This window comes from Branchiibius sp. NY16-3462-2 (assembly GCF_001594145.1).
GTDB lineage: Bacteria > Actinomycetota > Actinomycetes > Actinomycetales > Dermatophilaceae > Branchiibius.
On the sequence record NZ_LVCF01000040.1, the window covers coordinates 1 to 57,671 of the forward strand.

54 protein-coding genes (1 of these 54 running past the window's edge) are annotated in these 57,671 nt (G+C 67.4%); 16 read left to right on the forward strand and 38 right to left on the reverse strand.

Annotated elements, in window-relative coordinates:
- Positions 1-450: 450 nt before the first annotated feature.
- From tyrS to AZH51_RS13465, 17 genes are all read right to left on the reverse strand, one after another.
- Entirely contained in the window at positions 451-1,713 is a 1,263-nt protein-coding gene (gene tyrS / locus AZH51_RS13385) for a tyrosine--tRNA ligase (RefSeq protein ID WP_291525103.1), read from the reverse strand.
- A 41-nt stretch (positions 1,714-1,754) separates the two neighbouring features.
- A complete protein-coding gene (locus tag AZH51_RS13390; protein WP_291525105.1) occupies positions 1,755-2,378 on the reverse strand; it encodes a DNA-3-methyladenine glycosylase in 624 nt (207 codons plus the stop codon).
- A 1-nt stretch (position 2,379) separates the two neighbouring features.
- Positions 2,380-3,810 carry an argininosuccinate lyase gene (gene argH / locus AZH51_RS13395; RefSeq protein WP_291525107.1) on the reverse strand — a complete coding sequence of 477 codons (1,431 nt, stop codon included), beginning with the start codon at positions 3,808-3,810 and terminating at the stop codon, positions 2,380-2,382.
- 11 nt (positions 3,811-3,821) lie between these two features.
- A complete protein-coding gene (locus AZH51_RS13400) occupies positions 3,822-4,316 on the reverse strand; it encodes an arginine repressor (protein WP_291525109.1) in 495 nt (164 codons plus the stop codon).
- Positions 4,313-5,245 carry an ornithine carbamoyltransferase gene (gene argF / locus AZH51_RS13405; protein ID WP_291525111.1) on the reverse strand — a complete coding sequence of 311 codons (933 nt, stop codon included), beginning with the start codon at positions 5,243-5,245 and terminating at the stop codon, positions 4,313-4,315. The genes AZH51_RS13400 and argF overlap by 4 nt, the downstream gene beginning before the upstream one ends.
- Positions 5,245-6,435, reverse strand: a complete 1,191-nt coding sequence (locus tag AZH51_RS13410; protein WP_291525113.1) for an acetylornithine transaminase — start codon at positions 6,433-6,435, stop codon at positions 5,245-5,247. The genes argF and AZH51_RS13410 overlap by 1 nt, the downstream gene beginning before the upstream one ends.
- Positions 6,428-7,360: an acetylglutamate kinase gene (gene argB, locus AZH51_RS13415; RefSeq protein ID WP_291525116.1), complete on the reverse strand. Its 933-nt coding sequence runs from the start codon at positions 7,358-7,360 to the stop codon at positions 6,428-6,430. The genes AZH51_RS13410 and argB overlap by 8 nt, the downstream gene beginning before the upstream one ends.
- Positions 7,357-8,508, reverse strand: coding sequence for a bifunctional glutamate N-acetyltransferase/amino-acid acetyltransferase ArgJ (argJ, locus tag AZH51_RS13420; protein ID WP_291525118.1), 1,152 nt, complete (start codon positions 8,506-8,508; stop codon positions 7,357-7,359). Before argJ ends, argB begins: the two co-directional genes overlap by 4 nt.
- Complete coding sequence (gene argC, locus AZH51_RS13425; RefSeq protein WP_291525120.1) at positions 8,505-9,551, reverse strand: N-acetyl-gamma-glutamyl-phosphate reductase; 1,047 nt, start codon at positions 9,549-9,551, stop codon at positions 8,505-8,507. Before argC ends, argJ begins: the two co-directional genes overlap by 4 nt.
- A 30-nt stretch (positions 9,552-9,581) precedes the next feature.
- Positions 9,582-12,104, reverse strand: coding sequence for a phenylalanine--tRNA ligase subunit beta (gene pheT, locus AZH51_RS13430; RefSeq protein WP_291525122.1), 2,523 nt, complete (start codon positions 12,102-12,104; stop codon positions 9,582-9,584).
- Positions 12,104-13,198, reverse strand: coding sequence for a phenylalanine--tRNA ligase subunit alpha (gene pheS, locus AZH51_RS13435; RefSeq protein ID WP_291525124.1), 1,095 nt, complete (start codon positions 13,196-13,198; stop codon positions 12,104-12,106). The genes pheT and pheS overlap by 1 nt, the downstream gene beginning before the upstream one ends.
- Positions 13,199-13,209: 11 nt before the next feature.
- Positions 13,210-14,013, reverse strand: coding sequence for an RNA methyltransferase (locus AZH51_RS13440; protein WP_291525127.1), 804 nt, complete (start codon positions 14,011-14,013; stop codon positions 13,210-13,212).
- 34 nt (positions 14,014-14,047) lie between these two features.
- Positions 14,048-14,422: a 50S ribosomal protein L20 gene (gene rplT, locus AZH51_RS13445; RefSeq protein WP_291525128.1), complete on the reverse strand. Its 375-nt coding sequence runs from the start codon at positions 14,420-14,422 to the stop codon at positions 14,048-14,050.
- A 34-nt stretch (positions 14,423-14,456) separates the two neighbouring features.
- Complete coding sequence (gene rpmI / locus AZH51_RS13450) at positions 14,457-14,651, reverse strand: 50S ribosomal protein L35 (protein ID WP_109684804.1); 195 nt, start codon at positions 14,649-14,651, stop codon at positions 14,457-14,459.
- 88 nt (positions 14,652-14,739) lie between these two features.
- The gene (gene infC / locus AZH51_RS13455; protein WP_291525132.1) at positions 14,740-15,435 is read right to left on the reverse strand and encodes a translation initiation factor IF-3; all 696 of its coding nucleotides are present in this window, start codon (positions 15,433-15,435) and stop codon (positions 14,740-14,742) included.
- 119 nt (positions 15,436-15,554) lie between these two features.
- Entirely contained in the window at positions 15,555-16,772 is a 1,218-nt protein-coding gene (locus tag AZH51_RS13460) for a crosslink repair DNA glycosylase YcaQ family protein (RefSeq protein ID WP_291525134.1), read from the reverse strand.
- A 31-nt stretch (positions 16,773-16,803) separates the two neighbouring features.
- The gene (locus AZH51_RS13465; RefSeq protein WP_291525136.1) at positions 16,804-17,610 is read right to left on the reverse strand and encodes an alpha/beta hydrolase; all 807 of its coding nucleotides are present in this window, start codon (positions 17,608-17,610) and stop codon (positions 16,804-16,806) included.
- A gap of 16 nt (positions 17,611-17,626) precedes the next feature.
- On the opposite strand from AZH51_RS13465, the gene AZH51_RS13470 reads away from it, so the two are divergent.
- On the forward strand, positions 17,627-18,199 hold the full coding sequence (locus AZH51_RS13470; RefSeq protein ID WP_291525138.1) for a PadR family transcriptional regulator: 573 nt from the start codon (positions 17,627-17,629) through the stop codon (positions 18,197-18,199).
- A gap of 92 nt (positions 18,200-18,291) precedes the next feature.
- On the opposite strand, the gene AZH51_RS13475 is transcribed toward AZH51_RS13470, so the two are convergent.
- Complete coding sequence (locus AZH51_RS13475; protein WP_291525140.1) at positions 18,292-19,485, reverse strand: MFS transporter; 1,194 nt, start codon at positions 19,483-19,485, stop codon at positions 18,292-18,294.
- 201 nt (positions 19,486-19,686) lie between these two features.
- Here AZH51_RS13475 and AZH51_RS13480 point away from each other — a divergent pair, with 201 nt between their 5' ends.
- The 5 genes from AZH51_RS13480 to AZH51_RS13500 all read left to right on the forward strand — a co-directional run bounded on the left by AZH51_RS13480 (position 19,687) and on the right by AZH51_RS13500 (position 25,056).
- Positions 19,687-21,261, forward strand: coding sequence for a catalase (locus AZH51_RS13480; protein ID WP_291525142.1), 1,575 nt, complete (start codon positions 19,687-19,689; stop codon positions 21,259-21,261).
- Between the two features lie 211 nt (positions 21,262-21,472).
- Positions 21,473-21,637, forward strand: coding sequence for a hypothetical protein (locus AZH51_RS13485; protein WP_291525144.1), 165 nt, complete (start codon positions 21,473-21,475; stop codon positions 21,635-21,637).
- Positions 21,638-21,687: 50 nt separating this feature from the next.
- Positions 21,688-23,088, forward strand: coding sequence for a dihydrolipoyl dehydrogenase (lpdA, locus tag AZH51_RS13490; RefSeq protein ID WP_291525146.1), 1,401 nt, complete (start codon positions 21,688-21,690; stop codon positions 23,086-23,088).
- Between the two features lie 7 nt (positions 23,089-23,095).
- Positions 23,096-23,956, forward strand: a complete 861-nt coding sequence (locus AZH51_RS13495; protein WP_291525148.1) for a patatin-like phospholipase family protein — start codon at positions 23,096-23,098, stop codon at positions 23,954-23,956.
- Positions 23,953-25,056, forward strand: coding sequence for a 1-acyl-sn-glycerol-3-phosphate acyltransferase (locus AZH51_RS13500; RefSeq protein WP_291525150.1), 1,104 nt, complete (start codon positions 23,953-23,955; stop codon positions 25,054-25,056). The genes AZH51_RS13495 and AZH51_RS13500 overlap by 4 nt, the downstream gene beginning before the upstream one ends.
- On the opposite strand, the gene AZH51_RS13505 is transcribed toward AZH51_RS13500, so the two are convergent.
- The 10 genes from AZH51_RS13505 to AZH51_RS13550 form a co-directional block, all read right to left on the reverse strand.
- Positions 24,995-25,747 (reverse strand): SseB family protein, encoded by a 753-nt coding sequence (locus tag AZH51_RS13505; protein ID WP_291525152.1) that lies wholly within the window; start codon positions 25,745-25,747, stop codon positions 24,995-24,997. The two genes, AZH51_RS13500 and AZH51_RS13505, sit on opposite strands and share 62 nt — an antisense overlap.
- Positions 25,744-26,481: a bifunctional 1-(5-phosphoribosyl)-5-((5-phosphoribosylamino)methylideneamino)imidazole-4-carboxamide isomerase/phosphoribosylanthranilate isomerase PriA gene (priA, locus tag AZH51_RS13510; RefSeq protein ID WP_291525573.1), complete on the reverse strand. Its 738-nt coding sequence runs from the start codon at positions 26,479-26,481 to the stop codon at positions 25,744-25,746. The genes AZH51_RS13505 and priA overlap by 4 nt, the downstream gene beginning before the upstream one ends.
- A 25-nt stretch (positions 26,482-26,506) precedes the next feature.
- A complete protein-coding gene (hisH, locus tag AZH51_RS13515; RefSeq protein WP_291525154.1) occupies positions 26,507-27,118 on the reverse strand; it encodes an imidazole glycerol phosphate synthase subunit HisH in 612 nt (203 codons plus the stop codon).
- Positions 27,115-27,729, reverse strand: coding sequence for a hypothetical protein (locus tag AZH51_RS13520; protein WP_291525156.1), 615 nt, complete (start codon positions 27,727-27,729; stop codon positions 27,115-27,117). Before AZH51_RS13520 ends, hisH begins: the two co-directional genes overlap by 4 nt.
- Positions 27,730-27,734: 5 nt before the next feature.
- A complete protein-coding gene (gene hisB / locus AZH51_RS13525; RefSeq protein WP_291525158.1) occupies positions 27,735-28,358 on the reverse strand; it encodes an imidazoleglycerol-phosphate dehydratase HisB in 624 nt (207 codons plus the stop codon).
- Positions 28,355-29,506, reverse strand: a complete 1,152-nt coding sequence (locus tag AZH51_RS13530) for a histidinol-phosphate transaminase (RefSeq protein WP_291525160.1) — start codon at positions 29,504-29,506, stop codon at positions 28,355-28,357. The genes hisB and AZH51_RS13530 overlap by 4 nt, the downstream gene beginning before the upstream one ends.
- Positions 29,503-30,852: a histidinol dehydrogenase gene (gene hisD, locus AZH51_RS13535; RefSeq protein WP_291525162.1), complete on the reverse strand. Its 1,350-nt coding sequence runs from the start codon at positions 30,850-30,852 to the stop codon at positions 29,503-29,505. The genes AZH51_RS13530 and hisD overlap by 4 nt, the downstream gene beginning before the upstream one ends.
- Before the next feature lie 17 nt (positions 30,853-30,869).
- Positions 30,870-33,878 carry a bifunctional [glutamine synthetase] adenylyltransferase/[glutamine synthetase]-adenylyl-L-tyrosine phosphorylase gene (locus AZH51_RS13540; RefSeq protein WP_291525164.1) on the reverse strand — a complete coding sequence of 1,003 codons (3,009 nt, stop codon included), beginning with the start codon at positions 33,876-33,878 and terminating at the stop codon, positions 30,870-30,872.
- 19 nt (positions 33,879-33,897) lie between these two features.
- Complete coding sequence (locus tag AZH51_RS13545) at positions 33,898-35,235, reverse strand: glutamine synthetase family protein (RefSeq protein WP_291525167.1); 1,338 nt, start codon at positions 35,233-35,235, stop codon at positions 33,898-33,900.
- Positions 35,236-35,309: 74 nt separating this feature from the next.
- Entirely contained in the window at positions 35,310-37,631 is a 2,322-nt protein-coding gene (locus AZH51_RS13550; protein ID WP_291525170.1) for an immune inhibitor A domain-containing protein, read from the reverse strand.
- Between the two features lie 124 nt (positions 37,632-37,755).
- On the opposite strand from AZH51_RS13550, the gene panB reads away from it, so the two are divergent.
- On the forward strand, positions 37,756-38,610 hold the full coding sequence (panB, locus tag AZH51_RS13555) for a 3-methyl-2-oxobutanoate hydroxymethyltransferase (RefSeq protein ID WP_291525172.1): 855 nt from the start codon (positions 37,756-37,758) through the stop codon (positions 38,608-38,610).
- A gap of 4 nt (positions 38,611-38,614) precedes the next feature.
- Here panB and AZH51_RS13560 read toward each other — a convergent pair whose 3' ends face one another.
- From AZH51_RS13560 to AZH51_RS13570, 3 genes are read right to left on the reverse strand one after another with little or no spacing between them, the layout of a single operon-like run.
- Positions 38,615-39,832 (reverse strand): MFS transporter, encoded by a 1,218-nt coding sequence (locus tag AZH51_RS13560; protein WP_291525174.1) that lies wholly within the window; start codon positions 39,830-39,832, stop codon positions 38,615-38,617.
- A 10-nt stretch (positions 39,833-39,842) separates the two neighbouring features.
- Positions 39,843-41,051 (reverse strand): MFS transporter, encoded by a 1,209-nt coding sequence (locus AZH51_RS13565; protein ID WP_367188053.1) that lies wholly within the window; start codon positions 41,049-41,051, stop codon positions 39,843-39,845.
- Position 41,052: 1 nt separating this feature from the next.
- Positions 41,053-41,238, reverse strand: a complete 186-nt coding sequence (locus tag AZH51_RS13570; RefSeq protein WP_291525176.1) for a methionine aminopeptidase — start codon at positions 41,236-41,238, stop codon at positions 41,053-41,055.
- 94 nt (positions 41,239-41,332) lie between these two features.
- On the opposite strand from AZH51_RS13570, the gene ppgK reads away from it, so the two are divergent.
- Positions 41,333-42,112, forward strand: a complete 780-nt coding sequence (gene ppgK / locus AZH51_RS13575; RefSeq protein WP_291525178.1) for a polyphosphate--glucose phosphotransferase — start codon at positions 41,333-41,335, stop codon at positions 42,110-42,112.
- A 3-nt stretch (positions 42,113-42,115) separates the two neighbouring features.
- Here the strand turns inward: ppgK and AZH51_RS13580 are convergent, their stop codons facing one another.
- From AZH51_RS13580 to AZH51_RS13590, 3 genes are read right to left on the reverse strand one after another with little or no spacing between them, the layout of a single operon-like run.
- Positions 42,116-43,240, reverse strand: coding sequence for a peptidoglycan bridge formation glycyltransferase FemA/FemB family protein (locus tag AZH51_RS13580; RefSeq protein ID WP_291525180.1), 1,125 nt, complete (start codon positions 43,238-43,240; stop codon positions 42,116-42,118).
- Between the two features lie 24 nt (positions 43,241-43,264).
- Positions 43,265-43,441 carry a hypothetical protein gene (locus AZH51_RS13585; RefSeq protein WP_291525182.1) on the reverse strand — a complete coding sequence of 59 codons (177 nt, stop codon included), beginning with the start codon at positions 43,439-43,441 and terminating at the stop codon, positions 43,265-43,267.
- A 37-nt stretch (positions 43,442-43,478) separates the two neighbouring features.
- Positions 43,479-44,138: an MBL fold metallo-hydrolase gene (locus AZH51_RS13590; RefSeq protein WP_291525184.1), complete on the reverse strand. Its 660-nt coding sequence runs from the start codon at positions 44,136-44,138 to the stop codon at positions 43,479-43,481.
- Positions 44,139-44,163: 25 nt separating this feature from the next.
- On the opposite strand from AZH51_RS13590, the gene AZH51_RS13595 reads away from it, so the two are divergent.
- A complete protein-coding gene (locus AZH51_RS13595; RefSeq protein ID WP_291525186.1) occupies positions 44,164-45,612 on the forward strand; it encodes a GuaB1 family IMP dehydrogenase-related protein in 1,449 nt (482 codons plus the stop codon).
- Between the two features lie 260 nt (positions 45,613-45,872).
- Here the strand turns inward: AZH51_RS13595 and AZH51_RS13600 are convergent, their stop codons facing one another.
- Entirely contained in the window at positions 45,873-47,477 is a 1,605-nt protein-coding gene (locus AZH51_RS13600; protein ID WP_291525188.1) for an HNH endonuclease signature motif containing protein, read from the reverse strand.
- A gap of 847 nt (positions 47,478-48,324) precedes the next feature.
- Here AZH51_RS13600 and AZH51_RS13605 point away from each other — a divergent pair.
- Positions 48,325-49,014: a TetR/AcrR family transcriptional regulator gene (locus tag AZH51_RS13605; RefSeq protein WP_291525190.1), complete on the forward strand. Its 690-nt coding sequence runs from the start codon at positions 48,325-48,327 to the stop codon at positions 49,012-49,014.
- A gap of 206 nt (positions 49,015-49,220) precedes the next feature.
- On the opposite strand, the gene AZH51_RS13610 is transcribed toward AZH51_RS13605, so the two are convergent.
- A complete protein-coding gene (locus AZH51_RS13610; protein WP_291525192.1) occupies positions 49,221-50,465 on the reverse strand; it encodes a low temperature requirement protein A in 1,245 nt (414 codons plus the stop codon).
- A gap of 84 nt (positions 50,466-50,549) precedes the next feature.
- Between AZH51_RS13610 and AZH51_RS13615 the strand changes: the two genes are divergently transcribed.
- From AZH51_RS13615 to AZH51_RS13640, 6 genes are all read left to right on the forward strand, one after another.
- Complete coding sequence (locus tag AZH51_RS13615) at positions 50,550-51,485, forward strand: NADP-dependent oxidoreductase (RefSeq protein ID WP_291525193.1); 936 nt, start codon at positions 50,550-50,552, stop codon at positions 51,483-51,485.
- A 31-nt stretch (positions 51,486-51,516) separates the two neighbouring features.
- Complete coding sequence (locus tag AZH51_RS13620) at positions 51,517-52,353, forward strand: enoyl-CoA hydratase/isomerase family protein (RefSeq protein WP_291525195.1); 837 nt, start codon at positions 51,517-51,519, stop codon at positions 52,351-52,353.
- A 101-nt stretch (positions 52,354-52,454) separates the two neighbouring features.
- On the forward strand, positions 52,455-53,414 hold the full coding sequence (locus tag AZH51_RS13625; protein ID WP_291525197.1) for a GlxA family transcriptional regulator: 960 nt from the start codon (positions 52,455-52,457) through the stop codon (positions 53,412-53,414).
- 111 nt (positions 53,415-53,525) lie between these two features.
- Entirely contained in the window at positions 53,526-54,347 is an 822-nt protein-coding gene (locus AZH51_RS13630; RefSeq protein ID WP_291525199.1) for an alpha/beta hydrolase, read from the forward strand.
- A 119-nt stretch (positions 54,348-54,466) separates the two neighbouring features.
- The gene (locus tag AZH51_RS13635; RefSeq protein ID WP_291525201.1) at positions 54,467-55,258 is read left to right on the forward strand and encodes an alpha/beta hydrolase; all 792 of its coding nucleotides are present in this window, start codon (positions 54,467-54,469) and stop codon (positions 55,256-55,258) included.
- Positions 55,255-55,974 carry a hypothetical protein gene (locus AZH51_RS13640; protein WP_291525203.1) on the forward strand — a complete coding sequence of 240 codons (720 nt, stop codon included), beginning with the start codon at positions 55,255-55,257 and terminating at the stop codon, positions 55,972-55,974. Before AZH51_RS13635 ends, AZH51_RS13640 begins: the two co-directional genes overlap by 4 nt.
- A 92-nt stretch (positions 55,975-56,066) precedes the next feature.
- On the opposite strand, the gene AZH51_RS13645 is transcribed toward AZH51_RS13640, so the two are convergent.
- Both AZH51_RS13645 and AZH51_RS13650 read right to left on the reverse strand, forming a co-directional pair.
- Positions 56,067-56,855, reverse strand: a complete 789-nt coding sequence (locus AZH51_RS13645; protein WP_291525205.1) for a helix-turn-helix domain-containing protein — start codon at positions 56,853-56,855, stop codon at positions 56,067-56,069.
- Positions 56,856-56,938: 83 nt separating this feature from the next.
- Positions 56,939-57,671 carry the 3' portion of a helix-turn-helix transcriptional regulator gene (locus tag AZH51_RS13650; protein WP_291525206.1) on the reverse strand. It continues 77 nt past the right edge of the window, so the window shows 733 of its 810 coding nt (coding positions 78-810); its start codon lies beyond the right edge, outside the window; the stop codon is at positions 56,939-56,941.

Sequence of the window (57,671 nt, forward strand, 5' to 3'; positions counted from 1 at the left end):
CTGGCAATCAAACTCGACAAGAGCACCCAACGTCAAAAACGTCAGGCAACAATTATTCGCTGACAACCAATCAAAAAACAATTGGCATCAATCACTCGACACACTATTGAGTTCTCAAGAAACACGCTGTCCACCGTGATCTTCCCTTGCGGGTTTCTCACCGAGGCAACTTCTAAAACTTACCACCGCTACTTGCGACTTTCCAAATCCGCTTTTCCGCCCGATCCGAGCGGATCTGCAGGTCCACGCGAGCGCGACGAATCGTCGTACTCGAGACTTGGAAGGTGCCCACGAAGCGGGGCGATGAGCCGGGACCGGCCAGCCTTCCGGCTGTCCGTGCCTCCCTGGCAACCCCGTGAACATTACGCGACGAGGCCGATGGCGCCAAAACGGGGGGGGTGCCCCCCCACGATGTGAGCAGCCACCCGCCGCAGAGTGGGAAACCGCAGGTCAGCGCGGCATCCGAGCCGCTGCCTGGTGCTTGCGGCCGCGTTTGAGCAGGGCCACGCGATCATGCAGGTAGTCCTTCTCCTCCAGCACCGCGGTGATCGAATCGACCTTTGCGTTGTTCAGCGAGATCCCACCCTCGGTGACTAGGCGCCGGGCGGCGTTACGGCTGTCGGCGATCCCCACCGCCACCAACGCATCGACCAGCTCGGTGCCCGGTGGCACGTCGGCGCCCGGCAGTTCGTTCGTGGCACCCCGCAGGGTGTCCGCGTCCAGCGCCGTGATGTCGCCCTTGCCGAACAGCGCTTCGGAGGCCGCCTTCACCGCATCCGTTGCCGCCTGGCCGTGCACCAACGTCGTGACCTGCTCGGCCAGCGTGCGCTGCGCGGCCCGGCGGAAGGGCTCCTGCTCCACCTGTCGCTCCAAATCCTCGATCTCTGCCCGCCGCAGATCCGTCAATGCCTTGAGCAGGCTGATGACCGAGGCATCCTCGGTGTTGAGGAAGTACTGGTAGAAGGCGTACGGCGTGGTCATGTCCGCCGACAGCCACACGGCATTGCCTTCGGACTTGCCGAACTTGCGCCCCGTGGAGTCGGTCAGCAGCGGCGTGGCCAGCGCATGCACCGTCTTGCCCTCCACCCGGTGCACCAGATCGACACCGGCGGTGATGTTTCCCCCCTGGTCACTGCCGCCGATCTCCCGCGTGCAGTTGTGGGCGCGGAACAACTCCAGGTAGTCCATCGCCTGCAGGATCTGGTAGCTGAACTCCGTGTAGGAGATCCCCTGTTCGCTCTCCAACCGGCGCGCGACCGCTTCCTTGCGAATCATCGTGTTGACCCGGAAGTGCTGGCCGATGTCGCGCAGGAAGTCCAGCGCACTGAGCGGCGCCGTCCAGTCGAGGTTGTTCACCAGGATGGCGGGGTTGTCACCGTCGAAAGCCAGAAGCGGCCCGACGAGCGCCTTGATCCGGTCGACCGACTGCGCGATCGTCTCCTTGCTCTGCAGCACCCGCTCGGAGTCCGGCTTGGGGTCACCGATCAGACCGGTCGAGCCGCCGACCAGGCAGATCACCCGGTGACCAGCGGCCTGCATCCGCCGCAGGACCGACAACTGCACGAAGTTGCCGAAGTGCAATGACGGCGCACTGGGGTCGAACCCGCAATAGACCGTGATCGGCCCGTCGGCGAGTGCCTTGCGCAGCGCGGACTCGTCGGTGGTCTCCGCCACCAGTCCCCGCCACTGCAGCTCGTCGAAAAAGTCGCTCACGATCGTGTTGTCCTGTCTGTCGAAGATGGCTGACTGCCTGGTCAGCTTGGCGTACGCCGAGTGGCCCGGCGCGCTCTATTCTCACCTGCCGGACGGTAGGCGGAGACGAACGGGTCACCGGCCAGCCAGAACCGCCAGGGGAACAGCGTGCCGTCACCGCCGGCCCCGCGGACGCCGACCCGTGGTCCGGATTCGATTGCCGTCGCCGGCGCCGCCTCGTGCAGGATCACCGCATGCTCATCGCCACGTGAGGACACGACCGGCGCGCCATTGTCCGCAAGGGTGAGCCCCAACGCCTGCGCCAATCTGGCCGGCCCGCGCGCCAGGTCCCGGTCGGTGACGGCGCCCCGCCGCCCCCGGGCGATGTCGATCCCGTCGACGATCTCGCCGGACCGGATCAGCGCCGCGGCGGCCGAACCGTTTTGCGACAGAACGATGTTGGCGCAGTGGTGCATTCCGTAGGTGAAGTAGACGTACAAGTGCCGTGGCGGACCGAACATGACCGCGTTGCGGTTCGTGCGGCCGCGGAAGGCGTGCGAGCCGGGGTCGACCTCCCCGGCGTACGCCTCGACCTCCGTGATGCGCACGGTGACTCCCGCGTGGGACAGCTGCGCGCCGAGCAGCGCCCGGGTCTGGTCCAGCAGCAGAGGTACGTCGAGAGGCACGTCAGCGGATCTGCGGCAGTTCGTCGGCCCAGGTCCGGTACTCCTGCGAGGTCTTCGTCGCCTGCGCCAGCTGTTCCTCGACCCGTGCCGGAGCAGTCCCACCGGTGGCGTCGCGGGAGGCGAGCGAGCCCTCGACGGTGAGCACTCGGCGTACGTCGGGGGTCAGGTTGGGATTGATCGCCGCCAGGTCCGCGTCGGTCAGGTCCCAGAGCTCGATGCCGCGCTCCTCGCACTCCCGCACGCACGCACCGGCCACTTCGTGCGCGACCCGGAACGGGACTCCCTCACGAACGAGCCACTCCGCGATGTCCGTCGCCAGCGCGAACCCCTGCGGCGCAAGCGATTCCAGACGTTCGGTGTTGAAGGTCAACGTCGCGACCATTCCGCTCACTGCCGGCAGCAGCACCTCGAGAGTGTCCACCGCGTCGAAGACCGGCTCCTTGTCCTCCTGCAGGTCGCGGTTGTAGGCCAGTGGCAGCGCCTTGAGAGTCGTCAGCAGTCCGGCCAGGTCGCCGACCAGACGGCCCGCCTTGCCGCGGGCCAACTCCGCCACATCGGGGTTCTTCTTCTGCGGCATGATGCTCGAGCCCGTCGAGTAGGCATCGTCGAGCGTGACGAAGGAGAACTCCTTGGTCGCCCACAGCACGATCTCCTCGGCGAGCCGGGACACGTCGACCGCGGCCATCGCGGCCACGAAGGCGAACTCGGCGGCGAAATCACGACCGGCAGTCCCGTCGATCGAGTTGGCACTACTGCGGGTGAAGCCCAGGTCCTGCGCCACTGACAGCGGATCCAGACCCAGCGACGAACCAGCCAATGCCCCTGAGCCGTAGGGCGACTCGTCGGCGCGCCGATCCCAGTCGCGCAACCGGTCCACGTCGCGCAGCAGTGCCCACGCGTGCGCCTGGAGGTGATGGGACAGCAGCACCGGCTGGGCGTGCTGCAGGTGGGTGCGCCCGGGCATCGCCACCCCGAGGTGCGCCTGCGCCTGGCCGAGCAGCGCGTCCACCACGTCCAGCAGCAACGCCGCGACGGAGCGGGCGTGCGCACGCAGGTACATCCGGAACAGCGTGGCAATCTGGTCGTTGCGCGAGCGACCGGCCCGCAACCGTCCGCCGACGTCGGCACCAGCGCGTTCGATCAAGCCGCGCTCCAACGCAGTGTGGACGTCCTCGTCACCGGGCGCAGGAGTGAACTCACCAGAACGCACGTCGGTCAGCAACTGGTCGAGACCGGCCAGCATCGCGGTGAGCCCCTCGTCGTCCAGCAGGCCCGCCGCGTGCAGAACACGGGCGTGCGCCCGTGAGCCGGCGATATCGAATTCGGCCAGGCGCCAATCGAAATGGGTGGATTTGGACAGTGCGGCCAGGGCATCGGCCGGCCCGCCGGCGAAGCGGCCACCCCACAAGGCGAGATTGCCATCGGTGTTCACGCGGACTCCTCCTACTGCTGTGCGAGTTCGAGCAGCGTGCGCACCAGGCGGGTCGCAGCGCTCTTGGACTCGGTGATGATCAAGATCGTGTCATCGCCGGCGATCGTTCCGAGCACCGACGGCAGCCCGGCGTGATCGATGGCTGAGGCCAGGAAACTCGCGGCACCCGCCGGAGTCCGCACGACGACCTGGTTGGTGGCACCGACGGCGGTGACCAGGAGCTCGCCGGCCACCCGCCGGAGACGGTCGGTCGGCGCCTCGATGTCCTCGCCGCCGGCGCGCGGGGCCGGGTCACCGCCTTCGCCGGGGACGGCGTAAACCAGATCCCTGCCGCGGCGCACCTTCACCGCGCCGAGTTCGACCAGATCGCGCGACAGGGTCGCCTGGGTGACATCGACTCCGTCCAGCGCCAGCTGCTCGGCGAGTTGGGTCTGTGAGCGGATCATCTGGCTGGCGATGATCTGGGCGATCCGCTGCTGACGGCCGGTGCGGGTGGCGACGATCATCCCTGCTCCAACAGGAACTCCAGCAGCGCCTTCTGCGCGTGCAACCGGTTCTCGGCCTCGTCCCAGACGACCGACTGCGGCCCGTCGATCACTGCCGCCTCGATCTCGAAACCCCGGTAGGCGGGCAGGCAATGCATCGCGATGGCGTCGGGCGCGGCGTACGTCATGAGGTCGGAGGTCAGCGCGTACGGCGCGAACGGGGAGTCCGTGCCCTTCCGCTCGCCTGCCTCGTCCTCCATCCCCATCGAGACCCAGGTGTCGGTGATGACCACGTCCGCTCCCGTCACGGCCGCGACGGCGTCAGTCCCGATCTGGACGCTCCCGCCCGTCGATGCAGCGAGTCCGGTTGCCCGGGAGACGATCTCAGGGGCCGGTTGGTGGGTACCGGGGCCGGCGAGGCGCACGTGCAGACCGGCCAACGCACCGCCGAGCAGGTAGGAGTTGGCCATGTTGTTGGCGCAGTCGCCGACGTACGTCATCGTCAGACCGGGTAGGGCGCCCTTGTGCTCGGTGATCGTCAACAGGTCGGCCAGGATCTGGCAGGGGTGGAAGTCGTCGGTCAGCGCGTTGACGACGGGGACATCCACGAACTGGCTCATCTGTTCGAGGCGCTCCTGGGCGTAGGTGCGCCACACGATCGCCGACACCTGTCGGCCGACCACCCGGGCGACGTCCGGGATGGATTCACGGGTGCCGATCTGGGCCAGCTTGCCGTCCACCACCATCGGGTAGCCACCCAACTCCACGACCCCGGTGCTGAACGACAACTGCGTCCGCAACGTCGGCTTGTCGAAGATCAATGCGACCGACCGGGGCCCTGCCAACACCCGGCTGGCGAACCGCTCCTTTTTGAGTTCGGCTGCGCGCGTGAGGATCTGCGCCTGCTCGGCGGCTGTGATGTCGTCGTCGCGCAGGAAGTGCCGCACCATCACGCCACCTCCAGCAGGTCCGGCAGCGCGCCGACGAACTGGTCGATCTCGGTGGTTCCGATGATCAGCGGCGGAGCCAGGCGCAGCGCGTCGGGTGCCACCGGGTTGATGATGATGCCGCGGTCACGCGCCCGCTCGGCGACCTGGGCGGACACCGGCTCGGCCAGGGTGATCGCGCGCAGCAGGCCCGCTCCCCGCACGCCGGTGATCAGCGGGTGGCGCAGCGTCGTCACCTGCTGCGTGAGGTACTCACCCATGCGTTGGGCGTTGCCCACCAGCTCCTGCTCCTCGATGGTCTCCAGGACAGCCAGGCCGGCCGCGGCTGCCAGGGGGTTGCCGCCGAAGGTCGAGCCGTGCTGTCCGACGGTGAGCAGATCCGACACCGCAGCACCGAAGGTGACCAGTGCTCCGATCGGCACGCCACCACCCAGGCCTTTGGCCAGCGTGATCGCGTCCGGACGGACCTCCTCATGCTCATACCCGAACCAGCGACCGGTGCGGCCGATGCCGCTCTGGATCTCATCGACGATGAGCAAAGCACCTGCAGCAGTAGTGATCTCGCGAGCAGCGCGCAGATAGCCAGCATCCGGTGCGATCACCCCGGCCTCGCCCTGGATCGGTTCGAGGACCACTGCGCCGGTCTCCTGCGACACCGCCGCACGCAGAGCATCGACGTTTCCGTAGGGCACGTGAGAGACACCCGGGATGAGCGGTTCGAAGGGCTCGCGGTACGCCGGTTTGTAGGTCAGCGCCAGCGCCCCCGTGGTGCGGCCGTGGAAGGCGCCCTCGGCGGCCACGATCCCCGTGCGCCCGGTGCGGCGGCTGAGTTTGATGGCTGCTTCGATGGCCTCCGCGCCGGAGTTGGCGAAGAAAACCTTGGACCCGTCCGGCGCCTTGCTGAGATCCAACAGCCGCTCGGCCAATGCGATCTGCCCCGGGGAGGTGAACAGGTTGGAGACGTGCAGCGCCTCACCGGCCTGCTTGGAGATGGCACTCACCAACGCGGGGTGCCCGTGGCCGAGTGAACTGACCGCGAGCCCACCGACCAGGTCGAGATACTTGTTACCTTCGACATCCCATACGTAGCAACCAGATCCGTGGCTAAGGACCAGCGGCGGGCGGCCGAAGACTCCGAGCAGGCTGGCCTGATAGCGATCGAGCAGACCGTCATTGGTCAGGTGGTCAGTCATCCATTCCCTCCTCGGGGAGCACCATGGTGCCGATACCGGCATCGGTGAAGACTTCGAGCAACAACGAGTGCGGCGCGCGTCCGTCGATGACGTGCGCTTGCGGGACGCCGCCGCGGATCGCGCGCACGCACGCTTCCAGTTTGGGGACCATGCCCGAATCCACTCGTTGCAGAAGCTGTTCCGCGCGGTCCACCGGCAGTGACGACAGCAGGGAGTCCCGGTCGGGCCAGTTGTCGTAGACGCCTTCGACATCAGTGAGAACCACCAGCTTGTGAGCGCCGAGAGCCACGGCCAGCGCACTGGCTGCGGTGTCCGCGTTGACGTTGAGCACGTCCCCCTCGTTGTCCAGATCGGGCGCGATCGAGGACACCACCGGAATCCGACCGGCTCGCAACAGATCTCGCACGGCAGCCGGGTTCACGGTGACAACGTCGCCGACCAGGCCGATGTCGACGGTCTCACCGTCCACCAGCGCACCGCGGCGACGTGCACCGAACAGCGAGCCGTCCTCACCGGACAGTCCCACGGCCAGGGCGCCGTGCGCGTTGATCAGGTTGATCAACTCCCGCGAGACCTGACCGGTCAGCACCATCCGGACGATGTCCATGACCTCCGGGGTGGTCACCCGCAGGCCGCCCTTGAACTCAGAGACCAGGCCGACGCGGTCGAGCATCGCCTGGATCTGCGGTCCGCCGCCGTGCACCACGACCACCCGCAGACCGGCGTACCGCATGAAGGCAACGTCCTGGGCGAACGCGGCCTTGAGGGTCTCGTCGGTCATGGCGTTGCCGCCGTATTTCACCACCACGAGGGCATCCTGGAACCGCTGCAGCCACGGCAGCGCTTCGACCAGCGTCGCTGCCTTGCCCGCGGCGACGCTCAGATCAGTCGGTGGGCGTTGCTTCTTGACCTCGTCGGCGCTCATGTCGAATACGCCGAGTTCTCGTGCACGTAGTCGTGCGTCAGATCGTTCGTCCACACGGTGACCGTCTCTGCCCCCGCGTTGAGATCAACCACCAGGTGCACCTCGCGGCCGGACAGGTCGACCAACGAACGGTCGTCGCCCACTCCCCCGTCGCGGCAGACCTGCACGCCGTTCATGCTGACGGCCAGCTGCTCGGGCACGAAGGCCGCCTTGGTCGTACCGACGGCCGCAAGCACCCGCCCCCAGTTCGGATCGCGGCCGAAGATCGCGCACTTGAACAGGTTGTTGCGGGCGATCGCGCGGGCCACTTCCAGGGCATCGTCCTCGCTCGCGGCCGTGCGCACCTCTATCGCGATATCGTGCGCCGCGCCTTCTGCGTCGCCGATCAACTGACGCGCCAGGTCGGCGCAGCACTGGGTGACGGCACCGGCGAGTTCCTCGGTCGTGGGCCGGATGCCACTGGCACCGGAGGACATCAGCAACACTGTGTCGTTGGTGGACTGGCACCCGTCGGAGTCGATCCGGTCGAACGTCACGTGCGTGGCCGATCGCAGTACGCCGTCCAGCACCTGATCGTCGACCACCGCGTCCGTGGTGAGGACTACGAGCATCGTGGCCAGAGCCGGCGCCAACATGCCGGCCCCTTTGGCCATGCCGCCGACGACCCAGCCGTTGCCCTGCACCACAGCGGTTTTGGCCACTGTGTCCGTGGTCATGATGGCTTCGGCAGCGGCTGCGCCACCATCAGCGGTGAGCTGCTGGCCGGCCTCGGCGATGCCAGCGGACAGCTTCGGCATCGGCAGCAGTTCGCCGATGAGTCCGGTCGAGCAGACCACGACATCACCGGCGGAGAGCCCGGTGACCTCGGCCACCTGCTCGGCGGTGCGGTGCGTGTCCAGGAAACCCTGGCTGCCGGTGATCGCATTGGCACCGCCGGAGTTCAGCACCACCGCGTCCACCCGGCCGTCCGTCACGACCTGCTTGCTCCAGGTCACCGGGGCGGCACAGACCCGGTTGCTCGTGAAGACCGCCGCCGCGTGATGATCGGGGCCGTCGTTGACGACGAGAGCGACGTCCGGCCTCCCGCTCGGCTTCAGCCCGGCAGTCACCCCGCTGGCCCGGAACCCCTGTGCTGCAGTGACACTCACGGCGATACCCCTGTCGTGGGAAGCCCCAGGGTCTCCTCGAGGCCCAGGGCGAGATTCATGCTCTGGACGGCACCACCCGCCGTACCTTTGGTCAGATTGTCGATCGCGCTGATGACGATCAGCCGCCCAACCCGCTCATCGACGGCGACCTGCAGTTGCACGTTGTTCGAGCCGAGGACGGCACCCGTGGTCGGCCACTGTCCCTCCGGCAGCAGGTGCACGAACGGTTCGCTGCCGTAGGCCTTCTCGTAGACCTCCCGGACCTGCGCCAGATCGACGCCAGCGGACAGGGGCGCCGAGCAGGTCGCGAGGATGCCGCGGGGCATCGGCGCCAGCGTCGGGGTGAAGGACACCGTGACGGGTGATCCAGCGGCGAGCGAGAGGTTCTGCTCGATCTCGGGGGTGTGCCGATGGACGCCGCCCACGCCGTACGGACTCATCGAACCCATCACCTCTGCGCCGAGCAGATGCGGTTTGAGGGACTTGCCGGCACCGGAGGTGCCACTGGCCGCGACGATGACCACGTCGCGGCGGGCCACGATCCCCGCCGCGAAGGCGGGAGCGAGCCCGAGCGAGGTCCCTGTCGGATAGCACCCGGGTACGGCGATCCGCTGGGCGCCCTGCAGCGCGGACCGCTGTTTGGTGTCCGGACCGGTCAGTAGTTCCGGCAGTCCGTAGGGCCAGGACCCGGCGTGATCCGAGCCGTAGAACTGCTCCCAGGCGCCCGCGTCGGTGAGTCGGAAGTCCGCGCCCGCGTCGATGACGACGGTGTCGGGCAGTTGCTCGGCCACCGCGGCGGACGTGCCGTGCGGCAGAGCCAGGAACACTACGTCATGACCGGAGAGCACCTGCGGATTCGTCTCCTGAAGAACGACATCCGCCAGCGGAGCCAGGTGCGGCTGCAGGTCGCCCAGACGGGAGCCTGCCGACGATCCGGCGGTCAACGCACCGATACGCACCTGCGGATGGCCCAGGAGGAGGCGCAGGATCTCACCGCCGGCGTATCCGCTGGCTCCTGCCACGGCAACTGAAAACACCTGCATGACTATACACAGTCACGCAGATTCATGCAGCTACCGTTGCACCGCGCCGACGGCCGAAGCAGCCCGTGCGACGGCCGCGTCCCGGAACGCGTTGACCTCCTCGGTCTTCAGCGTGCGGTCCGGGGCACGGAAGACCAGCCGGTAGGCCAGTGACTTCTTCCCCGGCTCGATCCGCTCGCCCTCATAGACATCGAACAACTCGATGGATTCCAGCAGGTCGCCGGCACCTTCGCGCAGCGCGGTCTCCACATCGCCAGCGGGCACTGCGGCGTCGACGAGCAGCGCGACATCGGAATCGGCCATCGGCATCACGGACAGCGCCGTGGCCTGCGGGGTGTTCTCGCTGAGGCGGATGAGTTCGTCCAGCAACAACTGACCTCCGACGACCCGCGGCGGAAGACCCAGCCGCTGCAGGGTCTTGGGGTGCAACTCACCGACGTGACCCAGGAAGGTGCCGTCGGCGGCCTCGACCCGCCCGCTGCGGCCGGGATGGAAGGGTGCGGTCGCTTCCGGGGTCACCGTCAACGGGACGGCCAGCGCCGCGCCGAGGGCCTGCACCGTCTCCAGGGTGTCGGTCCAGTCGGCCGGGCGACCCGGGCCGGTCCAGCCCGCGGGCGTGCGGTCACCGGTGAGCAGGAAGGCCAACTGCCGGGGCTGCGGCGGGACCGAACCCCGGATCGCATCCAGGACCTCGCTCGTGGGATGCACGCCGACCGGGCTGTACGGCGCCTGCGTCAACGGCCCGTCGATCGCGGCGACGAGCCCCAGTTCGAAGATCGCGACATCGGAGAAACCGCGAGCGACGTTGCGCCGCAGGATATCCACCATCGTCGTGAGCAGACTGATCCGGAACAACGGCTGCTCGTCCGACAGCGGATTGATCAGCGACACGGTGCGGGCGCGGGCCTGCGTCGGGTCCCAGCCGAACGCCTCGTGGACGTCGTCTCCCACGAACGGTGCGGACCAGACTTCGTTGAACCCGCGGGCGGCGAGCACGTTCGCGACCAGCCGCCGCACTTCCTGGCCGTGGGTCAGCCCGCGACCGCCGGGCGGGGTCGGCAGGATGGAAGGGATCTGCTCGTAACCGCGGATCCGGGCGACCTCTTCGATCAGGTCGGGACCGGTGGTCAGATCCGGCCGCCACGAGGGGGGTGAGACGTGCAGGGTGTCGCCGGATCCGTCGACGGTGCAACCGATCTCGTGGAGTACGTCGATCACCTGGGTGGCCGTGTACGGCACCCCGACGAGTCGGCCGGCGTCTGCAGGGTCGAAGTCGATGACGGTCTGCGGCAATGGGAGCTGGACGTCGGTGACCCCATCGTCGGCGGTTCCACCGCCGTACTCGACCAGCAGGTCGACCGCGAATTGCGCTGCGGCAGCGGCAATCTGCGGGTCCACCCCGCGCTCGAAGCGCTTGGCCGCTTCTGACGGCAGCTTGTGCCGCCGGGCGGATCGCGCCACGGACGTCTGGTCGAACCGCGCTGCTTCGATCAGGATGTCGGTGGTCGCATCGGTGACCTCGGTCGCCTCCCCGCCCATCGTCCCGGCGATGGCGACCGCCTTCTCGTCGTCGGCGATGACCAGGTCCTCGTCGAAGAGGGTGCGCTCAACACCGTCGAGGGTTTTCAGAGTCTCCCCCGGTGCGGCGCGACGGACGGTGATGCCGCCGCGCACGGTCGCCAGGTCGAACGCGTGCAGCGGCTGACCCAGGGCCAGCATCACGTAGTTGGTGACGTCCACCGGTAGCGAGATGGGTCGCATGCCGGCTTCGGTGAGGCGGGTGGCCAACCACGCCGGGGACGGCGCGGAGGGGTCGACGCCGCGGACGATGCGCGCGACGTACCGGCTGCAACCGACCCGATCACGGATAGGGGCCCGGTCATCCAGCCGGACGGGGAAGCCACTGTCGTTCGCGGCCGGGGCACGCTGCGCGAGAGCGGTCACCGGGTCGGTGAAGGTGGCACCGGTCGCGTGCGAGTACTCGCGGGCAACGCCCCGCAGACTGAAGCAGTAGCCGCGGTCGGGCGTCACGTTGATCTCGACCGTCTCACGATCCAGACCGAGCAGGGCGATCGCGTCCTGGCCAGGGGTCAGGTCCACCCCGGGGAGCCGCTCCGCCAACCGGATGATCCCACCGGAGCCGTCGTCGGGTAGCCCGAGTTCGTCTGCGGCGCAGATCATTCCGGCGGAGACGTGGCCGTACGTCTTGCGAGCCGCGATCGCGAAACCACCGGGCAGCACCGCGCCGGGCAGCACGACGACCACGAAGTCGCCGGCGGCGAAGTTGTGCGCGCCGCAGACGATGCCCTGCGGCTCACCGGTCCCGTTAGCGTCACCGACGTCGACGGTGCACCAGTTGATGACCTTGCCGTTCTTCTGTGGCTCCGGCTCCTGGGTCAGCACCTTGCCGACCACCAGCGGCCCGGTCAGGTCGCCGCCGTGCAGACCTTCTTCCTCCAGACCGACCTTCACCAGCGAGGCGGCCACGTCCGCGCCGCGCACGCCCGGCGCCAGATCGACGTACTCCCCCAGCCAATCGAGCGGAACCCGCATCAGATCTCCAATCCGAACTGCGCGTCGAAACGCACGTCACCCTCGATCATTTCGCGCATGTCGGCCACCCCGGTGCGGAACATCAGCGCGCGGTCCACGCCCATCCCGAAGGCGAAGCCGCTGAACCGGTCGGTGTCGATGCCGCACGCGCGCAACACGTTCTGGTTGACCATGCCGCAGCCACCCCACTCGATCCAGCCGGTGCCGCTGCACGCCCGGCAGTCCGGGTCGGTGCCGCGACAGACGAAGCAGCGCAGGTCCATCTCGGCGCTGGGCTCGGTGAAGGGGAAGTACGACGGGCGCAGGCGCGTGGTGATGCCCTCACCGAAGAGCTCGCTGGCCAGGCGGTCCAGGGTGCCCTTGAGGTTCGCCATCGTGATGCCTTCGTCGACAGCCAGACCCTCGACCTGGTGGAAGGCAGGCATGTGGGTCGCGTCGAGTTCATCGGTGCGGAAGACCCGCCCGATGCAGGCGACGTACAGCGGCGCGCCGCGCTCGAGCATCGCCCGCGCCTGGATCGGTGAGGTGTGCGTGCGCAGCACCAGTCCGGCTGATGGCGGGTCCACATAGAAGGTGTCCTGCATCTGCCGGGCCGGGTGGTCGACATCGAAGTTCAACGCATCGAAGTTGAACCACTCGGCCTCGATCTCCGGGCCTTCGGCGATCTCCCAGCCCATCCCGACCATGATGTCGGCGATCCGGGTGCCCATGAGTTCGGTCGGGTGCCGGTGACCCAGGGGTTCGCGCCGCGGCACGAGGGTCATGTCGACTGCTTCGTCGATCAGGATCCGCTGGTCGCGCTCTTCCTCGAGTTCGCTCTGCCGCTCCTTGAGGGCGTGACCCACCCGGCCTCGCGCCTGACCCACGCGTTTGCCGGCCTCGGCCTTCGCCGTCGGCGGCAGCGCGCCGATCTCGCGGTTGGCCAGCGCCAGCGGCGACTTGTCCCCGGCGTGCGCGATCCGCACCGCCTTGAGGTCATCGAGGCTGCTGGCCCCGGCGATCGCCGTCAGCGCAGCCGAGACCGCTTCGTCGATCGCTGCAGGATCGAGCGCGGAGACCTCGACCGGGTCGTATGAAGTGTTGGGACCGGACACGATCAGCCAGTCTACGGAACCGCCGGGGTGCCCCGCCGCTGAGTATCAGCGCTGGCGTACATGCACACGGTGGCGGCCATCGCGAGGTTGAGGGATTCGGCGTGCCCGTAGATCGGCACCCGAACGACCTCGTCGCACAGGTCCCGCACCTCCTGCGGCAGGCCCCAGGCCTCGTTGCCCATCAACCAGGCATGGCGGCCAGTCAGATCGGCGTCGGGTAGCAGCACCTCACCGGCACCGTCCGCAGCCAGGACTCTCAGGCCGGCGTCCCGGCAGGCGTCGATGATCGTCTCGACGGGGTGGCCGATGCTGATCGGCAGGTGCCACAGGGACCCGGCCGTCGAGCGGACGACCTTGGGGTTGTAGATGTCGACGCTCGAGTCGCTCACAATCACCGCGGCAGCACCGGCGGCGTCAGCGCCCCGGATGACCGTGCCGGCGTTGCCGGGGTCGCGGACGTTGGACAGTACGACGACGAAACCGCCGTCGCCGTCCAGGGCCTGCTCCAGAGGTACGTCGATCGGCCGGGCCACCGCCAGAATCCCCTGTGGGTGCGCGGTGTCGACCAGTGCTGCGAAAACCTCGGGGCTGCACTCGTGCAGCGGGACGCCCAGCGGCTCCGATCGGAACTCGGCGGTGCGCTCGGGGACGCTGCTATCGACGTACACCTCCAGCACCGTCCTGGGCGCGAAGGCGAGTAATTCGCGGGCGGCCTGCGGGCCTTCGGCCACGAAGCGGCCGGCCCGTTCACGTGCAGAACGCCGACCCAGCGCCCGGACCGACCGCACCCGCTCAGCGCGGGGATTGGTCAGCACGGGGTGGGCCGGCGTTCCGGCAGGGTGTGCAGGCTCAGGCGGCCGGCGCGGCGGCCGGGACGTTGGCCTTGGCGATCTCGACCAGAGCGGCGAAGGCGGGCGCGTCGTTGACGGCCAGCTCGGCCAGCATGCGACGGTCGACCTCGATCTCCGCGGCCTTCAGGCCCTGGATGAACCGGTTGTAGGTGATGCCGTTGGCGCGGGCGCCAGCGTTGATGCGCTGGATCCACAGGCGACGGAAGTCGCCCTTGCGCGCCCGGCGGTCGCGGTAGCTGTAACCCATCGAGTGGGTGACCTGCTCCTTGGCCTTGCGGTAGAGCCGCGAGCGCTGGCCGCGGTAACCGCTGGCCTGCTCCAGGACTGTCCGGCGCTTCTTCTGGGCGTTGACCGCCCGCTTCACGCGTGCCACGTGAGTACTCCTTCTAGCTGGTAAAGATCGGGAATTACTTGCCGAGCAGACGCTTGACGGCCTTGGTGTCGGCCGGTGCAACGACGACGTCGTTGACCAACCGGCGCGCGTCGCTGCTGCTGCGCTCCTGGAACTTGTGCACGTGGCGTGCGCGCTGGCGCATGATCTTGCCGGAACCGGTGACCCGGAACCGCTTCTTCGCACCGCTGTGCGTCTTGTTCTTCGGCATGGGCCGATCTCCTTCTGGCTCGTGCTGTGTCGCAGCCGGTGGGCTGCGCTCTGTGTCTACCGGCCGGGGCCGGAGGTCTGTGTCCGGCTCAGGCCGGTTGGTTCTGCTCGCTGGGCGCGGCGTCAGCTGCCTGCGCCGGCTCCTGCTGTTCGCGACGGCGACGGTTCTCCGCGCGGGCCTCGGCCTTCTTCTTGGTCGGACCCAGCACCATCACCATGTTGCGCCCGTCCTGCTTGGGCGAACTCTCGACGAAGCCCAGGTCCGCGACGTCCTCGGCCAGCTTCTGCAGCAACCGGAAACCCAGTTCGGGACGGGACTGCTCGCGACCGCGGAACATGATCGTCACCTTGACCTTGTCACCGGCGGAGAGGAACCGCTCGACGTGGCCCTTCTTGGTGCCGTAGTCATGCGGGTCGATCTTCGGCCGGAGTTTGATCTCCTTGATGACCGTGTTGACCTGGTTCTTGCGTGCTTCGCGTGCCTTGACCGCGGCTTCGTACTTGAACTTGCCGTAGTCCATGAGCTTGGCAACGGGCGGCTTTGCCATCGGGGCGACCTCGACCAGATCGAGATCTGCCTCCGCGGCCAGGCGCAACGCATCCTCCACACGGACGATGCCGACCTGTTCGCCGTTCGGCCCGACCAACCGCACCTCGGGAACCCGGATGCGGTCGTTAATACGAGGCTCGACGCTGATGTCTACTCCTTCGTCGTTCGCGGTGTACCACCCGGAGACGAAGAAGGGCTCCTCGTCACCGAAGTGCGCGAGGAGCCCAAAAAGCATGCAAGCATCAAGTACGCCGAGTGGCGGACTGCTGCTCACACCGGACCTGGCGACATGCCTGTCGACTCAGGTGGAAGTTCGGGACTTCTCTTGCACACCGATGCTGACGCACCGGTCGGTTATCCAAGGTTACCAGCGACTGCGCCCTGCCCTGAAATCGAGGAGTGCAGCGCGGCCGCCAGATCGCCGCGCAGCGTGACTGCGATGTCCTCCAGTCCGAGCCAACCGGCCAGGCGGCGCAATTCCTGCGCCATCGCCTCGGCGGTGTGGGCTGGGGCGTGCGACTCGGCGTACGCCGCGTGGACCAGGAGGCGACCACCTCGCCGATCGGCTTTGAGATCCACCCGGGCCACGACCCGGTCACCGAGCAGGAACGGCAGCACGTAGTAGCCGTGCACGCGCTTGGCAGCCGGGGTGTAGATCTCGATCCGGTAGTGGAAGTCGAAGAGCGCCTCGCTGCGCGGGCGGTACCAGACAACGGGATCGAACGGGCTCAGCAGCGCCTGGGCGCTCATCCGGCGAGGGATCCGGGCCTGCGGATCGAGGTAGGCGGGCTGTTTCCAGCCCTGCACCCGCACTTCGCGTAGCTCACCGGACTCGACCAACGTTGCGATCGCCGGTTTGGTCTGGGTGTGGTGCATCCGGTAGTAGTCCTGCAGCGTGAGTTCCGTTGCCACACCGAGGGATCGGGCGGCGCGGCGGATCAGCTCACGGTGCGCTTCCTCGTCGCTGGGCGTCGGCTGATCGAGGACCGCGGGCGGAATGACCCGCTGGGGCAGGTCGAAGATCCGCTCGAACTGCGCGTTGCGCTCGGCGACGGCCAACTCCCCCACGATCCATAAGTAGTCCAGGGCCTCCTGGGTCGCCGACCAGTTCCAGCCCCAGTTCTCCTTGCTGCGCTCGCTGCCGTCGTCCAACTGCCGGGGTGTGGCGGCTCCCTCTCGACGGATCCGGTCCAGGACCTGCTCCAGGAGTGCGGGCTGCTCGCGCTCGACGCGGGAGCCTTTGGCGCGGTAGCGGGCCATCCGGTGCTGCATGTACGGCCAGAGGTCGACCGGCATGTAGGCGGCGCAATGCGCCCAGTACTCGACCAGCCGCCGCGGCCTGGTCGAGGTTGCCCGGTGCAGGAGCGCCGTGTCGTAGGGACCCATCCGGGAGAACAGCGGCATCAGGTGCGCCCGGGCGAGCACGTTGACCGAGTCGATCTGCAGGACACCGGTGCGGGCGACCGTGCGCTCCAGGGTGCGCATCGTGGGCGCGGCGTGCGGCGGATCAAGGAAGCCCTGGGCCGCGAGAGCGATCCGCCGCGCCTGGGACAGGGAGATCTCATCGCTCACCCCGCCAAGGTAACGGTGAGCACGGACAGTCTCAGATCGACGTACGCCGATCGCCGGCGATCCAGTCGCGCACGAGACCCGCGAGCGGGGTCGGCTGGCCGTCGAGATCGACCAACATGTCGACGCCATGACCACGCTGCTTGCTGCTGAACAACTTCGGCCGGGCGGGCGATGCCTGGACCGCTGCTTGCAACGTGCTTGGCGAGACATTTGTGTCGGTGGCACTGCACGCGACCAGCAGCGGAACGGTGGTGCGGGCGGCGGCCTGCTCGGCGGGCGTTTCGTCGTACCAGGTGGGCGGTCCGGACAGGTCGACGACGGCGTCGGCACCGGCCGGCTGACCCTCGGCCAGCGCGATCGTGCCACCCATGGACGCCCCCACCAGGGTCACCGACGTCGTGGGGCTGCGCCGGGCGAAGGCGACCAGGGCATCCACCTGCTGCCGCGGTGTCGCGGTGCATTGCGACTGACCGAAGCCGCACTGGTCAACGACGATGAGGCGGATGTCGCCGCGCGCCCACCGAGCGGCGTACGGCCACCACTGACACAGGTCGCCGTCGGACTGGTGCAACAGGACGCCGACCCGTCGCCCCGCCCCGACTGAGGCCACTGTCAGGCCGCCCCCGGTCACGGGCACGCTGGTGACCACCGCCTTACCGGGGGCCTTCACCTTGCAGCGGGTTGCCGGATCAACCACGGCCGCAGGCGCATTCGAGCTGGTGGCCGCAATCGTGGGCGACACAGACTGCGTGGCCGGCGGACCGGCGCTGCCACTTCCGCACCCGGCAGCGAGGCCAGCGATCAGCAGAGCCAGGACCAGAGCCGGAAGGGCACGCATATGTCAAGATTGACATATGCGAGAGCAGAAGGGCAGAACTGGGACCTCCTTGTTGGGGTACGCCGTTCTCGGGATGCTGGCCCGAGCACCGGGCACCGGCTATGACCTGTCGCAACGGATGCAGCGCACCATCAGCTTCTACTGGACGTGGCAGCACAGTCAGGTCTACGGCAAGTTGCAGCAACTCGAGGCCGACGGTCTCATCCGGCATCGGGTCGTCGCCGGCGCCGGACCGCGTGACACCAAACGCTATTCACTCACTGCCGCGGGTCGCCGATCGCTCGAAGCCTGGGTGAGCACTGCTCCCGAACCGCATGAGGACCGTGATCCGCTGCTGCTGCGGGTGCACTCGTTATGGACCATCGACCGTGCCGCGGCCCGGACGCTGATCGAGGAAGCGCGCGACGACAGCATCCAGCGGCTGGCGGTCTACACCGCCATTGCCGAGGAGATCGCCACCGACGGCCACACCAACGATCCGGGCCATCCGGACTTCGCCAGCTACGCCACGGTGCAGGCGGGCATGATCTTCCGGCACGGCCGGATCCAGTGGTGCGACTGGCTACTGCGTCAGTTGAACACCGATTGACCGTCGGGTCTGGTCATGGATGGCTGGTTTTCGCGCAGACAACCGGCCATCCGTATCCGAAGCCGACGAGGCCCGGGCCAGTCGGGAGCGCGTCAGGCCACCAGGGCGTGACGTGCCCGCAGCACCCGCGACCGGGCCAGCAGGGCTGTCCCACCACCGAGCGCGATCACGGCGCCGATGATCGACACCACCAGCAGGCCGGCGCCGAAGCCGCCGGCGTCGATGGCGATCCCTGCCAGCGGGGCACCGAGCGCCGAGCCGGCGGTCATGAAGGAACCGTGCCAGCCCATCGCCTCGCCACGGGCCGCCGCGGGAACGACGCGGCTGACCGCGTCCACCGTGGCCGTGATGGTCGGCGCACAGAAGAGCCCGGAGAACACCGCGAGCACAGCGAACACCCACAGGTTCGGCGCGAACGCCATCGGCACAGTCGTCAGCGCCAGCATCAACAGCAGGATGAACGGGGAGAAACCGCGCGACATCGCCCCATAGACGAGGCCGCCGACCAGCGAGCCGAAGCTCCACGGGATCAGCACGACGGCCAACTGCGACACGGCGTCCCAGTGCCGCATGGCCGCAACGATGGCCACGTCGGATCCGCCGAGCACGATGGTGGACGCCGTCGCCGCCAGACAGATGGCGATGAACGGCACCCGGAACCACGAGCGCCGACTGGTCGCACCGACCTCTGACTCGTCGACCTCTGCGGACCGAAGCGCCGGGTTGGCCCACCACAACACCGAGGCAAGTACGACGCCGAGCATCTCGATCCCGAACAGCACCCACGAGGTGGGCAGGAACGTGGTCAGCCAGACCACGACGACGGGCCCGATCATGAACGCCAACTCGACGGACATCCCGTCCAGGGACAACGCCGTACGCCGCTGGTCATCGGGCACCGCGGCGATGACACCCTGACGGATGATCGAGAAGGTCGGCACGACGAAGAGTCCACCGATCACCGCGAGCACCAGCAGCGGGACATACCCCACGAAGGGTGCGATGGACCAGCAGATCGCGCTGACGATCATGGAGGGAAGCAGTACCCGCCGCAGCCCCATCCGGTCCAGCAACCGGCCGCGCCACGGCCCGGAGATCGCAATGGCGATCGTCGCCGCGGCCGCCACGAGTCCGGCGTCCGCATAGCTGTGACCCAGGTGGGTTACGACGTGCAGGGTCAGGATGATTCCGGCGCTGAAGATCGGCATCCGCAGCAGGAATCCCAGCAACAACACGCGACGGGCGTCGCGGATCGACAGGACGCGCTGATAGGGCTGCAGGGACATGCGGGAGATACTTCCATTTCGAAACTTCGATGTGCAACTGTTTTCCAGGATGCGGAACGACGGTGCACTCGCGATCATTCCCGCGGCCACCGACAGCCACTTCGGCCCACCCATTAGGGCGACGAGTTAGGCGGGCCTGTCTTGAACCGTTCCAGACTGCGCGATTGATTAGACATCACCCACACCTCAAGGAGATCCGACATGTCGGAGAGCACGAAAACGTCCATCGAGACCGCTCCCAGCCCGGAAGCGAACCTGGGCTCCACGACCGACACCGGCGCGCCCGCTGTCAGCGACCGCAACTCCCTCACCATCGGCAACGACGGCCCGATCCTGCTGCATGACGTGCACTTCCTGAACCAGATGGCGCACTTCAACCGCGAGCGCGTCCCCGAGCGCAATGTGCACGCCAAGGGCTCCGGCGCCTTCGGCGTCTTCGAGACCACGGAGGACGTCAGCAAGTACACCAAGGCGGCCCTGTTCCAACAGGGCGTGAAGACCGACATGCTCGCCCGCTTCTCGACCGTGGCCGGTGAGCAGGGCTCGCCCGACACCTGGCGCGATCCGCGCGGGTTCGCCCTGAAGTTCTATACGACGCAGGGCAACTACGACTTGGTCGGCAACAACACCCCGGTGTTCTTCATCCGCGACACCATGAAGTTCCCCCACTTCATCCGCTCCCAGAAGCGCATGGGCGGTTCCGGGCTGCGCGACAACCACATGCAGTGGGACTTCTGGACCCTCAACCCGGAATCCGCGCACCAGGTCACCTACCTGATGGGCGACCGGGGGATCCCCACGAGCTACCGGCACATGAACGGTTACGGCTCGCACACCTATCTGTGGATCAACGAGGCCGGTGAGAAGCACTGGGTCAAGTACCACTTCCACTCCGACCAGGGCGTCGAGGGCCTGACCGGTGAGGATGCGACCCGTATTGCCGGCGAGGACGCCGACTTCCACCGCCGCGACCTGCGCGAGGCCATCGATGCGGGCGACTTCCCCAGTTGGACGCTGTCCATCCAGGCCATGCCGTACGAGGACGCCAAGGACTACCACCTCAACCCGTTCGACCTGACGAAGATCTGGCCGCACAGCGACTACCCACTGATCAAGGTCGGCACGATGACCCTGAACAAGAACCCGGACAACTTCTTCGCGCAGATCGAGCAGGCGGCGTTCGAGCCGTCCGCGATCGTCCCCGGTATCGGCTTCTCCCCCGACAAGATGCTGCTGGGCCGGGCGTTCGCCTACTCCGACACCCACCGTTACCGGATCGGCCCCAACTATCTGCAGTTGCCGGTCAACCAGCCGCGGGTCGACCTCAACACCTACACGTTCGACGGCCCGATGGCCTACGAACACAGCGGCAACGACCCGGTCTATGCACCCAACAGCGCCGGCCGCGGCTACGCCGACGAGGTCGGTGAGGTCGAGGACGGCTGGGAGACCGACGGCGCCATGGTCCGCGCCGCCTACACGCTGCGTGCCGACGACGACGACTTCAGCCAGGCCGGGGCCCTGGTGCGCGAGGTGTGGAACGACGACCAGCGGGCCGCTTTCGTCGACACCGTCGCAGGCCACCTGCTCGGGGGCGTGAAGTCCCCGGTGCTGGAGAAGGCCTTCGACTACTGGAAGAGCGTTGACGCCGAGACCGGCGCCGCCATCGAGGCCAAGGTAAAGGCCGACTCCAAGTCACCCAACCCCGGCGGCGAGGCCGACGCCGCCAAGGAGAACGAGCCGATCAAGGAAGACGCGTCGAACGCCGCGCACTGATCACCCGCACACAGGCAGACGGGTACGCCGACCGGCGTACCCGTCTGCCCTTCTCATGTCCCTAGAAAACGCGAGGGGTACGTCGACCCACCGGTCGGCGTACCCCTCGCCTTGTTCGTGGTGAAGGAGAAATCCTGACCCGGCGGGAATTATCCGGAGACTACCTCCGTTAAAATCGGAGTAAGCCTCCGCACGAACGTAAGGAACCATCATGGGCACCTCCCCCGTCGTCCGGTCCACCACCTCCGCCCTGCTCGACCGCAGCCACCGGCGCACGCTGGTCAGCCCGGCGCGTAACACCCGTACCTCAGCCTTCACCTTCCGCCCGATGCGCCGCGAGGCCGAACTGGCCGTCGAAGGTGGCCGCACGATCTGAGGGCCGGACCCGATTCCGCACCCGCAACCCAACTGGATAGAGTCGAAACCGTGGCACAACACTTTGATGTCGTCGTCCTGGGAGCCGGACCTGGCGGGTATGTCGCCGCCATCCGTGCCAGTCAACTGGGCCTGAAGGCCGCAGTGATCGAGAAGAAGTACTGGGGCGGTGTCTGCCTCAACGTCGGATGCATCCCCTCCAAGGCGTTGCTGCGCAACGCCGAGTTGTCGCACATCCTGACCAGTGAGAAGGACAAGTTCGGCATCACCGGCGACGCCTCGATGTCCTACGAGCCCACGCACGCCCGCAGCCGCCAGGTGTCGGCCGGCATCGTCAAGGGCGTGCACTACCTGATGAAGAAGAACAAGATCACCGAGATCGATGGCTGGGGCACCTTCAAGGACGCCAAGACCATCGAGGTCCTCCTCAACGACGGCAGCACCGACACGATCACCGGCGACAAGATCATCATCGCCACCGGCGCGACCACCCGCCTCATCCCGGGCACCGAACTGTCCGAGCGGGTCGTCACCTACGAGGAGCAGATCCTCGACCCGGTCCTGCCGAAGTCGATCATCATCGCCGGGTCCGGCGCCATCGGCGTCGAATTCGCTTACGTCATGAAGAATTTCGGCGTCGACGTGACGATCGTGGAGTTTCTCGACCGGATGGTGCCCACCGAGGACGCCGACGTCTCCAAGGAACTGGCCAAGCACTACAAGAAGCTCGGCGTGAAGGTCCTGACCAAGACCAAGGTCGAGTCCATCGAGGACACCGGGACCAGTGTCAAGGTGACCGTCTCCCCCGCCGAAGGCGGCGACCAGCAGGTGCTCGAGGCCGACAAGGTCCTGCAGGCCATCGGTTTCGCGCCCCGCCTGGAGGGCTACGGCCTGGAGAACACCGGCGTGAAGATCACCGAGCGCAAGGCCATCGAGATCGACGACTACTGCCGCACCAACGTCCCCGACGTCTACGCGATCGGCGACGTCACCGGCAAGCTGATGCTGGCGCACACCGCCGAGGCCCAGGGCATCGTCGCGGCAGAGACCATGGCCGGCGCCGAGACCATGCCGCTGGAGTACGTGATGATCCCGCGCGCGACGTACTGCCAACCGCAGGTCGCTTCCTTCGGTTACACCGAGGCGCAGGCCAAGGACCTGGGGTACGACGTGAAGACCGCGCAGTTCCCGTTCTCCGCGAACGGAAAGGCCCAGGGGCTCGGCGAGGCAGTCGGATTCGTGAAGATCGTCGCCGACGCCGAGCACAACGAATTCCTCGGCGCCCACCTGATCGGCCCGGACGTGACCGAACTCCTGCCGGTGCTGACCCTGGCCCAGCGCTGGGATCTGACCGCCGACGAAGTCGCCCGCAACGTCTTCGCCCACCCGACGCTGGGTGAGTCGGTCAAGGAGGCCGTCGAAGGCATCGTCGGCCACATGATCAACCTGTAATCGACCCATGAAAACCGCCTTCGTCCTCGGCGGGGGCGGTCTGCTGGGGGCGACCCAGATCGGTGGGATGCGCGCACTACTGGAGAGCGGCGTGCATCCCGATCTGGTGGTCGGCACCAGCATCGGGGCGATCAACGGGGCGCACATTGCCTACTCCCCCACGGTCGACACCCTCGACGCGCTGGCCGAGACCTGGGTCAAGCTCTCCAGCGCGCGCAGCCTGCGCGACTTCCGGACCGTCGCACCGACCGACCCGGGCGCTGCGCGACCACGGCGGTTCGGACGACGACGCGGGGTGGGTCTGCGTCGGCCGTCCTACCTCTACCCGGCCGGACCGTTCCTACGGATGCTGCGCGCGACGCTGCCGACCCAGACCTTCGATGACCTGGAGCTGCCGTTCCAGTGTGTCGCCGCGTCGGTGGAACGCGCTGTCGCACACTGGTTTTCGACCGGTCCGTTGCCCGAAGCCGTGATGGCCTCCTGCTCGGTCCCCGGCCTGTTCCCGCCGTTCCGGATCGGCGACGAGCACTACTACGACGGCGGTCTGGTGCACTCGATCCCGATCGGCCGGGCCATCGCGCTGGGCGCGACCCGGATCTACGTGCTGCACGTCGGCCGCGTCGAACAACCCCTGCAGCCCCCGCAATGGCCGTGGGAGGTGGGCACGGTCGCCTTCGAGATCGCTCGCCGACACCGGTACATGGAAGAGATCGCCGAGACCCCGAGCGACATCGAGTTGCACGTCATGCCGTCCGGCACCGACGATGCACCCATGGTGTCGCTGCTGCATCTGAACACTGAATTCGTCACTGGGCGGATCGAAGCCGCCCACAACGCCGCGCTGCGGTACCTCGAGCGCGATCAGTGAACCTGCCCGTCGCGCCGACGCCAGTCCGCCGCGCGTTCCAACCGCTGTTCATGCTGCTGGAAATCGCCCTGCTGATCATCATCGGCGCCATCAGTGGACTGATGGTCCTGCTGAGCGTGTTTCCCTTCGCCCGCAAAGCAATCCGGCTATGCATTATGGGCACCGGACTGATCGGCCTTGACCTGTCGATCACGCTCGGCTGCTGGCGCCTGTGGCTCCTGCGCCGACTCGGTCGCAGTGATCCGGTCTCCTGGCGCACCGACCACATCCAGTTGCTCGGCGACGTCCTGGACCGTTACGTGCGGGTCGCCCAACGCGTGGTCGGCTTCCGAGTCTCGGCCACCGATCTGACCGAGCCGCTCTACGACGACGAACCAGTGCTGTTCCTCGCCCGCCACGCCGGACAGGGCGATTCGCTGCTGATCGCCTGGTTGATCTCCCATGAGCTGCACCGAGCTCCGCGGGTGGTGCTCAAGCGCTTCCTGATGTGGTTCCCGGCGATTGACCTGATCATCCACCGCCTGGACGGCTACTTCCTGCCGCCCAAGGGCACGCCCGCCGCCGAGCGCAAGGCGTCGCTCGACGCCTTCTGCGCCTCGCTGGGTCGACACGACGGTGCCATGGTCTTCCCGGAGGGCCAGAACTGGACTCCCGCACGGCACGCGGCGGCCATCGAGAAGGATCGGGCCAGTGACGATCCCGACGCCCCCATGCGCGTGGCCTGGCTGGAAAGGCACCCCACTGTGCTCACACCGAGGGTAGGTGCGGCGGACAACTTCATCGACGCCGTACCCGGTCTGCGGGTGATCTGCATCTGGCACGCGGGGGTGGAGGACCTCTACACCGTGAAGGCGGTCTGGTCCGCGATCCCCTTGCAGGAACCGGTGCACGTCCGCTTCACCGAGCGCCGCCCGGTCCCCACCGGGGACGCGCTGAAGGACTACCTCTACGACGAGTGGGGCGACCTGGACGACTGGTCACGGCAGATCAGTCACCAGCCCGCCCTCCCGGGCGAGCGACCGCTCTACACCGAGCAGGTCACGACCCGGTCGTTCCTGACCCAGTTGCGGGCGTCGACGCGGCGCGCAAGGCGAACGTAAGCCCATCGATCCGCGCCCGGACCTCACCGTCGGTCGCCAACCGCTCCCCGATCGTGGTCGCCACCTGCGCGACCGCGTCCTGGGTCAGTCCCGGCGCGAGAGCGATCACCACCCGCAGCACACCGGGGCCGACATCCGAGCCGTCCTCCAGCGCCACCTCCACGACCGGTTCCAGATCACGTACGGCGAGCCGCACCTTCTCGGCGACGAACGGATCAGCGTGGGCTGGCTGCCAATCCTGTTGCTGCGCAAGGGCCCACAGCATGCTCGGCCGCACGACGACCTGGGTCGGCGAACCCGGATCGACCACGAGCACATCGCACTGCTCGCTGATCGCGGCCCGCGCCGCCACGGGTGTCAGCACCGGGGACGGTCGGGCCGCGCTGCTCCACGCCGTCATCGAGTCCAACCCGGTGAAGACCGGTAGCGCCCGCTGCCCCTGCGGGCCTTCGACGATGACCGTTGCCATCGACGCAGCCTTGTCCCCGTCGTGCTCATCGCGGCCCTCCTCGGTCGCCACGACCGGCACCAGCACTCGCGCCCCGGCCAGCGCCACCATCCAGGTGCTCTCGTCCTGTGTCAGTGCCACCCGCAGCGCGGGGTCTGCCGAGCCATCGTCCGTGCCGAAACCGGTGTCGGTGACCTCCCGGCCAGCCCACGGCAGGCCGGCAGAGTCAGCCGGGTCGCTCACGGCCGGCCTGCGATGTCCAGCGCCTCCGGCAGGCCGAACGCGCCACGGTAGAGCGCCGAGCCGATGATCGCGCCCTCGACACCGGCCGACACCATGGTGCGCAACGCCTCGATGTCAGCCAACGTGGACACCCCGCCCGAGGCCACCACCGGGCGGTCGGTCCGATCGCACACCTGCTGCAGCAGAGCGATGTTCGGACCCTGGAGCATGCCGTCCTTCGCGACATCAGTCACGACGTACCGGGCGCACCCCTCGCTGTCCAGCCGCGCCAACGTCTCCCACAGGTCGCCACCCTCCTTGGTCCAGCCGCGGGCGGCCAGCGTCGTCCCCCGCACGTCGAGACCCACCGCGATGCGATCGCCGTACTGCGCGATCGCCGCTGCCGTCCACTCCGGGTCCTCCAGGGCGGCGGTGCCCAGGTTGACCCGGCGGCACCCGGTCGCGAGAGCCCGCTCGAGGCTCTCCTGGTCGCGGATGCCGCCGGACATCTCGACCTTGATGTCCAGGCGCCCCACGATGTCAGCCAACAGCGGCGCGTTGCTTCCCCGTCCGAAGGCCGCGTCGAGGTCGACCAGGTGCAACCACTCCGCTCCCTGGTCCTGCCAGGCCTTGGCGGCCTCCCACGGGTCGCCGAACTGGCCACCGGTGCCAGCAACTCCCTGCACCAGTTGCACAGCCTGGCCGCCGGCAACGTCGACCGCCGGCAGCAGTTCGAGGCGTGCCTCACTCACAATGGGTCCTTCCGAACGGGGACGATGACTAGGTGAAACTCTGAATCCAGTTGTGCAACAGGGCAGCTCCCGCATCCCCGGACTTCTCCGGGTGGAACTGGGTGCCCCACAGTGCGCCGTCCTGCAGAGCCGCGACGAAGGGCCGACCGTGCTCGGCGTGTGCGACCTGTGCGGCAGTCGAGTCCGCGGCGGCGTAGGAGTGCACGAAGTAGAAGCGTTCGTCGGCCACGCCCGTGAACATCGGCAGTTTGGCCGCGTCCGTCACCAAGGACCAGCCCATGTGCGGGACCACCGGGGCCTGCAGCCGGGTGACCAGGCCTTCGACCAGGCCCAGCCCCGGTACGGGTTCGGCCGCCGGCTCGGTGGAGCCCTCGAAGAGGATCTGGTGACCGACGCACACCCCTAGGACCGGCGCACCCACGGCCAGACGGTCGCGGATCAACACGTCCCCGCCGACACCCAACAATCCGCGCATGCAGGCGTGGAAGTTGCCGACCCCGGGGACGTAGAGGCCGTCGGCACGGCGCACCGCGTCCGGGTCGGCGGACAGCTCGACCTGCGCCCCGACCCGGCTGAGCATCCGCACGACCGAGTGCACGTTGCCGCTGCCGTAGTCGAGCACGGCGACGCGGGCGGTCACGAGGACTTCAACTCCTCGGCAATGTCGCGCTCCTCGCGGGTCACCTTCTCGAACCGCCGCACGGACTTCTCGTCCGGCTCGACCAGCGCTGCGCCGGACGCATGCCGCGCGGCGCCCGCTTCCAGCAACTGCGCGCCCGGGAGGCCGAGCGACTCGATCAGGTCGTGCACTAGATCATCGGCCGTCAGGTCCGTGTCCCGCAGGACCGCCTCGACCCGCGGCAGGTCGTCCCGGCTGATTCCGGCGACGTTGACCAGGTCCGAGGGGCGCACCGAGGGGAACGGCGTGGGCCCGCTGGGCCCCTGCCCGCTGCTCCAGATCAGCCATCGCGGCACCGCACGCCAGCCGGGTGGATGCAGGACGAGTACCGCCCGCGCGTCAATCACCGCGAAGCACAACGCCGTTCGCAGTCCCGATGGCACGGGCCGGTTGGCAAGCATCGGCACGGACTTGTCGTACGGCGCGCTGCTGCGGGCCTCCGAACCGGCCGGAACCACCGCGGTCCAGCCCCCGACGGGTACGACGTACGCGGGCACCGAGCCGCGCCGCAGCCACGCAGTGACCCGGTGGGTGTCGCTGCGCAGCAACAGCAGCAGGGTGTCCGCGGCCATGGTCGCTAGAGCGCACCCTTCGCGCTGGGGATGCCGACGACCCGTGGATCGCGCTCGACCGCGAACCGCAGGGCCCGGGCGACCGCTTTGAACTGGCACTCGGCGATGTGGTGCGGGTCGCGACCGGACAGCAGACGCACATGCAGTGCTATTCCGGCGTGGGTGGCGAAGCTCTGGAAGACGTGCTGGGTCAGCGAACCGGTGTAGGCCCCGCCGATGATCACGTAGGCCTGCGCATCCGGCTCGCCCTCGTGCACGAAGAACGGCCGGCCCGCGACATCGACCACTGCCTGCGCGAGTGCCTCGTCCAACGGGACCAGCGCGTCCCCGAAGCGGCTGATCCCGCTCTTGTCGCCCAACGCCTCGCGGACCGCATCACCGAGCACGATCGCGGTGTCCTCGACACTGTGGTGCGCATCGATGTCGGTGTCACCGGTCGTGGTGACCTTCAGATCGATCAAGCTGTGCCGCGCGAAACTGTCGAGCATGTGGTCGTAGAACCGCACCCCCGTGCTGACCTGCGCCTCGCCGGTGCCGTCGAGATCCAGCCACAGATCGACCGAACTCTCCTTGGTGGAACGCTGGAGGTGGGCGGTCCGGTGCTCGTCAGTCGCGATCTTGTCGGTCACGGCGTCTCCTTCTGCAGCGCGATGCTGCCGTCCTCGATGCTCTCGCGCAGCACGCGCAACACGGTCTGGGTCTCCTGCGGGGTGCCCGCGGTGATCCGCAGGTGATGCGGGATGCCGACGTCGCGGACCAGCACCCCTCGATCCAGCAGCACCTGCCACGCATCGGCAGCGTCGGCGAACCCGCCGACCAGGACGAAGTTGGCATCCGACGGCACCGGCTTCAAGCCGAGATCCTGTGTCGCCGTGAACAATTCGTCGCGGGTGGCCTTGATCGCCTCGACCATCGCCAGCATCGTGCCGGCGTGTTCCAGGGCCGCCTCGGCGACCGCCTGGGTCACCGACGACAGGTGATAGGGCAGTCGCACTAACCGCAGCAGCTCCGTGAGCTCCGGGTCGGCGGCCAGGTAGCCCAGCCGCACCCCGGCGAAGGCGAACGCCTTGGACATGGTGCGGGTCACCACCAGCCGCTCACGCCCCGGCAGCAACGTCAGGGCGCTGCGCGTCCCCGGCCGGGCGAACTCGGCGTACGCCTCATCGACCACCACGATGCCGTCCGGCAGCGCGTCGTAGACCGCCTCAACCACATCCAGACCGATCGCGGTGCCGGTGGGGTTGTTCGGGGAACACAGGAACACGATGTCCGGCCGGTGCTCGCGCACCTGCTGCACCGCCAGCGCCGCGTCGACGTCGTAGTCCGTGCCGGTCGCGTTGCGCAGACCATCGATCCACCCGGTGCCGACGCCGCGGCTGATGATCGGATGCATGGAGTACGCCGGGGTGAAGCCGAGTGCGACCCGTCCGGGTCCGCCGAACGCCTGCACGATGTGCGACAGCACCTCGTTGGAGCCGTTACCGGCCCACAACTGGTCCGGCGACAGCTCGACACCCGTGGCGATCTGCAGGTAACCGGCCAATGCCATTCGCAGTGCAACGAATTCACGGTCCGGATAGCGGTTCAGCCCGCGCGCGACCTGCGCCACGCGATCGGTGATCGCCGCGACGACGTCATCCGGGACGTCGTAGGAGGACTCGTTGGTGTTGAGCGCGACGGCCACGGGAAGCTGCGGCGCGCCGTACGCGGTCTGCCCTTGCAGGTCCGGGCGCAGCAGATCGGTCAGCCGGGTACGCGACTGAGTGCCGTCACTCATGGCAGCGCGTCGCCGAACCGCGCCGTCACGGCCTGCCCGTGCGCCGGCAGATCCTCGGACTCAGCCAGGGTCACGACCGTCGCCGCAACGTCCGCGAGCGCCTCACGGGTGTAGTCGACGACGTGAATACCGCGCAGGAATGACTGGACCGACAAGCCGGAGCTGTGACAGGCGCAGCCGCCGGTCGGCAGGACGTGGTTGGAGCCGGCCGCGTAGTCACCGAGGCTGACCGGCGCGAAGTCGCCGACGAAGATCGCCCCGGCGTTACGGATCCGGGCAGCGACCTCTGCGGCCTCGCGGGTCTGGATCTCCAGGTGCTCGGCGCCGTAGGCATCGACGACCCGGACTCCGGCGTCCACGTCGTCCACCAGCACGATGCCGGACTGCGCCCCACCAAGGGCTTCCTTGACCCGGACCTCGTGCTTGGTGCGCGAAACACGTTCCTGCAGAGCGGTTTCCACCGCGTCGGCCAATTCCGGCGAATCGGTGACGAGCACGGAAGCGGCCAACGGGTCGTGCTCGGCCTGGCTGATCAGGTCCGCAGCGACGTACTGCGCATCGGCACTGTCGTCGGCCAGGATCGCGATCTCGGTCGGACCGGCTTCGGCGTCGATGCCGATGACACCCTGCAGCAGGCGCTTGGCGGCCGCGACGTAGATGTTGCCCGGCCCGGTCACCAGGTTGACCGGCTCGCACACGACGGTGCCGTCGGCCTCCCGCGCGCCGTAGGCGAACATCGCGATCGCCTGTGCGCCACCGACGGTGTAGACCTCATCGACACCCAGCAACTCGCAGGCGGCCAGGATCGTGGGGTGCGGGTACCCGGCGTACGCACCGGTGTTGTCCGCCTGGGGCGGGCTGGCCACGGCCAGCGAACCGACGCCCGCGACCTGGGCCGGGACGACGTTCATCACCACGCTGCTGGGGTAGACCGCGCGGCCACCGGGCACGTAGAGCCCGACGCGCTCGACGGGTACGTGTCGCTCGATCACGACACCGCCGGGGACGACCTGGGTCACGGTGTCGACCCGGCGCTGGTCCTCGTGCACCAGGCGGGCCCGGCGGATGGACTCCTCCAACGCCGCACGTACGTCGATCGGCAGGTCACGCAGTGCGCTCGCCAACACCTCGGCGGGCACCCGCAACTGGGTGGGACGCACGTGGTCGAAGCGCTCCCCCAGCTCGCGCAGCGCCTCGGCACCATGCTCGCGGACCTGCTCGCAGATCGGGCGCACCGCCTGCAGGGCGGCGTCCACGTCGAACTCGGCGCGGGGCAGCACGGTGCGCAACTGGCGGGCGTCGAGCCGCGCCAGCGCGTCGCCGCGCAGGTCGATACGGGAGATCACAGGCCCATTCTAGGCAACTACCGGGTGGGCTCCCGGTCCCGTCCGGCGGCTGGATCCTGGTCGTAGAACTCCCGCTCCATCACGCCACGCGCCCGCCGGGCCATCCGCAGATAGTCGTTGCGCAGTTGTTCTCCCGCCCCCTGACCCATGCCCAGGACGCTGGCGATGCCGTTGGCGTCGACCACGTCCGAGGGCAGGGAGTCGACCGGGCGGCCGCGCCACAACACCGAGGCGTTGCGGATCCGGGTCGCCATCGTCCACGACTGCTCCAGGGCGTCGGCGCTCTCGGCGCTGATCAGGTCGCAGTCGACCATGGCGTGCAGCGGGGTGATGGTGGCGGGGTTGCGGATCTGCGGGAACTGACCGGCGTGGCGCAACTGCAACAGCTGCACCGTCCATTCGACGTCGGACAATCCGCCGCGGCCCAGCTTCAGGTGGGTCAGCGGGCTGCCGCCGCGCGGGATACGTTCAGCCTCCACCCGGGCCTTGAGCAGCCGGATCTGACGAACGGCCGAGGCGGAGATGCCGTCCGTGGGGTAGCGCAACGGGTCGATGAGGGCGATGAACCGCTCCCCCAGATCCACATCGCCCGCGACCGGCGTCGCCCGCAGCAGCGCCTGCGCCTCCCAGCCTTCGGACCACCGGGCGTAGTAGGCGGCGTAGGACTCGAGGGTGCGCACCAGCGGACCGGACCGGCCCTCGGGTCGCAGATCGGCGTCGATGCCCAGGGCCGGGTCGGGGCCCGAACCGCTGAGCCACCGGCGGACCTCCGTCACGATGCGCTCGGCCTGGCTCTGGGCCAGTTGCGCGTCCGCCCCCGGCAACGGGTCATGCACGAAGAGCACGTCGGCATCGCTGGAGTAGCCGGTCTCCCCACCACCGAGGCGGCCCATCCCGATGATCGCGACCCGGGTGACGATCATCCCCTGCGCGCGTTGGGCGGCCCGGGTAGCCACCTCGAGAACGGCCTGCAACGTGGCCGCCGTGAGGTCGGTCAACCCGTCCTCGATGTCGAGTAGTTCGAGGCGCCCGGACAGGTCGGCGGTGGCGATCCGGATGAGTTCGGCGCGACGGATCGTGCGCACCGCGGTGACCGCCTCCTGGTCGTCGGTGCGGTGCCGCTCGATTGCCAGGTACATGGACTCGGACAGTTCCGCGCGGGACCGGGGGCGTAACGCCGTGGTGTCACCGAACATCGCCACCGTCGAGGGCGCCCGTTCGATCAGACCGCCGACATAGCGGCTGCTGGCCAGCACCCGCGCGAGCGTGGTCGCCGCTCCGCCCTCGTCGCGCAGCATCTTCAGGTACCAGTGCGTCGAGCCCAGCGCGTCGGAGACTCTGCGGAAGGCGAGCAGCCCCATGTCGGGATCGGCCTCGTCGGCGAAGCGGCGCAGCAGCACCGGCAGCAGGGTGCGCTGGATCGCGGCCCGCCTGCTGACCCCCACGGTGAGCGCTTCGATATGCCGCATCGCTCCGACCGGATCCCGGTAGCCCAGGGCGGCAAGCCGCTGCTGGGCGTCCTGCGTGGTCAGGCGGGCGTCGTCGTCGGTGAGGCGGGCGACGGCGCTGAGCAACGGGCGGTAGAACAGCCGCTCGTGCAGCCGGCGGGCCTTGCGCGACTCCTCTGCCCGTAGGGTCTGCACCTGTCGCGCCGGGTCCGCGGTGAAACCAACGGCGCGCCCGAGCCGGCGCAGGTCGTCCTCGGCGGTGGGCATCAGATGGGTGCGCTTCATCCGCCACATCTGGATCCGGTGCTCCAGCACCCGCAGCACCCGGTAGGCGTCGTCCAGGTCGTGCGCGTCCGTGCGGCCGACGTACCCGCCCCGCGACAGCGACTCCAGTCCGGACAGCGTGGATCGCACCCGCAGCCGCGGATCGGTGCGTCCGTGCACCAGTTGCAGCAACTGGACACTGAACTCGATATCCCGCAGGCCGCCCCTGCCGAGTTTGAGTTCGCGATCGGCCTCCCCCGCAGGCAGCAACTGCTCGACCCGCCGCCGCATCGCCTGGACATCGGCCACGAAGTTGTCGCGGCCGCTGGCCTGCCACACGAAGGGTTGCACCGCATCCAGGTAGGCCTGGCCGACCTCCGGGTCACCGGCGACCGGTCGCGCCTTGAGCAACGCCTGGAACTCCCAGGTGCTGGCCCACCGCTCGTAGTAGTACCGGTGGTTCTCGACCGTCCGCACCAGCGGCCCGGCTTTGCCCTCCGGCCGCAACGCCGCGTCAACCTGCCACAGACTGCCCTCGGCGGTGCGGGTCGAGCAGGCGCGCATCAACTCACTGGCGACCTCTGCGCCGATGCGCATCGCGTCCTGTTCGGGTACGCCGGGTGCGGGCTCTGCGGCGAAGATCACGTCGACGTCGGAGATGTAGTTCAGCTCCCGCCCACCGGTCTTGCCCATGGCGATCACTGCGAGGCGGACCTTCTCGGACTCGGCGACGCGGGCGCAGGCGATCCGGTACGCCGCTTCCAGGGCCGCACCGGCCGCCTCAGCCAGTGCCTCGGCGACAGCCGGCAACACCTCGAACGGGTCCGAGGTCAGGTCGACGGCCGCGATCCGACACACCCGCCGGTCGTACGCGACGCGCAGCGCGTCGTACGCCGCCTCGGGGGCACCCCCGGGCGCGGGCAGGACCGCCTCGACGGCCCGGACCATCTCATCGCGGACGACGGGCGCCGGGTCAAGCGCCGCGTCCACGACCTCAACCCAGGTCTGCGGGTGTTTGACCAGGTGGTCACCGAAGGCGACGGAGGCCCCGACGACGGAGATCAACCGGTGCGAGCGGACGTCACAGTTCTCCAGCAACTGGGAGACCGCCGTACGTTGCGCCTCATCCATCACCTCCCGCAGGCGGGTCAGGGTCAGCAGGGCCTGGTCGGGGTCGGGTGCCTTGGCCAGGCAGCGGATCAGACCCGGTGCCCAGTCGCCCAGTTCCTCGGCAAAGGCCAGGCCGCGGTCGGTGTCGAGTACGCCGGCCCGCACCAGGGCGGCGCGCGGTGACTCGGTGCGCGGGGTGGCCATCAGAGCGCTCCGGCCCGGCTCACGGCAGGTTGAGGTATTCGTCGAGCTCGAACCGCGTGACCTGGTCGCGGTAGGCCGCCCACTCCGCGCGCTTGTTGCGCAGGAAGAAATCGAAGACGTGCTCGCCGAGGGTTTCGGCGACCAACTCGCTCTCCTCCATCAGGTGGATCGCGTGATCGAGGGAGGCGGGCAACGGGCGCAGACCCATCGCCAGACGCTCCTGCTCGGTGAGGTTCCAGACGTCGTCCTCGGACTCGGGCGGCAGCTCGTACCCCTGCTCGATGCCCTTCATCCCGGCGGCCAGCAGCACGGCGTACGTCAGATAGGGGTTGGCGGCCGAGTCGATGGAGCGGATCTCGACCCGGGTGCTTGCTCCCTTACCCGGTTTGTACATCGGGACCCGGACCATCGCGCTGCGGTTGTTGTGCCCCCAGCAGATGTAGGCCGGCGCCTCGGCGCCACCCCACAGCCGCTTGTAGGAGTTGACGTACTGGTTGGTGACCGCGCTGATCTCCGGTGCATGGTGCAGGATGCCGGCAATGAACTGCTGCCCGACCTGCGAGAGCTGGTAGCGCCCGGCCGGATCGTGGAACGCGTTGTCGTCGCCCTCGAACAGCGAGACGTGCGAGTGCATCCCCGAACCAGGTTGTCCAGCAAGGGGTTTGGGCATGAAGGAGGCGAAGAGCCCGTGCTCCAGGGCCACCTCACGGATGATCGCCCGGAAGGTCTGGATGTTGTCGGACATCGTGAGTGCGTCGGCGTACCGCAGGTCGATCTCGTTCTGACCCGGCCCGGCCTCGTGGTGGCTGAACTCCACGGAGATGCCCATCGACTCCAGCAGCATGATCGCCGCCTTGCGGAAGTCCTGGCCGGTGCCGTGGGGCACGTGATCGAAGAACCCGGCAGTGTCGACCGGGACCGGAACCTCGCCGCTGGCCGGTTTCTTGTCGAAGAGGTAGAACTCGATCTCCGGGTGCACGTAGAACGTGTAACCGGCCTTGGTCGCACTGGTGAGCACCCGCTGCAACACGTTGCGCGGGTCGGCCATGCTGGCGCTACCGTCGGGCAACCGGATGTCGGCGAACATCCTTGCCGTTCCGGGCCGTTCGCCGCGCCAGGTGAGAATCTGGAAGCTGGAGGCGTCGGGTCGCACCAACATGTCGGACTCGAAGACCCGCGCCAGGCCCTCGATGGAACTGCCGTCGAAGCCCAACCCCTCGGAGAAGGCGCCCTCGAGCTCGGCGGGCGCGACCGCGACCGATTTGAGGGTGCCCAGCACGTCGGTGAACCACAACCGCACGAAGCGGATGTCGTGCTCCTCGATAGTGCGCAGAACGAACTCTTGCTGACGATCCATATCCCCGATCCTGCCCTATGCACGAATGGTCCCCGGATGCAGGAACGCATCCGGGGACCATCGCACTCAGGTGGTTACCGCTTCTTGGTGGCGTCCACGTACAGCACCATGCCGTCACCCAGCTTGGTCAGCACCGAGATCTTCGTCCCGGAACCGGCCGTCTTGGTGGAGGCGTAGGGGCTCTCGGCGCTCCAGTACTTGGTGGCACTGGAGTCATCGAAGGTGCGGACCGCGGCCTGCGAGGGGACCTTGGTCTCGACGCCCTGGCGGTGCAGGGTGAGGGCGTCGGTGCGCTCGGTGCCGAAGGTGGCATCGAACGGCGTGATCCGGTTGGACATCAACTGACCGGTCGACCACTTCAGCGGGGCCGGGTGGGCATCCACCGGCAGCACCTGACCGCCACCGGGGTGGTTGAAGACGTTGTTGTCCCCGAACTCGTTGTTGATGTACCAGACCAGCAGGCCGTCCTGGTAGGCGAAGTGCTCCACGTAGTCCGGCTTGGGGTCCGGGTACCAACCGAAGTTGTACGGACCCTCCTTGAGCGTCTTGTCGTAGCCGGAGTAGCGGCGGTACTCCGCCAGGTAGTAGTGCGACACCTGCTTGGAGGTCGAACCGGTCATCCGGGAGAACCCAGCAGCGGTCCACGCACTGGTGGTCGACTCCACGTCGTCCACGGTGGTCTGACCGTTCACGGTCAACGCCAGGTCGTCCAGGAAGGCTCCGGCCTCGTTGACGCCTCCGTCGGTCTGGTACAGGAAGCGGAACTTCACCTTCTGACCCTTGTAGGCGGACAGGTCGTAGTTGACCGAACCCCATTGCGGGGCAGAGCCGGTCAGCGCGTCGCCGACGTTGGTCCAGGTGCTGCCGCCGTCGGTGGACACCTGCGGGTAGAGGTAGTCGTACCCTTCCTCGATGTCGTACCAGATGGCAGCGGACAGTGACGCCGTCGTGGCGCTGGTCAGGTCCAGGTCACGGGTCAGCGACGAGGTGAGGTTGTCACCGCGACCGCTCCACCACTCGTAGGAACCGGACTTGGGCGTGTTGTAGTCGGTGACGACCGTCTTGTTCGGCAGCGTCACGGCCAGCGCCTGCGGCTTCCTGCGGTTGTCCAGATCGGCCGGGCCGAGGTTGACCAGCGCCCGCGACCCGTACGACACGGTCTTGAAGTCCAGCCAGCCCAACTGCAGCTTCTCCCACGCACCCATGTACCCCGGAGTCGTCCCGATGTCGTCCTTGCCGTGGTTCAGCCAGGAGCCCGCGCTCATCAACGTCCAGAACGACGTGGAGTTGGTGGCCTTGTTGGTGGTGTCGTACAGATCCGGCAGACCCAGGTCGTGGCCGAACTCGTGGGTGAAGACACCCAGACCGCCGTTCTCCGGCTCGGTGGTGTAGTCCGACACCCAGATACCGGTGTTGCCGATCTGCACACCACCGCCCTTGTTGGCGCCCGGGCCGGTGCTGCCGTAGCCGTAGCCGACGGCCCAGCGGTGGCTCCAGATGGCGTCCTCACCCTGAGCACCACCGCCGGCCTCCTCGCCCTCACCGGCGTGGATGGCCTGGAAGTGATCGATGTAGCCGTCCGGCTCGTCGAAGTTGCCGTCGCCGTCGTAGTCATACCGGTCCCACTTGTCGAACTGCGACAGGTAGTCCTTGATCTGCGCGTCGGTCTTGCCCGAGGCCTTCTGCTGGTTGTACCAGGCGGTCAGCGTGTCACTGATGTAGGCCCAGTAGCCGATGGCGTCGTTGGAGTACTTGTTGCTGCCGTAGGCGGCCTCGTTGTAAGGCAGCGTCACCCAGTCCGAAACGTCACCTTCGACATCGAAACGGCCCTGGGACTGCGCCTTGTAGAAGTTCTTGAACGACTCGCCCTTGGTCCCGAACATCATGTCCAGGTAGTGCTGGCGGTCGAAGTTGCTCTCCCAGTAGGTGGAGTTGTTCTGCGTCCGGTCCGGCTGGGCGATCTGGTTCACCAGCGGGCCTGCGGTACCCCCGGCGGCCGGTTTGGTCGCCGTACCGAACTGCGACAGGACGGTGAAGATCGAGGCGGTGCGATCCACGTCGTACTCGACGTAGCGGCTCTGCTTGCCCTTGGTGCCCTTGGACCCCTTGTTGCCCGAGGAACCGTTGGTCTCCGACTGCACCTCGATGACGGTCTTGCCGTTGACCTCCTTCGTGCTGGCCTTGCCCTGCACGAGTTTGGTCACGGCCTCCTGGCGCAGCGTGGCTGCGGCATCGGCGCGCGGGCTGGAGTAGTTGTCTTTCTGAGCCTGCTGCTGCTCCGGCCCGGCCGGGCCGACCGCGGGGACGGACAGGGCGCCAGCGCCGGTGGCCGTCAGGGTCAGACCCAGACTGATCGCGGTGGCACCCGTGAGGGCACCCACCAAACGTACTTTCACAATTCCTCCGTGTGGGAGTCGGGATCGGCGACGGGGTTACGCACGCCTGAAAGGATTTTGCAAGGTTTTCCGGTCGATTGGTGGGAAACTGACAGATAAATGTCAGGAACTACGATGACTTTTCATGAGCGAACAGACCGCGCCCTACGGCGCTGGCACGCCCGCGGAGACTCCCCGTCGCCGGACCCGGATCGTGCATCTGCTGGAAGCCAAGCAGCGCGGCGAGCGGTGGGCCATGCTCACGGCGTACGACCGGGCGTCGGCGGCGATCTTCGAGGAAGCCGGGATTCCCGTCCTGCTCGTGGGTGACTCGGCGGCGAACAACGCTCTGGGCTATGACACGACCCTGCCCGTCACCACCGATGAACTGCTACCACTGGTGCGCGCCGTGGTGCGCGGGGCCCCCAACACACTGGTCGTGGCCGACCTGCCGTTCGGCAGTTATGAGGTCAGCCCGCACCAGGCGCTGGAGACCGCCGTCCGGTTCATGAAGGAAGGCCAGGCGCACGCGGTCAAACTCGAGGGCGGGGCCGAGATGGCACCGGTCATCGAAGCGATCACCGCGGCTGGTATCCCGGTGATGGCCCACATCGGTTTCACCCCGCAGAGCGAGCACGCCCTGGGCGGCTACCGAGTGCAGGGCCGTGGCGAGGAGAAGGCGCAGCAGCTGCTGCGGTCCGCGCACGCGGTGCAGGACGCCGGCGCATTCGCAGTCGTGATGGAGATGGTGCCGGCTCCCATCGCGGCGCAGGTCACCGCAGAACTGACCATCCCGACGATCGGCATCGGCGCGGGTGTGGGGTGCGATGCCCAGGTGCTCGTCTGGTACGACTTCGCCGGGCTGAACGACCGCAAGATGCCCCGCTTCGTCAAGCAGTACGCCGATCTGCACGGCGTCCTGCTGGCGGCGGCGCGGGAGTACAAGGCCGAGGTCGAAGCGGGGACCTTCCCCGGGCCGGAGCACTCCTTCGACAGCTAGGGCATCAGCCGGAGCGCCGCGGCACCGCCCGCCACATCTGCAGGGCGGCCACCAGGCCGATCCCGCCGGAGATGGCGATCGCCGGACCCAGGCCGAGTAGTGCCGTGAAGGCAGCCAGCAGCAGCGGTCCGGCGGTGCCCCCGATGTCGGACATCTCGCGCCAGATCCCCAGGAACTGGGCGCGGCCGAGGTCAGGAGCGAAGTCGGCGCCGAGGGTCATCACCATCCCGGCACCGATCCCGTTGCCGAAGCCGAGGATGCACGAGACGAGGGTCAATGTCGCGACACCGTGCGTCAGCGGCATCGCCAGCATCGACAGGCCCATGACCAGCATGGAGGGCACCGTCACCCACCGCCGGCCCCGGATGTCCATCACCCGGCCCGCCGGGTAGAAGACCAGCATGTCGATGGCACCCGAGACGCCGTAGATCACCGAACTGACCTGCGGGCTCAGACCCAGATGCTCGGCCCACAGCGGGATGACGGCCTGCCGGGACTGCCGGACCGCCGACACCAGCAGAATGCCGACGCCGACGGTCGCGAAGACGGTCCACTTCTCGCGCAGGATCGTGCGCACCCGCGGTGCGGCAACGGCGTCGGGCGAGGTGCGGGCGGCCAGTCCGTGACCGGGTAGATCCTTCAGGGTCGCCCCGAGGATCCCGGCCAGCAGCAGCGCGACGATGCACACGACGTACGCGCCTCGCAGGTGCCACAGCGCCATCGCGGCGGCGCCGAGGAACGGGCCGATGAAGACCCCGACCCGCATGACTCCGCCGAGCGTGGACAGCGCCCGGGCGCGGTACTGGGCGGGTACGGCTTCGGTCAGATAGGTCTGCCGGGCCAGCAGGAACACCGAGCTGGCGATCCCGATCAGGAACACGCCGAGCGAGAAAACGGCGAGATTGCCTGCAAACAAACACAATACGGTTGCCAGTACGCCGAGTGCGGACGCTCCGACGATCGCCAGCCGCTCGCCGTACCGGTCGCAGATGATCGAGGCGGGCACGTTGAACACCAGCGAGCCGGCGTTGATCAGCATCACCATCAGGGCGGCGACAGCGACGGAGGCGCCGAAGGAGCGGGCGGACAGCGCTACGACCGGCAGGATGGCGCCTTCACCCAGGCCGAACAGCAGGCTGGGGCCGTAGATCGGCACCGCGAGGCGGCGCAGGTCGCCCGGGGTGTCGTAGGTGGCGACCGGCTGCTGCGAAAGGTTCACCACGCCGCCAATTTTATACGGTCTCTATGTACTCGCTCGCCACACCTTCCCTCGGGTGCGCCAGGATGCGCTGACCGAGTGCCGCGGTGAGGGCGAGCAACCCGCCGGCGACCAGGGGTACGAGGTAGGCATGCGCTCCGGCGACGTGGTCGGCCACCACCCCGCCGACGGCCGAACCCGCGGCGACACCGACCAGCATCGCGGTCAGGACCACACTGAGCGCCTCGTTGATCTGGTGCACCGGGATCAGTTGCTGGGTCAGGTTCATCGAGGTCACCAGGGCCGGGGCCGCGGCCAGTCCGGCGAGGAACATCAGGACTGCGAGCACACCGACCGAACGGGCCAGCAGGATCGGCGCCTGCATCAGCACCAGGACGAGCGCGGACACCAGCAGGACCCTGCGCATCGGCATCCGCACCGTGCGCGAACCGAAACCCAGCGCGGCGATGGCCGAGCCCAGAGCGAACGTGCCCAGGACGATGCCCGCCAGACCCGCGTGACCGAACTGTTTGCTGACCGCGATCGTGACGATCTCGTTGCTGCCGAAGATGACCCCGACCAGGAAGAGGCACACGGCGAGCACCCGGATGCCCGGTTGGGCGATGGCCAGGCTCGGTTGGCGCACATGCTCGGCGCGGGCGGGCGGCTCGGTGCGCCGGTTGGCCATCAGCAGCACGGTGCCGGTGGCGTAGAGCACGACGGCCAGGATGAATCCGGACTCGGGGAACAGCAGCGTGGCCAGCGCGGCGGCCAGCGCCGGGCCGATGACGAAGGAGATCTCGTCGGCCACCTGTTCCAGCGCCATCGCCGAGTGTCGCTGGTCATCCGGGGCCAGATGCACCCAGCGCGCCCGGGACATCGTGCCGATCTCGACGACGATCGCGCTCAGGGAGTAGGTGACGAACAAGGTCCAGGTCGGCCAGGAGAACACCGACGCCAGGACGGTCGCGACCGACCAGGCCACGCCCCACGCCACCAGCGGTAGGGCGATGGTGCGCTGGCCGTGCGTGTCGATGAGTCGGCCGACGATGACCGCGGTGATCGCGAAGACGACCAGTCCCACCGCGGAGACGGCCCCGGCCAGACCGTAGGAACCGGTGCGACCCGAGATCATCGCAACGATCGCGACCCCGAACATCGCGTTGCCGAGGCGTCCGACAGCGGCACTGACGACGAAAGATCGCGCTCCGGGCAGCGCGAGAAGACGGCGGTAGGCGTTCAGGTCAGCGCTGTCCTTCGTCGTTCCAGCGCCGGTCCTCTTCGTCCCACTGCTCGGACTTCTCGTGCGCGGTCTGCAGGGCGTTCTGCGCGGCCTCGGGCGTGTCGTAGGGGCCCATGACGTTGGCGTTGGGCGAGCGGTCCTCGTCGGACTCCACCTGGGCGGTGTCGACGTTGTACCAGTACTGCATGACGGCTCCTCACGGCATCAAACGGGACTGGGGCCAGCCTATGGCGTGCCACCATCAGCCGCTCACGGCGGCGTAGGTCATACACTCGCGAAGTATGAGCGCAACGTACCCCTTGGGCATTGATGTTGGCGGCAGCGGGATCAAAGGAGCGCCTGTCGACCTGGCGACAGGTCAGTTTGCCGACGACCGGTTACGGATCGAAACGCCGCAGCCGTCGACACCGGCCGCTGTCACCGAAGTGATCGCGCAGATCGTGGAGCACTTCGAGGACAAGATCAAGGGCGAGGCCATCGGCATCACCCTGCCCGCCGTGGTGACCCATGGGATCGTGCGCACCGCGGCCAACATCGACCCGGGCTGGATCGGGATGGCCGCCGAGGAGATGCTCAGCGCGAAGGCGGGCCACCCGGTCACGGTGATCAATGACGCGGACGCCGCCGGGGTCGGTGAGTTGCACTACGGCGCGGCCCGTGACCACGAAGGGGTGGTGCTGGTGTCGACGCTGGGCACGGGGATCGGTAGTGCGTTGCTGAGCGAGGGAGCCCTGGTCCCGAACACCGAACTCGGTCACCTGGAGATCGACGGTCACGACGCCGAGCACAAGGCCGCCGACAGTGCCCGGGACCGCGAGGACCTGTCCTGGGAGAAGTGGGCAGGACGGCTGCAGCGCTACTACAGCCACGTCGAGGACCTGCTGTGGCCCGATCTGATCGTCGTCGGCGGCGGCGTCAGCAAGAAGGCCGACAAGTTCCTGCCGTTGTTGCACCTGCGGGCACCGATCGTCGCGGCGCAACTGGAGAATGCCGCAGGCATCGTGGGCGCGGCATGGCTGGCCGATGCCCGGGCCAAGAGTGCGGCTGCGAAGAAGAAGTAGCTGTTACTTCCTTCGCAGTTTGCCGACCGCAGCGGCGACCTGCGACTTGGCCTGCGGCAGATAGGTTTTCGCCGTCTTGCGAACAACCGGCAGTGCCTTGTTGAACGGGGTGTAGAGCGGCGACAGCGGCTTGTCCCACGTCCCGATCAACTGGTCCTCGTGCTTGGCGAACTGCCGTTTGAAATCCGAGATGCCGTCGTTGAGCAGGCCGTTGAAGTCGTAGCGCTGCACACCGATGGCCTTCATCTGCTGCATCGCGTAGAACTTCAGCCCGTAGTTCAGGCGCAGCTTCTGCCCGCGCGGTGAGACCCCGCCGTACAACTCGAACGCGGTGCGCGCGGACGCGACGAGCCAGACGAACGCCACGACCTCGTCGCCCTCCCAGGCGGCCAGCAGATGGGAGTCGCCGCCCATCAGGTCCCGGATCCCGCGGTGGTAGGCGTCGTCGTGGACGGCGAATCCGTTGCGCTCGCCGGTGGCCCGGTTGATCGCCAGCACCGCATTGAGGTCCCGATCGGTGACCACCTCACCGAAACGAACTTCTTTGTTGCGCAGCGACTTTCGGACGTTCTGACGGGTGGTGGAGGTGAAGGCGGCAAGGATTGCGTCCTCATCGGGAGTCAGATCCACGATCAGGGTGTGCGGGATGAGACCGGTGTTGTCCGAGCGGGTGAACCCGCTGGCCTGCAGATCGGCCAGCCACCCAGTGACCGGCTCGGTGAGCTTCTGCGCGATGACCTCATCGGCCGAGGGTCCGCCCTCACCCTTGCCGGGTTGCGCGACCGGGGAGAACGGCTCGGGCCAGTCCGGCTCGATGGTCAGCGCCAGCGGCTTCCGGGTCGCCTTCACGTGGCTCGCGATGGCCTGCAGCACCGTGACGCGATCAGCCTGCGCCGCCTGCGGCCCGCGGGGGATGTACGCCAGGCAACTGATCGGCAGTTTGCGGAAGAGCACCTGGGCGGAACCGATGACCTTCTCGTCGTCGTGCACCAGCAGCCGGGTGACGTCCCACTCGTAACGGGCCTTCAGCGCGCCCCAGCCCCACAGTTGCAACGGGTGCCCGCCGGCATCGTTGACGATGCCGTTCCAGGCTGTTTCGTCCTCGACGACGGTGACCTGAGGGCTCATACGCTCAACCCTAGCCAGGTCCGGTCAGCGGGCTCGCGCCGCCTTGAACGACTTCTTGTCGACCTTTGCCGTCACCTCGAAGGTGCGCTTGTCCTGCCGCTCGGCGTACCCCTGCTTGGCCAGGCGGTGCCACACCACGGGGCACTTCTTGCAGCGCGTGCTGGACTTGCAGCACTTCTTCTTGGTCTTCACGACGGGCACGGCTGTAGCTTAGGCGAGCCTTCCCTGGCTCACCAATTCAGTCGACCTCAGGGGTGACCGCTCCCTGCCCCCGGAAATCCTGCAGGTGCACTCCCCCGTCCACGCCGTAACTGCTGATGTGGTTCAGGTACATCCCCCGGCCTGCCTCGCTGGCGGTGCCGTCGTGGATCGGCACCAGGAGACGGGGCTGGATCCGGCGGACGAACGCGATCGTGTCCTTCACCGCCGACCAGGGGGCGGTGACGGGCACGGCCAGGATGTCGATCGACGTACCCGGATCGGCATCTAACGCGTCTCCGGGATGGAACAGCGTCAGGTCCCCGGAGGCAAACACCAGGCCGGTGTTGGTGATCCGCGGGATGTAGGGGTGGATCTCGGCGTGCTGGGCGCCGACCGGCGTCACGCTGAGATCGCCGATCTCGACCGGCGCGTCACCGCCGGACCAGGCCTGGATCGAGGCTTGATCCGCGAACTGCTCGGCTGTCTGCGGGTCGGCGTAGATCGGCACATCCGGGTTAGCGGCCAACACGGTCGCCAGTTGCTCGCCGGTGACATGGTCGGCGTGTTGGTGGGTGACGAAGACGGCGGTCAGATTCGTGACACCGCTGACGTCGGAGAACCCACCCGGATCGACGAGAACTCGTGTCGAACCGGTGTCGATCAGGACGGCGGCGTGGCCGAGATGCGTCAGTTCCATGGGTTCAACCGTACGATGGGCTTCCGTGAAGTTCCTGCACTCCTCACCCTCTTATGACCTGACGTACAACGACGTCTTCATGGTGCCGTCGCGGTCCAACGTGACCAGCCGCCTGGACGTTGACCTGTCCACGACGGACGGGACGGGTACGACGATCCCCCTGGTCGTCGCCAACATGACCGCGGTCTCGGGTCGGCGGATGAGCGAGACCGTCGCGCGACGCGGCGGCATCGCGATCCTGCCGCAGGACATCCCGATCCACGCCGTCCGCGACACCATCGACTACGTCAAATCACGGCACACCGTCTACGAGTCGCCGGTGACCGTCACGGCCGACGTCCCGGTCTCCTCGGTGCTGGCCCTGCTGGGTAAGCGCGCCCACCGCGCCGCGATCGTCATCGACGACGAGAAGGAACCCGTCGGCATCGTGACCGAGCGTCACCTGCTGGAGCGGGACCGCTTCGAGACGGTCGGCGACGTCATGACCCGTGATCTGGTGACCGTGCAGGACGGCTCCAGCCTGGCCGACGCCTTCGACCTGCTGACCGACAAGCACTTGGATGTCGTCCCGGTCGTGGGCGACGGCAAGCTGCTCGGCGTGCTCACCAAGCGGGGCATCCTGCGCTCGGGGATCTACACCCCTGCGGTCGACGCCCAGGGTCGCCTGCGCCTCGGCGTCGCGATCGGGATCAACGGGGACGTGCAGGGCAAGGCCGAGGCCATGCTCGAAGCCGGCGCCGATGTGCTGGTCGTCGACACCGCACACGGCCACCAGGACAAGATGCTGGACGCCCTGAAGGTGGTGCGCGGCGTACGTGACGCCTCCGGACGCAGCGACGTGCCGATCGCGGCGGGCAACGTCGTGACCGCGGACGGCGTGTCCGACCTGGTGGGCGCGGGCGCCGAGATCATCAAGGTCGGCGTCGGCCCGGGCGCCATGTGCACGACCCGGATGATGACCGGTGTCGGCCGCCCACAGTTCTCAGCGGTACTCGAATGCTCCACGGCGGCAACGGAACTCGGAGCCCACGTGTGGGCCGACGGCGGCGTCAAGTATCCCCGCGACGTCGCGCTGGCGCTGGCCGCCGGCGGCGCCAACGTCATGATCGGGTCGTGGTTCGCCGGCACCTGGGAGTCCCCCGGTGACCTCAACCGCGACCACGACGGACGGCTCTACAAGGAGTCCTTCGGGATGGCGTCCGCGCGCGCGGTGCGCAACCGCACCTCCACCCAGTCGGCCTACGACCGCGCCCGGTCGGCGATGTTCGAGGAAGGCATCTCCTCCTCGAAGATGTTCCTGGCCCCGGATCGACCCGGTGTCGAGGACCTGATCGACCAGATCATCGCCGGTGTCCGGTCCTCCTTCACCTACGCGGGCGCCCGCACGATCGCGCAGTTCCACGAGCGGGCGACCGTCGGCGTGCAGTCCGCCAGCGGGTACGACGAGGGCCGCCCCCGCGAAACTTCCTGGTGACGAAGCGAATCCGCTAACCATCCGGGGTCATGGTCCAAGGGTCTGCGGACGGTTGACCCGTCCGACGCAGCTAGCCCTCACCGCACCGGTTCGCTGCGCGAGCGGTTCTACGTGCGCTGACCCGTCCGACGCAGCTAGCCCTCACCGCACCGGTTCACTCGCGGGCGGTCCACTGCGCGAGCGGTCCGACGTGCGCTGACCGGTCCGACCCAGCTAGCCCCCGAGGCGCGGGCCCCCGCGGCCGCGGTGCCCTTACCAGTTCACTGCGCGAGTGGTCCGACGCGCCAGCGGTTGTTGCTTCGCCATTGTTTGGAACCACCACCGCGCGGCGCCACGTAGAACTCCAACACCCCACCGCGCATCCGGACCGGAATGTGTTCGTGATGGACCCGGCGGTGGTCCGAGGCGCATAACGGTGCCAGGTCCTCCAGGTCCGTGGTGCCGCCCGCGGCCCAGGGTTCTCGCCAGTGATGACCCTCAGTCCACCCCGGTGGTCGATCACACTCAGGAAACGCACACCCGCCGTACCGGTTCTCCGCCGCCCGCCTCTGGTGTTTGGTGAACAGCCGCCTCGCCCGGCCCAGATCCAACGGCAACGACGCACCGTCAAAGACCTGCGGGATCAAATCGGCGTTGCAGGCGATCCGGCGCGCTTCGCTGGCACTGATCCGTCCCCCGGTCGACAACGTTGCCGCCCGCACCCCCAACGCCAACGTCTCGTAATCCAGGTTGACCGTCAGCACCGCTGAGATTCCACCGGCTCCGGGCAGTTTGTCCAACGGCAAGTGCTCACACAACTGCGCCAACGCCCGACCCTGCCGGTGCGCGGTGTCCATCGGCAGCCCACCGGCCTCCGCCTGTTCGGCGGCGTCGATGTCTGCATCGGCCTGCGCCCCGGTCACCGCCCACCCGTGACCACCTGCCGCGGGCTCGGAAACCGGGCCCTCGGTGCCGCGCGCCCAGTCGGGCGCACCAACCTGCGTGTCCTGGGCCGCCGCACCACTGCCGGCCCGGGCACCATGGTCCGTCGTGTCGCCGCGGCCAGCGGTTTCCAGGTGGAAGCGCCGTGGCGCGCTGATCCCTTCCAACATCGTCTTGAGCATCTGCGCCTGCAACTCCGGCAGCGTGAACCCACCCTTGAACAACCCCGGCTTATGTTCCCGCATCCAAAACGAGGCCTGCTCCCACGCCGCCTGCTCCTGATCCACCAACTGCGCATCCTCATGCGCATCCGCGCCGGCGACGTCCTCGAACGACTCCCGCATCCGCGTTGCCCGCCGCCGCAGATCCGTCAACGTCGAGTTGGGCGCTGCCTGCAGCAACGCCTGCTCCGCCGCGTCCCGGTCCGCCTGCGACACCGTGTCCGGCAACGCCGCCAACCCCCGAGCGATAACCCCCGCCTGATCCCGGGACACCCCACCGCTGGTCAACACCGAACCCGTCGCCGGTGCCTGCTGCAACTGCTCACCGAGAGTCACCAACGCCTGCGCGTCCCGCCGGTCCCCACCGAACTCCCCCGACATGATCGAGGACACCTCCGCCACCGAACCACCCGTGGACGTCACCGCCGACCGCAAAGCCGACGCGACCGACACCAACACACCGTCGATGCGCGCCTTGGCCGAACCCAACCGGCCCGAAGCCCGCCGCGCCGACTCCACCGACATGCCCTCCCACGCCGGCAAACCACCGAACCGGTCAAGCACGTCATGTAACTCATCGAGGAGCAGGTCCACCGGGTCCGGGGCCGGCTGAGCCGGGATCGCAGCCGGTGACCGCGTCGAAACAACCGCCGGCGACGCACACCCAACAACACCGGCGGTAGCCAAATGCGCGCTGAGAGAATCACGTTCGGTGATTTTCACGATCGCGTCACCCCTCCCCGGTGTCTCGACCCTGCATCTGAAAACCACCCTACGACCCAGCACCGACAACCAACCGGCCGCAAACAAATCTGTGGACAGCGAGACGAGTCAGAACGCCCGAACGGCGCGGTCGCTAGCCAAGAGAACGTCACCGGGGGCGTGGTGAAGGAGGAATTGGCCGATACGCCTTGCTCCCAGCGAGGTTCAACAAGTCGGCCCCGCGAAACCTGCTAGTTCGTAGGCGGGTCAGGGTCTTTCGCGTCGCTACCGCCGTCTTATCCGTGGGCCGCGTATTTGCTGGCTGGCGTCAGCAGGGCGGCGGTCATGCCGAGAGCTGCAACGGGCGCTGTCAGGCCGCCGATCAAGATAGTGAGGAACCCGACTGCGGTCCAGGCCGCCAGAATTACGGCTATGGCCAGTGCAAGAGCCCGGCTCCCGACCCACACCCCGGCCGAAAGCGCAACAGCCATGAACAATGGTCCACAAAGCGCCACCGCCCCGACCACGGCCCAAGTGCCAGAAGCCTGCACGATGGGGACCCGAGGCTGCGGGCCAGCCTCCCCCGAGTCAATTGTGTAAAGCGGTAGCCACAACGTGGCGCTTGCGACCACGGCGGCAACCACAACGGTCGCGGCAGCAAGTATCCGGGCCGCCCTAGACGGTGGGCGAGTCTGCACAGGTAGTGGCGCGGGCATGGGCCCGAACGTCCATCCGGGATCGGTGGGTCGCTGATCGGCCGCCACGGCCAAGCCCCTTCGGTTGGTGTTTCTGGACCGCCTGAGCGATCGCTCAGCCGAGCGTAGCAGATGGCTGAGCGAGTGCTCAGCCGATGCGGCACAATGGCGGCGTGACCCCTTCAGCACCGACGCCTTCCACCGCGGAATTGACTCGGCAACGGCTGACCCAGGCTGCGTTCGAGGTCGTGCGCGATCAGGGTTGGGCCAACGCGTCGGCACGGAACATCGCCGCGCAGGCGAGCGTGAGCCAGGCGCTGGTTTTCTACCACTTCGGCACGGTCGATGATCTGGTCGCCGCTGCATCGGACCTGGCCGTTACAGATGCGATCGCGGCCCAACGACCGCTGCTCGCCGACGCATCGACGCTGACCGAACTGGTCCATGCAGGGCGGGCATTGTCGGATCAGCACCGATCTGACGGCAACACCTCGTTCATGGCCCAAGTGATGGCCGCGGCGCAGCACAACGCAACGATGGCAGCCGCTGCCGCGCGAGCCCTCCAGCTATGGGAGAACGAGATAGTGGGTGCCCTGCGCCGGATCACCGGCACCGGTGTCGCTGGAGAACTGCTGGACGTCGAAGACCTTGCGCCGTTGATCACCGCCGCATTCGTCGGCACGGAGTTGTATGGCGGCATCGACCCAACGGCACCGGATCGTGCCTCGAGAGTCCTCGAGTCCGTCGGCCAATTCGCCGCGGCGCTGGATGAATTGGGTCCTGCACCGAAGCGTGTCCTGAAGTCGGCAGTACGCCGAATCCGCAGACGCTGGAGCCAGCAGGTCAGCCCGGCTTCAGGATGAGCTGGCCGATACGCTGACGCAGCGCCGTCGAAGAGACGCGCGGTGACCCACGTTTCCCCGCTCACCGGCTTTAGTGGAGTTTACCCGACGGTGCCCGACCCACGGCTGTCGAATTGCACCGATACCTGCGGCGTCGATGAGCAACCCGGTGATTTCGTTGTGGCGCACCCGGCTCCCTTTCGCGCCGCTCATCAGTGCCACTGACGTCATCCCAGACAGTCGTCCGAGTTTCGTTCGCTGACCGAACTTGCGATCGTGTTCTCAAAAGTATGGGAGCGTGCTTCGAACGTTAGTAACCCCGCGCCGATGATGAGTGCGCCAGAAAGGCCGGCGACCGGAGGTAGGACGGCGTACAGCGAGGAAGCGGGGATCAGCACTACGGCAAGGACAGTCCGTCCGACAAGCAGGTTCCCGGTGCGTTGGAGCCACACCAAGACGGTGCCCAGGAGGAAGACGGATACCCCGCCGCAAAGGGTCAGCGCTCCGAACCATCCGAGTGGCTCGGAATCAGTGATGTGAGCCATCACGCCTTCGACACCAAGAGCGGTCAGAATGACGCCCGCGACGATCACATAGTGCAGATCGAGAAAGGCGCGATTGCCCGCAACCGCCCGTGCAGCACCTGTGTGCAAAGCCAAAGCTTCCTCAGCAGCGGGCGCGAATCGGTCGAAGTAGGTCCACCACAGCAGGAAGGCGCCACCGATCGCAAGGCACGCACCAGCTACTGCCCCGGTATCCACCTCGACCTCACGAAGCCCCACACCGACCGACACGACCGACTTACCCACCGCGAGCATCACGACAAGGCTGTAGCGCTCCGCCCAGTGCACTACAGAACCGATTCGCCACTCCTTGCCGCCGCGTGAGACGAGGAGTACGAGTGTGAGATCGACGAACCACGCTGCGATCCATAACCACGCCTGGATGCTGCCGCCCAGCGTCGCGCCAAGGAACAGAAGCAGGAAGGTAGGAGTGAGCGAGATAGCGAAAGTGCGGATCGTCACCCATTGCAAATGACGGTTGTCCCCGGCCGCCAGGACAGACAGTCCGACATGAATGACGCGGACAATCAGGTAGCAGGCGACCAGAAGGAATGCAGCCCGGTTTGGCCCCGACGTATGGGCGAAGGCATCCGGCATCGCCAGCGCGATGACAAAAACCGCTGCCGCCGCGAAGGCCATGCCTAGCCGAGTGAGGCCACGGTCCGCGCGGGCGCGGTTGGCCAACCATGTATACGGCGCCCAAGACCACCACAGAATGCCCAGCACGGTCAGCCCGCGAAGAACGCTCGCCGCGTCGTGCTCATGAGCCATCAGGGCGGTCACCTGGGTGAACGCGAACACGAACACGAGATCAAAGAAGAGTTCGAACTGCGTAACCCGGTGGTGCTCGGTCGGGGGCTCAAGCAAGCGCGGCAAACGCCGTCGCGGAGCTGAATTGTCCCTAGCCATGGTGGCCCATGTTGGCACACTTGTATCTAAAGGTGACGTTTCTGTCACTGGCTACCTGGTCACTCGCTTCGTAGCGTCATTGCCATGAGCGAAACGATGCGTGCAGTTCGTCAGGATGCCCTCGGGGGGCCCGAAGTGCTCGTCCTTGGTGACATGGACAGGCCCAAGCCGAGCATTGGCGAGGTGCTCGTGCAGGTGCACGCGGCGAGTGTGAACCCGGCCGACGTAATGAACCGGCAGACGGGGATCTTCAGCGGCCAGCCGCCGTTCGTGCCTGGCTGGGACGTCTCCGGCGTTGTCGCCGAGGTCGGGCCCGGTGTCACGATTCTTCGCCCGGGCGACGAGGTCATGGGCCTGTTGCCTTTCCCCCGCGGTGGCGGAGCGTATGCGGAGTACGCCGTAGCGCCCACGCGTACGTTCGTTCCCAAACCTGCCCTGTTGTCGCACGTGGAAGCGGCTGCGCTTCCGCTGGCTGGACTGACCGCGTGGCAGTCTCTGGTAGAGACTGCGGGCGTGGACGCCGGCTCTCGAGTGGCCATCACCGGAGCGGCCGGAGGCGTGGGGCATCTCGCAGTGCAGATCGCCCACGCCCGCGGGGCTCACGTGATCGCGGTCGCCTCCGGCGCGCAGAAGGAGTACCTGCTGGGGCTCGGCGCGAATGACGTGATCGACTACCAGACCACCGACTTCTCAACCGCAATCAGCGACGTGGACGTGGTGTTCGACGTAATCGGCAACGACTACCCGCAACGCGCGGTGCAGGCCGTGAAGCGCGGCGGGATCATCGTGACCACGTTGCCGCAAAGCCTCGCAGCAGCCGTCCCAGCTGCGACCTCCGGTGGCGTCCGCCTCGACGGCCTCTTCGTGGAGTCCGACCGGATGGGCCTGACCGCTCTTAGTGATCTGGTGGCTGACAGGGAATTGCGTCCAACGATCGCCGCGACCTACCCGCTCGCCGAAGCAGGAATCGCACAGTCCACCAAGCACGGCTACGGCAAGGTCGTCCTCACCGTCGTGTGAGCTTCAGGCCGCCAAACAAGTAGGAATCAACATGGCCAATTCCACCATCGTCCTGCATCGAGATTCGCCCGCCGTTGCACGCATCACCTACACCAACCCGCCCGTCAACCTGATCACGGGCGACACCGTCCGGGATCTTGCCGCCGTCGTGGACACACTTCTCGGCGACCGGCACCTGCAGGTAGTGGTGTTTGACAGCGGCACCGAGGATTTCTTCTACAACCACTTCGATCTCGCCCACCTGGACCACTTTCCCGGGCCAGACGTTGCGACCGGTCACGCGGTATTCACCGACATTGTGCTTCGCCTGTCGACGGCGCCGTTCGTCACAATCGGCGTCATCCGTGGCCGCACCCGCGGAGGCGGCAACGAGTTGGCGCTCGCATTTGACCTGCGGTACGCGAGCGCAGAAAAGGCATTCTTCGGGCAGCCTGAAGTCGGCACCGCAGTTGTTCCGGGCGGCGGCGGCACGGAGCGACTGCCCCGCCTCATCGGTCACGATCGTGCCCTCGAAGTCATCCTCACGAGTGCCGACTACGACGCGAGCACAGCAGAGAAGTGGGGGTGGGTGACCCGCACGCTCCCCGACGCTGAGCTCGACTCCTACGTCGCCGGGGTCGTTGGCCGACTGGCGAGTTTCGACCTCCAAAGCCTGACAGCCGCCAAGGGAATGGTCGGTCGCGCATCGCTGCCGCCCACGGCTGACCTCGTGGCGGCCTACGGCGAGTTCGAGCACGCTGTGACGCAACCAGGATTCCAGGCACGGGCGACCGCGACCGCGCACCTCACCCCGCAGGAAGCGATCAACCTCGAATACAACCTCGGAGCAGCGCTGGGGGAAGCAGCGCTACGTCGCACACAGGAGTGACGGTTTGAACCAACCGCGCGCCACAAGACCTGCACTCAACACCCGCGGTTGCCAGCAACACACCGACGCCACGTTCGTAGCGGAACGATACGATCGGGTCAATGACTGCCCAGCACCGCGTCGCTGTCCTGGCACAAGACCATGTCTACCCGTTCGAGCTCGGGATTCCTGCACGTGTCTTCGCTGCGGCAGAGGCTGGATACGAGGTTCTGGTCTGTACTCCTGACGGAAAACCGGTAGTAACGAACGCGGGTTTCCGGGTGACCCCGGACCATGGACCCGAGGTGCTCGCCTCGGCCGATACGGTGATTGTGTTGCCTGTCGACGCGTACCGGCTCACAAGGCAACTCCCCCCGCTCGTGCGCGAGGCACTGGCGATGATCCCACCGGGCACCCGGGTCGTGTCGATCTGCACCGGCGGCTTCACGCTTGCATCAGCAGGGCTGCTCACCGGTCGGCGCGTGACCACGCACTGGGAATGCGCACCTCTATTCCGTTCCTGGTTCCCGGACGTCGAGTTGCAGGAGAACGTCCTGTTCGTTCACGACGGCGACATCCACACCTCAGCGGGAGCGGCGGCCGGTATCGACCTGTGCCTGGACCTGGTCCGCGCCGACCACGGGGCACGTGTTGCCAGCCGCGCAGCACGTCGCTGTGTCGTGTCGCCATTCCGTGAGGGCGGTCAGGTGCAGTTCATCGAACGCCCCATCTCAGACACACGCGACACCTCGACCGCACCCGCGAGGGAGTGGGCGCTCAGTCACCTCAACGAGAAGATCACGGTTGCCGACTTAGCTCGCCTCGCGCACATGAGTGAGCGAACCCTGGTGCGCCGATTCACCGACGAGACCGGTGTCGCACCCCGCCGCTGGCTCACCCTGCAACGTCTCGCTCGCGCCCGCGAACTACTCGAAGAGTCCGAATTGCCCATTGAGGTGATCGCTACCGCCGTGGGCTACGCGACCGCTACATCGCTGCGTAACCACCTCACCGCCGAGGTCGGGTTGCTCCCCGCTGCCTATCGGCGCACCTTCCATCGGCCCGCCGAGATTGATCGCTGACACGTAGGTGTCCGTGGCAGGGCCAGTCGAGATTGCCGGTCCCGTATCTACCTTGGAGTCGTCGGCCACCCGCATCGGGCGGGTGCTTTCGACCCCAGCGGAAGGACTGCAATGCCCTACTTCACGACCTCCGACGGAACCCAGCTCTACTACACCGACCTCGGGACTGGTAAACCGGTCACCTTCAGCCACGGCTGGCCGCTCAGCTCAGATGCGTGGTCCACAGAACTCAAGCTTCTCGCCGACGCAGGCTACCGAGTCATCGCGCACGATCGCCGCGGACACGGTCGCTCGCAGCAGACATACACGGGCAACGACATCGAGACCTACGCGAAAGACCTGGGTGAACTGGTCGAGGCGTTGGACCTGCACGACGTCGTTGCGGTCGGCCACTCAACAGGGGGTGCCGAAGCGGTCCGGTTCGCTGCCCGTTACGCGAACGGCCGCGTGCGCAAAGTGTTCACAGCCGGAGCTGTACCCCCCGTCATGGTTCAGTCCGATACGAACCCCGACGGCACCCCGATCGACGTATTCGACGGAATCCGTGCCTCCGTTCTCGCCGACCGCTCAAGCTACTGGAAAGAGCTTGCCTACCCGTTCTTCGGCTACAACCGCGACGGAGCGGTGGTGTCGCAGGGTGCCATCGACGATTTCTGGCGGCAGGGGATGCTCGCCGGACTGGTGCCTGCGTACGACTGCGTCAAAGCGTTCTCTGAGACCGACCTCACCGAAGATCTCGCCGCGCTCGAGGTGCCCATATTCATTGCCCACGGCGAGGATGACCAGATTGTTCCGATCGGCGATTCGGCCGCAAAGGCAATCGAGATCGTCAAGCACGGCACCTTGAAGGTCTACCCGGGCGCCCCCCACGGCATCTCTGGCGCATACCAGGCAGAACTCGACCAAGATCTACTCGCGTTCATCGCTGACTGAACTGGATCTGGTGCAAAGCGGTCATGAAGACGATAAACGCCGCAAATCAAGACGTCGTCGCAACAAACGGAGTGAGCTACCGGTATCGGAGGTTCGGAACCAGCCCCGACAAGGTTCCGATGATCTTCCTGCAACACTTCCGAGGCAACCTCGACAGCTGGGACCCGGCTCTGATCGACGCAATCGCCCGCGAACGCGAAGTGATCCTCGTCGACAGCACTGGAGTGGGCGGATCTTCTGGCGTTGTTCCGCCGACGGTGGCTGAGATGGCACGAGACATCCTGGCCTTCGTGGACGCGCTCGATATCGACAACTTCGACGTGTTCGGGTTCTCGCTCGGCGGATTCGTGGCGCAGGATCTTGCGCTGTTGCGGCCGACGCACGTGCGCTCACTCATTCTGGCCGGGACCGGCCCGTCGGGAGCACCAAGGATGCACGGCTGGCGGGAGGACATCCGTCGCGAGGCGCACCATGATGAGAGCACCGCTGAGAGCCTGCTCTACATCTTCTTCGCGCACACCGATTCCTCTCGGGCGCTCGGGAAAGAGTTCCTCGGTAGAGCTTTCGCGCGCACGGACGTCCGTGACGAGCCCACGACAGTTGTTGTTCGGGACGCCCAGTACGACGCCATCGTGGAGTGGGGCATTCCCAGCCTGCAGCGGCTAGAACGGCTCACGGGAATCGGGCAACCCACCCTGATCCTGCAGGGTGACAACGACCTGATGATCCCAACCCCAGGCAGCCATCTGATGGCCGGGTTAATTCCGGACTCCCGCATACACATCTTCCCGGACGCCGCACACGCCTCCATCTTCCAATACCCAGAGGAGGCGGCGCTGCTGGTCCTGGACCACATCGACACACGCGCAACCTCGGATCAGACCGACATACTCGACGGTGCAGGCACATGAGCTCACTTCTCAGCAGAATCGTTGACGCGCACGGTGGCGACCGCTGGTCGCAGGTCAGGGCCCTGGCGGCTACCCGGCAGTTCGGCGGCGCATTCTGGGGACTGAAACAGGTCGCCGGTATCGCGGAGCAGGGACGTTTCGTCGTTGATCTCGACCGCGAGCACACCCGTCTCTACAACTTCGGCGACCCGGACCTGCACACGGACTTCACGCCCGATCGAGTGGAGATCCGAGATGCCGCGGGGACGGTAGTCGAAGCCCTGGACGACCCGCGGGCTTCGTTCGCCGGCCACGAGTTGACCACGCCGTGGAGTCGGCTGCAGTTGGCCTATTTCACCGGGTACGCCATGTGGACCTACAACACCGAGCCGCAATCGTTCCTGCTTCCCGGCGTCATCACCGAGGAGACTGGCCTCTGGGTCGAGCCCGACGGCAGCAAGTGGGAGCGGCTGCAGATCACCTATCCACCCGAGATCGCCACACCCACCCAGGTCCAGACGGTGTATGCGGACTCCGACGGTGTGCTCAGGCGACGGGATTACGAGGTCGCAATCGCCGGCGGTTCGCCCAGTGTGGAGTACATGACCGGGCACTTCCAGGTGGACGGACTGCTCCTGCCGCGGCTGCGCGAGATCTACGTGCGCGACGAGAACAATCACGCGCTGCCGGAGCCCCTGATCGTCTCCATCGAGATCGGCGATGTCGAGCTGACCTGATTCGTATATGGGACGAGCCGACCAGCGGCTAGAACGCACCCCGAAGTACGGGGGTGATTGGTCTACTCCACAGTGGGTGAGCTCGAGAACAATCAGCGACGTTGCGATGCATGCGGAAAGCTGCGGTGCGCCTCGCCCAGGACTGGGCGCACCATTAGCACTGTGTAGCCGGGAGCAGCTACGACATCGAGAGCGTGGAACTCAACTAGTTGGCCGCGCTTGTCGCCCAGGTCCAAGGAGATTGTGCCGCTTACAAGAGGGCCTACTTCGGCCCGACTCCAGGCATCACTGAATGCGAGATCGTCCGCCAGCGACTCCAGGACCTCAGCACGTCGAGGATCCTGAGGCAACGACCTGAACCGTAGGGCCGCTGCCACGTTCTTCGCGAGATCGGACCACCCCGGCTGCTCACGAGCCAAGGCGTTGGAGAACACATACACGGCCAGGTTGCACCCCGGCCCGAGCCGACCTGAACTCAACTGCGCCGCAAGAGCAGTCGACGCCACGACGTCCAGGTTCCGGTCGACGACGAACGCGGCCACGCCAGTCCACCGCTGCATCAACTGCACGAGACGAGCGACCTCGGCGCGGGCTGGTGGGCTCGTGTCCCCAGCCACAATGCGACGCAGGTGGCCACGGGCAAACTCATCCAAACCCAAAGCCCGCGCCAGCGCTTCGAGCACCTGGTCAGAGGGGTTGTGCTCCCGCCCTTGTTCCAGCCGCACGTGGTAGTCCACCGACACTCCGGCGCGCTGCGCGACCTCCTCGCGCCGAAGGCCCTTGACACGCCGCTCTCCCGGCAGCTTCAGGCTGTCTTCGTCCGGCACCGCGACCGCGCGGCGAGCGCGAAGAAACTCCCCCAGGGGTGAGCGCGCACTCACCCCACCAGCAGCCTCCTTCCTCGCCCTCCCGCCACTGGTGGCCGAGCGGGGCGTCGTGCGGGTCACCCGACGTCGAACTGGTCTCATCCGACTCGGCCCAGACCTAGTTGGTCCAAGGCGCGTGACGAAGCACTCCCGCCTTTCGCATCGAAGGTAGTGAGCACCCATCGAGGGGAAGAGGGCACAACGAAGATCTGGTAACCCAGATCGAGATCAACTTCACCGGCGACCCTGTGGTGATACTGCCCAGACGTCAACGTGCCGACGTCGTGCCTGGACCACATCCACCGGAACTCAGGTGATGAACGCTCCAGACCCGTCACCACGCGACGAAACCTCCGATCAAAGGGATTGCCCCGAAACCTGAGGGTCGCAGTGATCTTCCTCGCTGCACGCTCCCAATCACCGAATTGGCCCTGCATACGATGCCCGAACATTGACTCGATGACGTTGTTGCCCGAGGACCACTCTCCTTCGGTGAGCGCGTCCAATGCGGGATTGGCGGCGACGATGTCGAAGTTGGTGTCGGCGACGAGGACGGGCTGCTTTCCCAGGAGCTCGACAATATGCGCGACCCTTTCGCGCGCAACGTCGTCTGCGGTGGACTCCGGGTCCCGCAGCGCCTGTAGTTCAACAAGACGCACCATGAACGGCAGGGCCTCATCCCCTAACAGCAGGGCGTCCGCGAGGGCCTCGATCACCTCCCGCGACGGTTGACGGTCGCGCCCTTGCTCCAAGCGCAGGTAGTACTGCCGCGAGATGCCGGCGCGAAGTGCTACTTCTTCGCGCCGCAGCCCCCGAACTCGACGTCCCTGC

Bases quoted from the DNA above. Each gene is read 5' to 3' on its own strand.
- AZH51_RS13400 (WP_291525109.1), bottom strand. From the start codon at position 4,316: ATGATCGTCGCCACCCGCACCGGCCGTCAGCAGCGGATCGCCCAGATC.
- argF (WP_291525111.1), bottom strand. From the start codon at position 5,245: ATGGTGCGGCACTTCCTGCGCGACGACGACATCACAGCCGCCGAGCAG.
- AZH51_RS13410 (WP_291525113.1), bottom strand. From the start codon at position 6,435: ATGACTGACCACCTGACCAATGACGGTCTGCTCGATCGCTATCAGGCC.
- argB (WP_291525116.1), bottom strand. From the start codon at position 7,360: ATGAGCGCCGACGAGGTCAAGAAGCAACGCCCACCGACTGATCTGAGC.
- argC (WP_291525120.1), bottom strand. From the start codon at position 9,551: ATGCAGGTGTTTTCAGTTGCCGTGGCAGGAGCCAGCGGATACGCCGGC.
- pheT (WP_291525122.1), bottom strand. From the start codon at position 12,104: ATGCGGGTTCCGCTCGATTGGCTGGGGGAGTACGTCGATCTGGCGCCG.
- rpmI (WP_109684804.1), bottom strand. From the start codon at position 14,651: ATGCCGAAGAACAAGACGCACAGCGGTGCGAAGAAGCGGTTCCGGGTC.
- infC (WP_291525132.1), bottom strand. From the start codon at position 15,435: ATGCTTTTTGGGCTCCTCGCGCACTTCGGTGACGAGGAGCCCTTCTTC.
- AZH51_RS13465 (WP_291525136.1), bottom strand. From the start codon at position 17,610: ATGCGTGCCCTTCCGGCTCTGGTCCTGGCTCTGCTGATCGCTGGCCTC.
- AZH51_RS13470 (WP_291525138.1), top strand. From the start codon at position 17,627: ATGCGAGAGCAGAAGGGCAGAACTGGGACCTCCTTGTTGGGGTACGCC.
- AZH51_RS13475 (WP_291525140.1), bottom strand. From the start codon at position 19,485: ATGTCCCTGCAGCCCTATCAGCGCGTCCTGTCGATCCGCGACGCCCGT.
- AZH51_RS13480 (WP_291525142.1), top strand. From the start codon at position 19,687: ATGTCGGAGAGCACGAAAACGTCCATCGAGACCGCTCCCAGCCCGGAA.
- AZH51_RS13485 (WP_291525144.1), top strand. From the start codon at position 21,473: ATGGGCACCTCCCCCGTCGTCCGGTCCACCACCTCCGCCCTGCTCGAC.
- AZH51_RS13495 (WP_291525148.1), top strand. From the start codon at position 23,096: ATGAAAACCGCCTTCGTCCTCGGCGGGGGCGGTCTGCTGGGGGCGACC.
- AZH51_RS13520 (WP_291525156.1), bottom strand. From the start codon at position 27,729: ATGGCCGCGGACACCCTGCTGCTGTTGCTGCGCAGCGACACCCACCGG.
- AZH51_RS13530 (WP_291525160.1), bottom strand. From the start codon at position 29,506: ATGAGTGACGGCACTCAGTCGCGTACCCGGCTGACCGATCTGCTGCGC.
- AZH51_RS13540 (WP_291525164.1), bottom strand. From the start codon at position 33,878: ATGGCCACCCCGCGCACCGAGTCACCGCGCGCCGCCCTGGTGCGGGCC.
- AZH51_RS13545 (WP_291525167.1), bottom strand. From the start codon at position 35,235: ATGGATCGTCAGCAAGAGTTCGTTCTGCGCACTATCGAGGAGCACGAC.
- panB (WP_291525172.1), top strand. From the start codon at position 37,756: ATGAGCGAACAGACCGCGCCCTACGGCGCTGGCACGCCCGCGGAGACT.
- AZH51_RS13570 (WP_291525176.1), bottom strand. From the start codon at position 41,238: ATGCAGTACTGGTACAACGTCGACACCGCCCAGGTGGAGTCCGACGAG.
- ppgK (WP_291525178.1), top strand. From the start codon at position 41,333: ATGAGCGCAACGTACCCCTTGGGCATTGATGTTGGCGGCAGCGGGATC.
- AZH51_RS13580 (WP_291525180.1), bottom strand. From the start codon at position 43,240: ATGAGCCCTCAGGTCACCGTCGTCGAGGACGAAACAGCCTGGAACGGC.
- AZH51_RS13590 (WP_291525184.1), bottom strand. From the start codon at position 44,138: ATGGAACTGACGCATCTCGGCCACGCCGCCGTCCTGATCGACACCGGT.
- AZH51_RS13610 (WP_291525192.1), bottom strand. From the start codon at position 50,465: ATGGCTAGGGACAATTCAGCTCCGCGACGGCGTTTGCCGCGCTTGCTT.
- AZH51_RS13615 (WP_291525193.1), top strand. From the start codon at position 50,550: ATGAGCGAAACGATGCGTGCAGTTCGTCAGGATGCCCTCGGGGGGCCC.
- AZH51_RS13620 (WP_291525195.1), top strand. From the start codon at position 51,517: ATGGCCAATTCCACCATCGTCCTGCATCGAGATTCGCCCGCCGTTGCA.
- AZH51_RS13625 (WP_291525197.1), top strand. From the start codon at position 52,455: ATGACTGCCCAGCACCGCGTCGCTGTCCTGGCACAAGACCATGTCTAC.
- AZH51_RS13630 (WP_291525199.1), top strand. From the start codon at position 53,526: ATGCCCTACTTCACGACCTCCGACGGAACCCAGCTCTACTACACCGAC.
- AZH51_RS13635 (WP_291525201.1), top strand. From the start codon at position 54,467: ATGATCTTCCTGCAACACTTCCGAGGCAACCTCGACAGCTGGGACCCG.
- AZH51_RS13640 (WP_291525203.1), top strand. From the start codon at position 55,255: ATGAGCTCACTTCTCAGCAGAATCGTTGACGCGCACGGTGGCGACCGC.